At 38.1% G+C, this 57,671-nt stretch carries 51 protein-coding genes and 3 tRNA genes (2 of these 54 cut by a window edge); 26 read left to right on the top strand and 28 right to left on the bottom strand.

What is annotated here, in order from left to right; translation table 11 throughout:
• Positions 1 to 1,120: the 3' portion of a bifunctional 2',3'-cyclic-nucleotide 2'-phosphodiesterase/3'-nucleotidase gene (locus V5290_RS13325; RefSeq protein WP_333386813.1), read on the top strand. 896 nt of this gene lie to the left of the window's left edge; only the last 1,120 of its 2,016 coding nucleotides appear in the window; its start codon lies off the left edge, out of view; it ends in the stop codon at positions 1,118 to 1,120.
• A gap of 106 nt (positions 1,121 to 1,226) precedes the next feature.
• On the opposite strand, the gene V5290_RS13330 is transcribed toward V5290_RS13325, so the two are convergent.
• From V5290_RS13330 to trmB, 3 genes are all read right to left on the bottom strand, one after another.
• A complete protein-coding gene (locus V5290_RS13330; protein ID WP_333386667.1) occupies positions 1,227 to 2,672 on the bottom strand; it encodes a serine protease in 1,446 nt (481 codons plus the stop codon).
• Between the two features lie 497 nt (positions 2,673 to 3,169).
• Complete coding sequence (locus V5290_RS13335) at positions 3,170 to 3,757, bottom strand: DNA-J related domain-containing protein (protein WP_333386669.1); 588 nt, start codon at positions 3,755 to 3,757, stop codon at positions 3,170 to 3,172.
• A 111-nt stretch (positions 3,758 to 3,868) separates the two neighbouring features.
• Positions 3,869 to 4,615, bottom strand: coding sequence for a tRNA (guanosine(46)-N7)-methyltransferase TrmB (gene trmB / locus V5290_RS13340; RefSeq protein WP_333386672.1), 747 nt, complete (start codon positions 4,613 to 4,615; stop codon positions 3,869 to 3,871).
• A gap of 113 nt (positions 4,616 to 4,728) precedes the next feature.
• Between trmB and mutY the strand changes: the two genes are divergently transcribed.
• The 6 genes from mutY to V5290_RS13370 all read left to right on the top strand — a co-directional run bounded on the left by mutY (position 4,729) and on the right by V5290_RS13370 (position 7,981).
• Positions 4,729 to 5,793 (top strand): A/G-specific adenine glycosylase, encoded by a 1,065-nt coding sequence (gene mutY, locus V5290_RS13345; RefSeq protein ID WP_333386674.1) that lies wholly within the window; start codon positions 4,729 to 4,731, stop codon positions 5,791 to 5,793.
• Positions 5,794 to 5,796: 3 nt separating this feature from the next.
• Entirely contained in the window at positions 5,797 to 6,066 is a 270-nt protein-coding gene (locus V5290_RS13350; protein WP_333386677.1) for an oxidative damage protection protein, read from the top strand.
• 181 nt (positions 6,067 to 6,247) lie between these two features.
• Positions 6,248 to 6,323, top strand: a tRNA-Phe gene (locus tag V5290_RS13355).
• Between the two features lie 58 nt (positions 6,324 to 6,381).
• Positions 6,382 to 6,457: transfer RNA gene (locus tag V5290_RS13360), tRNA-Thr, on the top strand.
• 59 nt (positions 6,458 to 6,516) lie between these two features.
• A tRNA-Phe gene (locus tag V5290_RS13365) sits at positions 6,517 to 6,592 on the top strand.
• Positions 6,593 to 7,171: 579 nt separating this feature from the next.
• On the top strand, positions 7,172 to 7,981 hold the full coding sequence (locus tag V5290_RS13370; RefSeq protein ID WP_333386680.1) for an S-adenosylmethionine decarboxylase: 810 nt from the start codon (positions 7,172 to 7,174) through the stop codon (positions 7,979 to 7,981).
• Here the strand turns inward: V5290_RS13370 and V5290_RS13375 are convergent.
• The gene (locus V5290_RS13375) at positions 7,978 to 8,667 is read right to left on the bottom strand and encodes an SIMPL domain-containing protein (RefSeq protein WP_333386683.1); all 690 of its coding nucleotides are present in this window, start codon (positions 8,665 to 8,667) and stop codon (positions 7,978 to 7,980) included. The genes V5290_RS13370 and V5290_RS13375 overlap by 4 nt on opposite strands.
• Before the next feature lie 254 nt (positions 8,668 to 8,921).
• Here V5290_RS13375 and V5290_RS13380 point away from each other — a divergent pair, with 254 nt between their 5' ends.
• Positions 8,922 to 9,821, top strand: a complete 900-nt coding sequence (locus V5290_RS13380; protein ID WP_416351618.1) for a fructose bisphosphate aldolase — start codon at positions 8,922 to 8,924, stop codon at positions 9,819 to 9,821.
• Positions 9,822 to 9,888: 67 nt separating this feature from the next.
• On the opposite strand, the gene fbaA is transcribed toward V5290_RS13380, so the two are convergent.
• On the bottom strand, positions 9,889 to 10,965 hold the full coding sequence (gene fbaA, locus V5290_RS13385) for a class II fructose-bisphosphate aldolase (protein WP_333386685.1): 1,077 nt from the start codon (positions 10,963 to 10,965) through the stop codon (positions 9,889 to 9,891).
• A gap of 122 nt (positions 10,966 to 11,087) precedes the next feature.
• Positions 11,088 to 12,260, bottom strand: coding sequence for a phosphoglycerate kinase (locus V5290_RS13390; RefSeq protein ID WP_333386687.1), 1,173 nt, complete (start codon positions 12,258 to 12,260; stop codon positions 11,088 to 11,090).
• Positions 12,261 to 12,743: 483 nt separating this feature from the next.
• On the opposite strand from V5290_RS13390, the gene V5290_RS13395 reads away from it, so the two are divergent.
• Complete coding sequence (locus V5290_RS13395) at positions 12,744 to 15,008, top strand: bifunctional diguanylate cyclase/phosphodiesterase (RefSeq protein ID WP_333386690.1); 2,265 nt, start codon at positions 12,744 to 12,746, stop codon at positions 15,006 to 15,008.
• Between the two features lie 42 nt (positions 15,009 to 15,050).
• Here V5290_RS13395 and V5290_RS13400 read toward each other — a convergent pair whose 3' ends face one another.
• Positions 15,051 to 15,815 (bottom strand): DeoR/GlpR family DNA-binding transcription regulator, encoded by a 765-nt coding sequence (locus V5290_RS13400; protein ID WP_333386693.1) that lies wholly within the window; start codon positions 15,813 to 15,815, stop codon positions 15,051 to 15,053.
• A 284-nt stretch (positions 15,816 to 16,099) separates the two neighbouring features.
• Between V5290_RS13400 and ltnD the strand changes: the two genes are divergently transcribed.
• From ltnD to V5290_RS13425, 5 genes are all read left to right on the top strand, one after another.
• The gene (gene ltnD, locus V5290_RS13405; RefSeq protein WP_333386696.1) at positions 16,100 to 17,002 is read left to right on the top strand and encodes an L-threonate dehydrogenase; all 903 of its coding nucleotides are present in this window, start codon (positions 16,100 to 16,102) and stop codon (positions 17,000 to 17,002) included.
• Between the two features lies 1 nt (position 17,003).
• Complete coding sequence (gene otnK / locus V5290_RS13410; protein WP_333386700.1) at positions 17,004 to 18,260, top strand: 3-oxo-tetronate kinase; 1,257 nt, start codon at positions 17,004 to 17,006, stop codon at positions 18,258 to 18,260.
• On the top strand, positions 18,257 to 18,889 hold the full coding sequence (locus tag V5290_RS13415; protein WP_333386703.1) for an aldolase: 633 nt from the start codon (positions 18,257 to 18,259) through the stop codon (positions 18,887 to 18,889). The genes otnK and V5290_RS13415 overlap by 4 nt, the downstream gene beginning before the upstream one ends.
• On the top strand, positions 18,889 to 19,665 hold the full coding sequence (otnI, locus tag V5290_RS13420) for a 2-oxo-tetronate isomerase (RefSeq protein WP_333386706.1): 777 nt from the start codon (positions 18,889 to 18,891) through the stop codon (positions 19,663 to 19,665). The genes V5290_RS13415 and otnI overlap by 1 nt, the downstream gene beginning before the upstream one ends.
• Positions 19,666 to 19,744: 79 nt before the next feature.
• The gene (locus V5290_RS13425; RefSeq protein WP_333386709.1) at positions 19,745 to 21,202 is read left to right on the top strand and encodes a GntP family permease; all 1,458 of its coding nucleotides are present in this window, start codon (positions 19,745 to 19,747) and stop codon (positions 21,200 to 21,202) included.
• A gap of 61 nt (positions 21,203 to 21,263) precedes the next feature.
• On the opposite strand, the gene V5290_RS13430 is transcribed toward V5290_RS13425, so the two are convergent.
• Positions 21,264 to 22,328 (bottom strand): zinc ABC transporter substrate-binding protein, encoded by a 1,065-nt coding sequence (locus tag V5290_RS13430; protein WP_333386711.1) that lies wholly within the window; start codon positions 22,326 to 22,328, stop codon positions 21,264 to 21,266.
• Positions 22,329 to 22,469: 141 nt separating this feature from the next.
• Here V5290_RS13430 and znuC point away from each other — a divergent pair, with 141 nt between their 5' ends.
• Both znuC and V5290_RS13440 read left to right on the top strand, forming a co-directional pair.
• On the top strand, positions 22,470 to 23,261 hold the full coding sequence (gene znuC / locus V5290_RS13435) for a zinc ABC transporter ATP-binding protein ZnuC (RefSeq protein WP_333386715.1): 792 nt from the start codon (positions 22,470 to 22,472) through the stop codon (positions 23,259 to 23,261).
• A complete protein-coding gene (locus V5290_RS13440) occupies positions 23,203 to 24,039 on the top strand; it encodes an iron chelate uptake ABC transporter family permease subunit (protein WP_333386718.1) in 837 nt (278 codons plus the stop codon). Before znuC ends, V5290_RS13440 begins: the two co-directional genes overlap by 59 nt.
• Before the next feature lie 89 nt (positions 24,040 to 24,128).
• On the opposite strand, the gene V5290_RS13445 is transcribed toward V5290_RS13440, so the two are convergent.
• The 6 genes from V5290_RS13445 to V5290_RS13470 are packed head-to-tail and all read right to left on the bottom strand — an operon-like array spanning position 24,129 to position 29,345.
• Positions 24,129 to 24,794: an HAD family hydrolase gene (locus V5290_RS13445; RefSeq protein ID WP_333386721.1), complete on the bottom strand. Its 666-nt coding sequence runs from the start codon at positions 24,792 to 24,794 to the stop codon at positions 24,129 to 24,131.
• 1 nt (position 24,795) lies between these two features.
• Positions 24,796 to 25,815, bottom strand: coding sequence for an ABC transporter ATP-binding protein (locus V5290_RS13450; RefSeq protein ID WP_333386725.1), 1,020 nt, complete (start codon positions 25,813 to 25,815; stop codon positions 24,796 to 24,798).
• Positions 25,815 to 26,600 (bottom strand): ABC transporter permease, encoded by a 786-nt coding sequence (locus V5290_RS13455; RefSeq protein WP_333386728.1) that lies wholly within the window; start codon positions 26,598 to 26,600, stop codon positions 25,815 to 25,817. The genes V5290_RS13450 and V5290_RS13455 overlap by 1 nt, the downstream gene beginning before the upstream one ends.
• Positions 26,593 to 27,459 (bottom strand): ABC transporter permease, encoded by an 867-nt coding sequence (locus V5290_RS13460; protein WP_333386730.1) that lies wholly within the window; start codon positions 27,457 to 27,459, stop codon positions 26,593 to 26,595. Before V5290_RS13460 ends, V5290_RS13455 begins: the two co-directional genes overlap by 8 nt.
• 14 nt (positions 27,460 to 27,473) lie before the next feature.
• On the bottom strand, positions 27,474 to 28,277 hold the full coding sequence (locus V5290_RS13465; RefSeq protein ID WP_333386733.1) for an alkaline phosphatase family protein: 804 nt from the start codon (positions 28,275 to 28,277) through the stop codon (positions 27,474 to 27,476).
• 12 nt (positions 28,278 to 28,289) lie between these two features.
• Positions 28,290 to 29,345 carry an ABC transporter substrate-binding protein gene (locus V5290_RS13470; RefSeq protein ID WP_333386736.1) on the bottom strand — a complete coding sequence of 352 codons (1,056 nt, stop codon included), beginning with the start codon at positions 29,343 to 29,345 and terminating at the stop codon, positions 28,290 to 28,292.
• Between the two features lie 202 nt (positions 29,346 to 29,547).
• Between V5290_RS13470 and V5290_RS13475 the strand changes: the two genes are divergently transcribed.
• Complete coding sequence (locus V5290_RS13475; RefSeq protein ID WP_333386739.1) at positions 29,548 to 30,264, top strand: UTRA domain-containing protein; 717 nt, start codon at positions 29,548 to 29,550, stop codon at positions 30,262 to 30,264.
• 71 nt (positions 30,265 to 30,335) lie between these two features.
• On the opposite strand, the gene V5290_RS13480 is transcribed toward V5290_RS13475, so the two are convergent.
• From V5290_RS13480 to V5290_RS13490, 3 genes are all read right to left on the bottom strand, one after another.
• Positions 30,336 to 31,358 (bottom strand): zinc-binding dehydrogenase, encoded by a 1,023-nt coding sequence (locus V5290_RS13480; RefSeq protein ID WP_333386742.1) that lies wholly within the window; start codon positions 31,356 to 31,358, stop codon positions 30,336 to 30,338.
• A gap of 126 nt (positions 31,359 to 31,484) precedes the next feature.
• Positions 31,485 to 34,655: a multidrug efflux RND transporter permease subunit gene (locus tag V5290_RS13485; protein WP_333386745.1), complete on the bottom strand. Its 3,171-nt coding sequence runs from the start codon at positions 34,653 to 34,655 to the stop codon at positions 31,485 to 31,487.
• Positions 34,655 to 35,830 carry an efflux RND transporter periplasmic adaptor subunit gene (locus tag V5290_RS13490; protein WP_333386748.1) on the bottom strand — a complete coding sequence of 392 codons (1,176 nt, stop codon included), beginning with the start codon at positions 35,828 to 35,830 and terminating at the stop codon, positions 34,655 to 34,657. The genes V5290_RS13485 and V5290_RS13490 overlap by 1 nt, the downstream gene beginning before the upstream one ends.
• A 115-nt stretch (positions 35,831 to 35,945) precedes the next feature.
• Here V5290_RS13490 and V5290_RS13495 point away from each other — a divergent pair, with 115 nt between their 5' ends.
• From V5290_RS13495 to V5290_RS13525, 7 genes are all read left to right on the top strand, one after another.
• Complete coding sequence (locus V5290_RS13495; protein WP_333386752.1) at positions 35,946 to 36,887, top strand: LysR family transcriptional regulator; 942 nt, start codon at positions 35,946 to 35,948, stop codon at positions 36,885 to 36,887.
• 282 nt (positions 36,888 to 37,169) lie between these two features.
• Positions 37,170 to 37,724 carry a BON domain-containing protein gene (locus V5290_RS13500; protein ID WP_333386754.1) on the top strand — a complete coding sequence of 185 codons (555 nt, stop codon included), beginning with the start codon at positions 37,170 to 37,172 and terminating at the stop codon, positions 37,722 to 37,724.
• Between the two features lie 67 nt (positions 37,725 to 37,791).
• Entirely contained in the window at positions 37,792 to 37,959 is a 168-nt protein-coding gene (locus tag V5290_RS13505; RefSeq protein ID WP_333386757.1) for a DUF1328 family protein, read from the top strand.
• 8 nt (positions 37,960 to 37,967) lie between these two features.
• Positions 37,968 to 38,162 (top strand): hypothetical protein, encoded by a 195-nt coding sequence (locus tag V5290_RS13510; protein ID WP_333386760.1) that lies wholly within the window; start codon positions 37,968 to 37,970, stop codon positions 38,160 to 38,162.
• A 92-nt stretch (positions 38,163 to 38,254) separates the two neighbouring features.
• Positions 38,255 to 38,686, top strand: coding sequence for a hemerythrin domain-containing protein (locus tag V5290_RS13515; protein WP_333386762.1), 432 nt, complete (start codon positions 38,255 to 38,257; stop codon positions 38,684 to 38,686).
• A gap of 81 nt (positions 38,687 to 38,767) precedes the next feature.
• A complete protein-coding gene (locus V5290_RS13520) occupies positions 38,768 to 40,390 on the top strand; it encodes a diacylglycerol kinase family protein (RefSeq protein ID WP_333386765.1) in 1,623 nt (540 codons plus the stop codon).
• Between the two features lie 224 nt (positions 40,391 to 40,614).
• Entirely contained in the window at positions 40,615 to 41,958 is a 1,344-nt protein-coding gene (locus V5290_RS13525; RefSeq protein WP_333386768.1) for a sigma-54 dependent transcriptional regulator, read from the top strand.
• 103 nt (positions 41,959 to 42,061) lie between these two features.
• On the opposite strand, the gene V5290_RS13530 is transcribed toward V5290_RS13525, so the two are convergent.
• From V5290_RS13530 to V5290_RS13570, 9 genes are all read right to left on the bottom strand, one after another.
• On the bottom strand, positions 42,062 to 43,174 hold the full coding sequence (locus V5290_RS13530; RefSeq protein WP_333386771.1) for an AI-2E family transporter: 1,113 nt from the start codon (positions 43,172 to 43,174) through the stop codon (positions 42,062 to 42,064).
• Positions 43,175 to 43,249: 75 nt separating this feature from the next.
• Positions 43,250 to 43,501, bottom strand: a complete 252-nt coding sequence (locus V5290_RS13535; RefSeq protein ID WP_333386774.1) for a hypothetical protein — start codon at positions 43,499 to 43,501, stop codon at positions 43,250 to 43,252.
• Positions 43,467 to 43,952, bottom strand: coding sequence for a hypothetical protein (locus tag V5290_RS13540; protein WP_333386776.1), 486 nt, complete (start codon positions 43,950 to 43,952; stop codon positions 43,467 to 43,469). The genes V5290_RS13535 and V5290_RS13540 overlap by 35 nt, the downstream gene beginning before the upstream one ends.
• A gap of 19 nt (positions 43,953 to 43,971) precedes the next feature.
• The gene (locus V5290_RS13545; RefSeq protein ID WP_333386779.1) at positions 43,972 to 44,226 is read right to left on the bottom strand and encodes a hypothetical protein; all 255 of its coding nucleotides are present in this window, start codon (positions 44,224 to 44,226) and stop codon (positions 43,972 to 43,974) included.
• Between the two features lie 315 nt (positions 44,227 to 44,541).
• On the bottom strand, positions 44,542 to 45,471 hold the full coding sequence (locus V5290_RS13550; protein WP_333386782.1) for an alpha-E domain-containing protein: 930 nt from the start codon (positions 45,469 to 45,471) through the stop codon (positions 44,542 to 44,544).
• Between the two features lies 1 nt (position 45,472).
• Complete coding sequence (locus tag V5290_RS13555) at positions 45,473 to 46,927, bottom strand: circularly permuted type 2 ATP-grasp protein (RefSeq protein WP_333386785.1); 1,455 nt, start codon at positions 46,925 to 46,927, stop codon at positions 45,473 to 45,475.
• Between the two features lie 48 nt (positions 46,928 to 46,975).
• Complete coding sequence (locus V5290_RS13560; protein ID WP_333386788.1) at positions 46,976 to 47,854, bottom strand: transglutaminase family protein; 879 nt, start codon at positions 47,852 to 47,854, stop codon at positions 46,976 to 46,978.
• Entirely contained in the window at positions 47,851 to 50,370 is a 2,520-nt protein-coding gene (locus V5290_RS13565; protein WP_333386791.1) for a circularly permuted type 2 ATP-grasp protein, read from the bottom strand. The genes V5290_RS13560 and V5290_RS13565 overlap by 4 nt, the downstream gene beginning before the upstream one ends.
• 115 nt (positions 50,371 to 50,485) lie before the next feature.
• Positions 50,486 to 53,797: a transglutaminase family protein gene (locus V5290_RS13570; protein ID WP_333386794.1), complete on the bottom strand. Its 3,312-nt coding sequence runs from the start codon at positions 53,795 to 53,797 to the stop codon at positions 50,486 to 50,488.
• Between the two features lie 500 nt (positions 53,798 to 54,297).
• On the opposite strand from V5290_RS13570, the gene V5290_RS13575 reads away from it, so the two are divergent.
• Positions 54,298 to 55,077, top strand: coding sequence for an SHOCT domain-containing protein (locus V5290_RS13575; protein ID WP_333386796.1), 780 nt, complete (start codon positions 54,298 to 54,300; stop codon positions 55,075 to 55,077).
• Positions 55,078 to 55,111: 34 nt separating this feature from the next.
• Positions 55,112 to 56,299 carry a zinc-binding metallopeptidase family protein gene (locus V5290_RS13580; protein WP_333386799.1) on the top strand — a complete coding sequence of 396 codons (1,188 nt, stop codon included), beginning with the start codon at positions 55,112 to 55,114 and terminating at the stop codon, positions 56,297 to 56,299.
• 51 nt (positions 56,300 to 56,350) lie between these two features.
• Here the strand turns inward: V5290_RS13580 and V5290_RS13585 are convergent, their stop codons facing one another.
• Positions 56,351 to 57,538, bottom strand: a complete 1,188-nt coding sequence (locus tag V5290_RS13585) for an HlyD family efflux transporter periplasmic adaptor subunit (RefSeq protein ID WP_333386801.1) — start codon at positions 57,536 to 57,538, stop codon at positions 56,351 to 56,353.
• Positions 57,531 to 57,671 carry the end of a type I secretion system permease/ATPase gene (locus tag V5290_RS13590; RefSeq protein WP_333386804.1) on the bottom strand. It continues 2,040 nt past the right edge of the window, so only the last 141 of its 2,181 coding nucleotides appear in the window; its start codon lies off the right edge, out of view; its stop codon occupies positions 57,531 to 57,533. Before V5290_RS13590 ends, V5290_RS13585 begins: the two co-directional genes overlap by 8 nt.

Below are 57,671 nucleotides of genomic sequence, written 5' to 3' on the forward strand. Positions count from 1 at the left end.
GGTGATAGATTTTAATTTAACTTACAAAGATAACAAATGGCTAATTAACGATGCAAAGTCTGAATCTCGCCAAATATTTAAACGTGATAAACAAGGCACTAAGGTCGCATTAGTAGAAGCAGATAAGAAAATTCATGAGGCGGTTGCAGAAGACCATAAAGGCACATTAGCTTTTGTAAACGCTCCTATCGGTAAAGCAGATAGTGATATGTATAGCTTTTTAACTTTAGTACAGGACGACCCGACAGTTCAAATAGTGTCTGATGCGCAGTTACGTTACATCAAAGAACAAGTAGCAGCATCAGATAATAGTGCGTTAAAAGGCCTACCTATTTTATCCGCTGCAGCTCCTTTTAAAGCAGGTGGTCGCCATAGTACGGCGTCCGATGTTGATGCTTACGTTGAAGTACCTAAAGGCGATTTAACTTACAAAAATGCGGCAGATTTATATCTTTCCCCCAACACAGTAGTTGCATTAAAAATTACTGGAGAACAGGTAAAAGATTGGTTGGAGTGCAGTGTAAATCAGTTTAATCAAGTTGATAGCACTTCCACTGAACCGCAATATTTAATCAATTGGCAGGATCACCGCACCTATAACTTTGATGTGATGGATGGTGTTAATTATGAAGTTGATGTTACTCAACCAAATAAATTTGATGGTGATTGTGCTGTTATTAATCCTGATGCTCAACGTATCATTGATTTAAGCTATACAGACGATCAAGGTAAGACGTTAACAGGTGACGCATTAATGAAACAAGAGTTTATTATTGCAACCAACAACTACAGAGCATTCGGTGGGAAATTTGCAGGAACAGGCGCTGAATACGTAGTGATGGAACAACCCGATACCAACCGAGATGTACTATCCGCTTACATCACAGCAGAAACTAACAATAATGGAATGGTTGATCCATCTGCCGATAACAATTGGGATTTTCTAGATATTAAAACAGATACCACCTTAGATGTTCGCTTTGAAACCCAAGATAGTGAATTAGCAGACCGTTTTATCATTGAAAATGCACAACGCACATTAACCAAACGAAGTGAACCAGATAACTTAGGCTTTGCTGTTTATAATATTGATTTAAAAGCGCAATACACTAAAGATTAATAAACGTAAAAGCGAACCAAATGGTTTAATGCCTGCCAGTTACGGACTGACAGGTATTAAACAACAAGGAGATGTTTTTTAATTAGCTTCTTAATAAAGTTTAAAACTAATTAACTAAAGAAGCAGTATATCGACGTCTAATCGCGATTAAAGTAAGCGCAGACAATGCAATAAACCCAAGGCTACCGCCACTAGAGCTGCTTGACGTTGTAACTGTTTCAATTACATCATCTGAAGTATCAATTTCATCTTCTGTAGTTGTATCCGATGAATCCTCGACTACTTCATCAATATCAGTAACTTCGTCTGATGTATCAACGACTTCTGCATCACTATCATCATTTACTAATAGTTCAGCTGTAAACGTACTATCGCTAGTAATGGCATCATTTAAATCAAACTCTATTTCACAACTTGCAATAAACTCTTCCGTTGAAAATAGGAAGTTATCACTACAGGCATCACTAAGGTTAATGGTATCGCTGTAACTTTGATCATCAAAAGTCAAACTACCAATATCTGAATAGGTTTCTAAATCGTCACCATATTGATACACACTTAATAAACCTGCAGTAAAGGTTCCGCTATCCGCATCATAAGTCGCAGTTCCCTCTTCAACCACCTGAATACCATCAATATTCTCCAAAACCCAAGAACGTAAATTACTGACTTTGGTATAAACACCAGGTGAGTTTGCACAAGATGAAGACCCCCAACTCACTAAACCTACCAATGTTAATTGCCCATCAAGATCGGCAAAAAGTGGTCCTCCACTATCTCCAGAACAGCTATCAACTTCAATATCATCATCTTCGGAATAACCAGCACAGAACATATTATCAGTGACTAAACTTCCCCAACTACATTGATTGGCAGGAATAAATGGTAAATCACCTTCTTGAAGAGTAGTGGGTATAGTTTCTTCCGGAGTAGCATCTTCTTCACCAGACATTTTCCCATAACCTATGACGGTCAGTATATCCCCTTCTTCGATAGCATTAAATTGACTCGCTAATGGTAATGCAGGCCCAGGTTGATAATAAGCTGATTCTAATTTTAATAACGCTATATCATAATCATAAGTATCCGTGTCATAGTCAGGCTGAATAATGATATCGCTTAAATCATACACAGAGATATCTGCTTGCTCTGCTATGTTGGTTGTCGAATAATGCGTTGACTCACCTATTACTACACTAAAATCTGCAGCATCGAAAGCAATTGCATTGCCATCGCTATCATCGGTGTCATAAACACAATGAGCAGCGGTGGCTATCCAATTCGAACTAATTAACACACCGCCACAAATAAAATTACCAGAACTATATATAGCTACCATCCAAGGGTATTCTCGCTCAGCGTCATCACCACCAACAATGTATGTGGTTGGTGTTAGTGAAAACGTGTCACTGTCGACAGTGCCTTCTACTTCTGTTGAAAATCGTAGTGAGTAACTCTCATATTCATCCGCTGCGAATGAAGATGAAGACAAACCTAAAGTTAAACTGGTCGCACTCATTAAAAATGCTGATATTTTAGTGGTTAACGTCATAATTATGTTCGCTCTATCCATGTAATATTCAAAGACACATTAGTCTAAAAAATGTTATTTATCATTATAAAAATGACAATTTCAGTGGTGTTCTAATTAGTTTATTAACAGTATTATTAATTTCATAATATGCGTTATTTATAAAATAGAAGTGTTAACAAGAAAAGTATTTACGGTTCAAAAAATAGTTTAACAAGCTCCATTATTGAACTTGAAATACTCAATTATAGCTATATCTTGATAATTACCCAGCTACCCTTTAAGAAAAAATAGATTAATAGCTATTACAATGTATTAAAATTATTAATAAATAATATAAATCAATTGCTTACTAAAAATTAATTTAGAAAACTTTTATCTATAATTTTGATATAAAAGTGAATTAATTTTTCCTGATAAAAAGGAACGTGCGTATCTAGCAACAACATGTGGAAGTATTATTTTCATAAAATGGTACCCAAAACTCTACCGACTATCTCGATGGATAAAATGATTCACTAGTTTTTTAATACTTGCCATGCTTCACAGGCTTTCAGAAATTTATCTTTATCTCCAGTTACTCTATCTGGGTGCAATTCCAGTGCTAATCGACGCCATTTTTTTCGTATTTGTTGTTGTGTAGCTTGTGTTCCTAACCCAAATATTTGTAACGCATTGCTCTTATCAATGGTGCTTATCGAAGGACTAATAGTTTGATGATAACGCTGCCAAAAGCCTGTCAACATAGCTTCTATGTCATCTGAGTTTGTTTCAAAATTCTGCCAATCTAAATAGTAACTACGTAATGCAGAAGTTTGACCAAGCGCTCGCTCAATATTTTCAGGAAGGTATTCAGATAATTGAATGTTCATTGCTTCAACTTGCAACCACTGGGCTGGCAATAGTATCGCTTGTAGTTGGTATAAGGCATTCATCAACAGGAAATTTCTTTTAAATAAGTCTTTATTTGGGTCCTTATCTAGCTTTTCCAATAACCCGTTTTTTTGCAACTCTATAGCGAGATGGTGAATTTGACTGCTTTCTTCGCTAGCTTCAATTAAGGCTAATATCGGCCAGACTAACGGGTTTTCAATATTGTTATCCATGAATATTTTCAACCACCTAAAATATCAATAAAAAAGCGAGTATTGATAATGAACAATACTCGCTTTCTTTGTCAACTTAATTGCTAAGTCTTAAATAGTTTTAAGGTGTTATTAGCTGATACGTTCAAATAATAAATCCCATACCCCATGACCTAAACGGTGGCCACGAGATTCGAATTTAGTCAATGGACGCCAATCCGGACGCGGAGCATAATCGCCCTCAGTACTAATGTTTTTGAAGTCACTTGCAGCTTGCAACACTTCTAACATGTGCTCTGCGTAATTTTCCCAATCTGTCGCCATGTGGATAACACCACCAATCGCTAATTTAGGGCGCATGTTTTCAATGAATGCAGGTTGCACGATACGACGTTTATGATGGCGTGCTTTGTGCCAAGGATCAGGGAAGTATAATTGAAAAGTCGACAGGCTTTGATCTGGGATCATAAACTCTAACACTTCAACCGCATCGTGATTCATTACACGTAAGTTAGTCACCCCTGCTTCACCTGCGTCCGCTAAACAAGCACCAACACCTGGGCCATGTACTTCAATGCCTAAGAAGTTTTTCTCTGGTGCATTTTTAGCCATTTCTATCAATGACTTACCCATACCAAAACCAATTTCTAAAACAACAGGGTTAGCGTTACCGAATAATTCAGTAAAGTCGATCTGTTGTTCTTGGTAATCTACACCCATGGTTGGCCATAAATCATCAATAGCAGTTTGCTGACGTTTAGTCATGCGTCCTTCACGTTTAACAAAAGAACGAATTTTACGAATATACTTTTCTTTCGTGTTTTCAATATTGTTGTCTTCTGTTCCATTATCTGTCGCAGACTGGTCATGCTCTGTCATTTTCTTACCTTTCAGTTTTGATCTTCGGCTAATTATCCGTGCATTATGCAATGTTATATTAATTGTGCAACTCTGCTAGACTAGCGCTCTTTTTTATTATCGAAGAGTTTCTAGTGAGTGAGTTGCATTTTAGCCAAAGAATCAATGATTGGCACCAACAACATGGCCGTAAAACCTTACCTTGGCAAATAGATAAGAGTTTATATAAAACCTGGGTCAGTGAAGTTATGTTACAACAGACGCAAGTGGCGACTGTGATCCCCTATTTTACTAAATTTATGCGCTCATTTCCTTCTATTTCCTATTTGGCGAATGCGCCTATTGATGAAGTGTTACATCACTGGACAGGATTAGGCTACTACGCTCGCGCACGCAACTTGCATAAAGCTGCACAAATCGTCAGAGATCAGTTTAATGGTGAATTCCCTGAACAGTTTGATGACGTGTTAGCGTTACCGGGTATTGGTCGTTCAACAGCAGGTGCAGTGTTGTCACTGACACTGAATAAACACTTCCCTATTCTTGATGGTAATGTAAAACGAGTACTAACACGCCATCAAAAAATAGAAGGTTGGACTGGCGAGAAAAAAGTTGAAAATCAACTTTGGGCACTGGCAGACAAAGTCACTCCTAAGAAAGACACTAACGTTTTTAATCAAGCGATGATGGATATGGGAGCAATGATCTGCACACGCAGTAAACCTAAATGTCGCGAGTGCCCAGTATCCGATGATTGTTTGGCATTAGCAGATAACTGCATGACAGATTACCCAACGCCTAAAGCTAAAAAGAAGATCCCGGTGAAAACAGCCGTGATGTTAGTATTAAAAGATAAGCAACAAGCTATTCAGTTAATACAGCGACCTCCGACTGGTATTTGGGGGGGATTATGGTGTTTTCCTGAGTTCACAGATAATGAGTCGGCATTAGCTAGCTTAACGAATATTGGCATAACCGAATATAACGCCACTGAGTTAGCGACTTTTCGCCATACTTTTAGCCATTATCACTTTGATATTTCACCAATACTTGTGGAATTTAGTAAACAAGATAGCCAACAAGTCATGGAACAAACTGGCCAGCTTTGGTATAACTTACAACACCCACAAAAAGTGGGATTAGCGGCAGCAACTAAAAAAATATTAAATACCGTTAATAAAATAACGCACAAGGAATAAATGATGTCTCGTACTGTATTCTGTACCTATTTGAAAAAAGAAGCGCCTGGTTTAGCGTATCAATTAATTCCAGGTGAAGTTGGTAAACGCATTTACGACAATATCAGTCAGGAAGCATGGGCAATATGGCAACATAAACAAACCATGTTAATTAATGAGAAAAAATTAAACCTAATGCAAGCTGAAGATCGTACTCTGATCCAAGAAGCAATGGTTGGTTTCTTGTTTGAAGAAAAAGATGTTGAGATCGAAGGTTTCAAACCTAAAGATTAACGTAACTAGATTAGGTGTTCACAATTAGAGCACTTAACGTTCAAAGCACAAGCAAACACGTTAAAATGTTAATAAAACTGTAAAAATAGGTTGACGATACACGCTAAAGTCTATTTAATACGCCTCGTTCCTGATTAGTTAGCTCGGTCTGTTGTTTAAGACAGAGTTGATAGGAAAAGATGCTTCGTTAGCTCAGTCGGTAGAGCAGAGGATTGAAAATCCTCGTGTCCTTGGTTCAATTCCGAGACGAAGCACCATTATTTAAGTTTATTGATTAGTCGATAAACAAGAGCGAAAGCTCAGAACGGTTTATGTGCCGACTTAGCTCAGTAGGTAGAGCAACTGACTTGTAATCAGTAGGTCACCAGTTCGACTCCGGTAGTCGGCACCATTTACAAAACATCGTAAGATGTTAGAATTTATTAAATCAGTTAATAAATCAAAAGTTTTGCTTCGTTAGCTCAGTCGGTAGAGCAGAGGATTGAAAATCCTCGTGTCCTTGGTTCAATTCCGAGACGAAGCACCATCATTTAAGCCTCAAGCATGAAAATGTTTGAGGCTTTTTTGTATCTGCTCGGAATGTCCTTGGTTAGCTCTTTGGTTAAAAATCAGCGAGACGAAAAAGCATCATTAAAGGATCGGCTTCAACATTATTTGCGCTTTTATTTTCAAAATAGCCTGTCATTTAAGGCTTTTTGGAAACACTTTAGAGCAAGTTATTTTATAACGATTCCTCAGCCTCAAGCATGAAAATGTTTGAGGCTTTTTTGTAACCTTATTTAAAATTACTGATAGCCCATTCGATGTTTTAACTTTGGGCCGCTAGATTGTTCGTGCTTTCTTTGATTTTTATTTTGTTGTAAATAACAATTGCGATAATGATTTACCCACTAGTACTCGTTAAGGTAAATATTAGCTTTGTTATTAGGGTAACGAATGATTGTAACCAGTACACTTCTTTCATTTACTTTTGCTACGCCTCAATTCAACAATTAATTAACACGCTAGATATAACCATTCTCTTTGACATATAGACATAAAATTTTAGCCTTACGGCAAACTAACAGGTAAGCTCATCATTTATTTTGGTTATAAGGTTTATTGAGTGTTTTACGAAGGTACTGAAAAGCGATTATTCATTTGCACTAAAGATCTCAACCTTTTAACGCTTAAACAAAGCTTTTGGCATGATTTGGTGTCTTATGCTGGCGCTGAAATCATCTCTAATATTAACAACTACCACGTTAGTGCCTACTTGTTATCTGAATCTAGCTTATTTATCTGGGAAGATAAATTACTGCTGATAACCTGTGGTAATACACAATTAGTTAAAGCAGCTTTGTTTATCCAACAACAATTAACCAAGCAAAAGATATCGACACTGATCTTTCAACGCCATCAAGCCCTCAAACCGCAATTACAAGCCACAAACTTCCAACAGGATAGGATATTATTGGAAAAGCAGTTTAATGGGCACCTGCAGCATTGTAGAGATAATTATCAAGGGGATCTGTTTGTCTTTGGTGAGATATCTACACACACTATCCCTACACAGGGGATTTATATGTTACATGGCTTACGTGGTGAGTTTGCAGAGAGTTTACAAGGTAAGCATATGGATAAAGCGTCTATTTTAAAGAGGTTAAAGTTTACTGATTTCTTTGATAGCTTGACGATCGACCACTTCAGCTTTAAACCTAAAGGCTACTCCCTGAATGCGATTAACCAACAAAATTATCTGACCATTCATTTAACGCCAGAAAAACTGAGCACTTATTTAAGCATTGAAACCAGTTTAACAGAATCACAATGCGCCCCTTTTATTAAACATTTAGAGGCGCTGTTTTTGCCAATCAGTCTTAAAAGAATTCAATTCAAGACCGACAACCAACAATTAACCATCATCAGTGCCTAAGGCTCTAATAAAAAAACAGCATCAACACTATCTGTAATAGTAATTTGATTATTTTGATAGCTTGAAGGCATTTGGTCACTCTCCATTGCTCGCATCAACACAGGACGAGCGCTACTTGCTCGGTAGTTGATAGAGAAAATATCACCCAAGGTTGCTTGATAGTTATCCGCTAACCCTTTAGCTTTGTTAATTGAATCTTGTACTGCTAAATTACGCACCTTCTTTTGCCATTGTTTTGGATCTTTTAACGCGTAATTAATTTGCCCAATATTAGAAATATCGCTTTTCACTAACACTTGTAAAAACTGATTTACTTTAGTCACATCATCTAGCTGGTAACTAAGGTTACGAATAGCCTTTACACCAATTTGTGTTCGCTGCTTTTCGATATATTCAAACTCTGGACGAATTTGAATATCTGCACGTTTAAGTGATGCTTGAGAGAAACCGCCCTCTTGTAAAGCGGCCAATATATTATCAACTTGTTTATCAACAACTTGCTTAGCATTATCACTATCATTTTCCACGGCAACAGACTGAAACTTAATGCTTACCGTATCAGGTTTCACTTCTAGCTTAGCTTGACCTGATACTGAGATATGAGGTTGAGCAGGCAGACTATTAGCGTTAGCCCAAGAGAAAGGGGTAAGTAGGCAAATCAACAACGCAAGGTTTGGTTTTTTCATGGGGTTCTCGAATTAATAACAAAGGAATACAGTAATAATCAATTGACCCATTTAATACGTAAAAGTTCATCTTTTTTTTACAAAAATAAAAAAGAAAATAATTTAAAAACTGTTCTCTAATACAGGAATTTAACTGACTGATTTTAAATTATTTTGTAATTGTCAATCATCTGCTAATAATTAAAGTTAATGATAACTACTTGCATTAAAAAGCATGAGATGTATGTTGATATGTACTATTCAACTTGTTGGAGATAATGATGCAAATATTTGAAAAGCAGCTTAATAGATTTAAAGAAGAGTTAGGCTTTATCGCAGCCCTTGATCAAAGTGGAGGTAGTACACCCACTGCACTTAAGACTTACGGTATCAATGAAGATGACTATAGCAGCGATCAAGAAATGTTTGATTTGGTTCATTCAATGCGCTCTCGTATTATCACTAGTCCCTCTTTTACAGGTGACCGCGTTTTAGGGTCTATCCTATTTGAAAATACTTTAGACCGTGACATTGAAGGTAAAGCTTCATCACTGTATTTATGGGAAGAGAAAAATATTGTGCCCTTCCTTAAAGTCGACAAAGGGCTTGAAGCTGAAGAAAATGGTGTGCAATTAATGAAGCCAATCCCAGGCTTAGATGAGCTATTAAAAAAAGCCAAATCAAAAGATATATTTGGTACCAAGATGCGCTCAGTTGTAAAATTAGCGAATGCAGAGGGCATACAAGCCCTAGTTGAGCAACAGTTTGAAGTCGCGAAACAGATTTGCTCAGCTGGTTTAGTCCCAATAATTGAACCAGAAGTCGATATTAATAGCCCAGAAAAAGCAGCGGCTGAAGTGTTATTGAAAGAGCAATTATTAAAACAATTAGACCTGCTTGAAGCAAATGAATTAGTCATGCTAAAAATATCATTACCGGAGTCAGCAAACTTTTACCAAAGCTGTATTAGCCATAAAAATGTCGTGAAGGTTGTTGCGTTATCTGGTGGTTATCCAATTACAGAAGCAAATCGTCGTTTAACAGAAAATAATGGCGTGATAGCGAGCTTTTCGCGTGTATTAACCGATAACCTATACAGCGGACAACCTGATGCAGACTTTAACGCAGCATTAGCAGCTACCATCGCACCGATCTATGAAGCATCAAAAACTTAGTTTTTTAATAGGCATAAAAAAGCCAGCAATTAAGCTGGCTCTTTATCTTACTGAAAGATCAGTAAAATTATAGTACGTCTACAGCGTTAAGGTCAGCAAATGCTTTCTCTAGACGAGTAACCATTGATGCTTGGCCTGCACGTAACCATACACGTGGATCGTAGTATTTTTTGTTAGGTGCGTCAGGACCAGTTGGGTTACCAATTTGACCTTGTAAGTAATCGCGGTTAGCAGCTTCGTAAACACGAACGCCATCCCAACATGCCCACTGTGTATCTGTATCGATGTTCATTTTGATAACACCGTAACCGATAGACTCTTGGATTTCTGCTTCAGAAGAACCAGAACCACCGTGGAATACGAAGTTTAGTGCGTCAGCAGCAATACCGTGCTTTTCAGAAACGTATGCTTGTGAATCACGTAGGATTGTTGGAGTCAGTTTAACATTACCTGGCTTGTATACACCGTGTACGTTACCGAAAGAAGCAGCGATAGTGAAACGTGGGCTGATTTTTGATAACTCAACGTATGCGTAATCAACTTCAGATGGTTGAGTGTAAAGTAGAGACTCATCCATATCAGAGTTATCAACACCGTCTTCTTCACCACCAGTACAACCTAGTTCGATTTCTAGCGTCATACCCATTTTTTCCATGCGAGCTAGGTATTTACCACAGATTTCGATGTTCTCTTCTAGAGGCTCTTCAGAAAGATCGATCATGTGTGATGAGAATAGAGGCTTACCAGTTTCTGCGAAGTGAGCTTCAGAAGCGTCTAGTAATCCGTCGATCCATGGTAGTAATTTTTTAGCAGCGTGGTCAGTATGAAGAATAACTGGAACACCGTAAGCAGCAGCCATTGCGTGAACGTGCTTAGCACCAGAAACAGCACCTAAGATTGCAGCTTCTTGACCTTCAAGTTTAAGACCTTTACCAGCGTTAAATACAGCACCGCCGTTAGAGAATTGGATTACAACTGGTGCTTTAACTTTAGCAGCAGCTTCAAGTACAGCATTGATTGAATCAGAACCAACAACGTTTACCGCTGGAAGTGCAAATTTATGTTCTTTTGCTACTGCAAAAACTTTTTGAACATCATCACCAGTGATAACACCAGGTTGTACAACGTCTAAAATCTTAGTCATGAGATATACCCTATCTATTGTTTGTAATTTGAATAAGTTTAATTGTGCGTATTTATTTGGCAATTATGGCACAAAGAATACGCATTAAAAAGCGAGATCAAGATCTCACTATAAACATTTGATTAATCGTTGGCACGTAGCTCTAACATTGCTACAGCTGGTAACTCTTTACCTTCAACAAACTCAAGGAAAGCACCGCCACCTGTTGAAATGTAAGAAACGTCTGCTGTGATATTAAATTTATCAATTGCAGCAAGCGTATCGCCGCCACCAGCAACAGAGAATGCAGCAGATTCAGCGATTGCTTTAGAAATACCAGCAGTACCCGCTTCAAAGTTTTTGAATTCAAATACGCCAACAGGGCCATTCCAAAGAATTGTTTTTGCATCTTTTAGGATAGTTGCAAGTGCCGCTGTAGATTCAGGACCTAGATCGAAGATCATGTCATCATCTTGTACGTCTGCAACGTTTTTAATTTCAGCTTCAGCATTTTCATCAAATGCTTTTGCACAAGCAACGTCAGTTGCCACTGGGATTGCACAATCAACCATTAGCTTTTTAGCTGTATCAACTAAATCTGCTTCATATAATGATTTACCAACATTGTGCCCTTGTGCTGCGATAAATGTATTCGCAATACCGCCACCAACAACTAATTGGTCTGCGATTTTAGATAGAGACTCTAATACAGTTAATTTAGTAGATACTTTAGAACCACCAACAATAGCAACTAGTGGACGAGCAGGATTATCCATTGCTTTACCTAGCGCTTCTAATTCAGCAGCTAATAATGGGCCCGCACATGCTACAGGAGCAAATAAGCCTGCACCATTAGTAGAAGATTGAGCACGGTGAGCTGTACCAAATGCATCCATTACGTAAACATCACATAATGCAGCTAACTGCTTAGATAGTGTTTCGTCATTTTTCTTCTCGCCTTTATTAAAGCGAACATTTTCAAGTACTACCACTTCACCAGCATTTACTTCTAAACCGTTTAGGTAGTCAGTTGCTAGGCGAACAGGTACATCTAGAGCTTCATTTAAGTAATCAACAACAGGTTGTAGAGAGAACGCTGCATTTTCTTCTGCAGAAGCGCCTTCAGTAGGACGACCTAAGTGCGACGTGATCATCAACTTAGCACCTTTTTCTAGGGCTAATTTAATTGTTGGGATAGAAGCACGAATACGCGCATCAGATGTAACTTTGCCATCCTTAATTGGAACATTAAGATCTTGACGGATAAATACTCTTTTACCGGCTAAATCTAGATCAACCATTTTTTTTACTGACATGATGTGTCCTCTCATTTTTAAAAACTATAGAATTCTTATTTCTGTCTACATGTTTATAGGCTCAGTATTTACACTCTTCTACAGTGTAATATCGTAGAGCTTTCCTTTAATACCGAGCGCATTATAAACCAAACTGTTTGTTACATCGATCACAAATAACATTGCAGTGTAATTTACCTTTTTAATCGAGGGTAATGGTTTGATTTGCATCATTATATACAACGCTTTTTTCAATGATTTGATTTTCAAAATACAATCACTCTAATTTTTTATTGTGAATAATGTTAAATAGGCTAATAATTTGAACTAAGCAAATAGGCTATTCGTATTGGCCTAATACTAATTTTATTAAGTAATTGTTCTAATTTTTATCTAAAAATAGGACAGTAATTAATGAAATCAGCATGAAAACGAGATAAATGGACCTACTCTCTTAATTTTATTCTGTTATCAATAAAATTAAGATAAACAAGAGTGCTAGTATTGAAAATATTTTCGTTGAATAAAAATACGTGGTTAATCTACTACTGCCTGATTGCTATCAGTAGTCTATTACTAATCACCAGTATCAATGCGCGATATGATGAATTACTGTCTAAAAGACAAGATGAGCAATTCTACGTGACTAAGATAGTCAAATCAGATATTCATGGGATTCTTAATCACTATGAAACTATGCTCGACTTAATTAATGAAGACTTTACTGAAGATGAGCACTTTAACCAGTTTATTCTAGAACGCATTTTGCAAAAATCTGACTTATTAATTGGATTTGTTATCTTCAATATTGATGGGACCTTATTAGCAAAAAGTGACAACCTTCCTGACAAACTATACAAAACACGTTCAGATGATTACTTTAATAATGGCTTCCACGGTGAACTAGAAAAAGACAAACTGATGATAAGTAGTGCAATCCTATCGCCAGTGACCAAAAAATGGATTATCCCAATCCGTAAAACACTCCTAGACAATAATGGTGAAGTAAGGGGCTTTATTGCGTCGGCAATTATCTTAGATAATTTAAAAAAGAAATGGTCACATACACAAGCCTTTGGTAATAGCATCATGTTAACGCTAGACCATAGCTTCTACCAGTTCCTACATACAGGAATGCCACCTGAAAAATACAATGCTACTTTTGCTCAGCCACTCACTGAAAAACAAATTACAGAAACACAATCCGTACTACAAAAGCAGGGGTTAAATTTTGACAAATTAAGAGCCAATAATGCAGTAGCACAAGTGATGATGGCTCCAAGTGATATTCCACTATTACACAGCCTAAGTTATGATAATAAATATAAATTTTGGGTACATACGAGTCGCCCTTTAAGCGATATTAATCAACCTTTGCTATACACTGCACTTTATTATCTTACATTATATCTATTATTCCTCGCTCTTACCTTCCTGCTTTTTAGATGGGTACTAAATACAGAAAAAAGTAAGTTAACAGCTCTTACTTACATTACCGAACATGATGAATTAACTGGGTGCTTTAACCGAACAGTGTTAGGCAGGTTAGTAGGCCAACTCAAAAAGCACCAACAAGCCTTTTCACTTTTATATATTGACCTTGATAACTTCAAAAATATAAATGATTCATTTGGCCATAAATATGGCGATATCTTATTACAGGAAGTAAGTCGTAAGCTTCAAGAGAGCCTAAACACTATCCCTGGTAATTTAGTGCGTTACAGTGGTGATGAATTTGTTTTATTAATAGAAAATAATAATGAAGAAATCGTCCGTGGCTTTGCAAAATCACTATTACGTAATATGGCAAAACCCTACTCAATTAATAATAATTCTTTTTACATTACCAGCTCCATTGGTATTGCTCGTTACCCTAATGATGCTAAAAGCTTAGATACTTTAATTAGTTACGCTGAAAACAGCATGGCGATGGCAAAAAACACAAAAAATCAATACATTTTCTTCTCGCAAGATGTGCATCAACAGTTACTAAAACAAGCAAAAATTGAACAAGCACTGCATTACGCGATTGAAAACAACGAAATAAGTTTGGTTTATCAACCACAGTTGAACAAACAATATAAGTTATGTGGTGTCGAAGCTTTAGTACGCTGGCACAGTAGTGAGCTTGGATTTATCCCACCAGAAGTATTCATCCCTATTGCAGAACAAACAGGCTTAATGCCTAAATTGGGGCAATATATAATGAATAAATCCATGAATGAAATAACTGTATTACAACATAAATTGAGCACGCTATTTTCATTGGCTATTAACGTCTCCGTTAAGCAATTTATTCAACTCAATTTCTTTGAACTGCTAATGCAAAGTATCGAAGATTTTGGTGATAAAGAATTACCGTTAACTATCGAGATAACAGAAAGCCTATTTATAGAAAGTATGGATGTATTATTACCAATATTTGAAAAAATGAAGCAGCACCAAATTTCTCTCGCCCTCGATGATTTTGGTACCGGCTATTCTTCATTAAGCATGTTACGTGAAGCACCAATTGATGAATTAAAAATAGATAAAAGTTTCGTGGATCATATTACTGAAAATAATATCGACAAAGCGATGGTTAAAAGTATTATCAATATGGGCAAAAATCTGAAGATGCGTGTATTGGCAGAAGGGATAGAATCATTAGAACATGCAAAAATTTTGTCTAAATATGGTTGCGATCTTTTCCAAGGTTATTACATATCAAAGCCATTAAACATTAAAGAATTAGAGGTTTACGTTAACACCATTCTTAAGAAGAACTAGCGAGAATGGTGCAACAAAAAACTAATGTAGTAGCCTAGTAAATTAACCAATAGAACGAATAACCTCAACACCTTTATCTTGCAGATCTGACGTTGCGTTATCAGATAAATTAGCATCGGTGATCACTAAGTCTATTTTCTCAATATCTAAAGCATGAAATGTTGCAATTTTTCCATACTTCGACGAATCCGAAATCAAACAAACTTTTTTTGATACCTTAGCAATAGCACGCTTAACAGTAATCTTATTTTCATTAGGTGTTGATAGTCCCCTTAAACTCCAAGATGAGGTGGATATAAATGCAATATCTATATTCATATCCAATAAGAAGTCAGCGACTTTAGGCCCTACAGTAGATTGATTATCACGATCGGCTTTACCACCAGTATGATAAATTTCATGGGAGGAATGCGCCATCAACAAGGTTGCTATTGAAAAGTCATTAGTAACAATCACTAAATCCCCTCTATTACTCAATTGATGAGCAACCTCTAAGGAAGTGGTACCTGCATCTAAATATACAGTTGAGTTAGGCGAGATCAAATCAACGGCACGTTTACCTATTTGCTCTTTTTGCTGAGAAAACTGCATTATTTTCATATCACGCGATAATTCACTATGCAGCACTTCTGTGAGCTGTACCCCTCCAGAAACAGAGTTTACACGCCCCTGTTTTTCTAGTTTTTCGATGTCTCGGCGTACTGTCATATGTGAAACATTAAGTAAATCAGCAAGTTCAACAATGCTCACGACTTGCTGACTTTTTAACATAAACAGAATTTTTCGTTGTCTTTCAGCTGGAATCATAACATCCCTATTTATTCGTATGTAGAGCGCTCAAGAGTAACAGATAAACACCAACTTGTTAATAAATGTGAACTTATGTGTAAAAACTTTTCTATATTAATTAAATTTGTTTTAAAAACGTTCAAAAATAACATTTAAATCGACAATAAAGATAAAAACCGACATAAATGTTAAATAATGTTAATTTACGTTAATTAGTGTGATTAAAGACGCATTATTTATTGAATTGTGTGTATATACTCCTTTCCACAAACATAAATTAACAACTATTTAACGGAGAGAACATGTCAAATGAAGTGAAATCAATTGGAATCATTGGACTTGGCTCAATGGGCATGGGTGCCGCAAAATCTTGTATTAATGCGGGCTTAGATGTTTACGGTATTGATTTAAACGAAGCTGCCCTAGCAACATTAAGTGACGCAGGTGCTAAAGCGGTTTCAACCAATGCATTAGACTTTTCTCAACAATTAGATGCAGTATTAGTGCTGGTTGTTAACGCTAAACAAGTTAACACTGTGTTATTTAAAACCGGTCTAGCGGCTAGTTTAAAACCAAAAACCGTGGTTATGGTATCAGCAACAATTTCTGCAGACGATGCCAAGCAGATCGAACAACAACTTAACTCTTATGATCTGATTATGTTAGATGCTCCTGTTTCAGGCGGAGCTGCAAAAGCAGCAACAGGCGACATGACAATCATGGCATCAGGTTCAGCAGAGGCCTTCTCAAAACTAAAACCAGTACTCGATGCAACGGCAGCCAAAGTTTACAACATAGGTGAACAAATAGGCCTTGGTGCAACGGTAAAAATTATTCATCAATTATTAGCAGGCGTACATATCGCAGTGGGTGCTGAAGCAATGGCATTAGCGGCGCGAGCGAATATTCCTTTAGACCTAATGTATGACGTTGTGACCAATGCAGCTGGTAATTCTTGGATGTTTGAAAACAGAATGAAGCATGTAGTAGATGGTGATTACTCACCAAAATCTATGGTCGATATTTTTGTTAAAGATCTCAACTTAGTCGCTGATACAGCAAAAGATCTGCAATTCCCATTACAGCTATCAAGTACCGCATTAAATATGTTCATTTCTGCCAGTAATGCAGGTCATGGACAAGAAGATGATAGTGCTGTGATCAAAGTCTTTGATGGCATAACATTACCTGGCGTGGAGAAATAATATGTTACTTGGTGTAATTGCAGACGATTTTACAGGTGCGACCGACATTGCTGGTTTCCTAGTTGAAAATGGCATGCGTACTATTCAAGTTAATGGGGTTCCAGATAAGGAAATGAGCATTGACGCAGATGCTGTTGTAATTAGTTTAAAATCTCGCTCATGCCCAACTGAACAAGCAATTAGCGACTCGCTTGCGGCATTAATTTGGCTTCAACAACAAAATTGCCAACAATTTTATTTTAAATACTGTTCAACATTCGATAGCACTGAAAAAGGCAATATAGGGCCAGTTACCGATGCTTTACTTGAACAGCTAAACGAAGACTTTACCGTTATTTGCCCTGCACTTCCTGTCAATGGACGCACTGTTTTTAACGGGCACTTATTTGTATTTGAACAGTTACTTAGCGAATCTGGAATGCGTAATCATCCAGTAACGCCAATGACTAACTCTAACTTGATGCAGCTGATGGATGCACAGGCGACTGGTTCAACAGGGTTAGTGGATTACCTTAATATCGAGCAAGGTGCTGAGAATATCGTTAACAAACTTCAGCAGCTTAAAACAGAAGGTAAACGTTACGCAGTAGTAGATGCCTTCAATGCCAATCATTTAAATGAAATTGGTAAAGCCGTCCACCAACTTAAATTAGTCACTGGCGGCTCAGGTTTAGCAGCGGGTATTGCTAAAAATTGGTCTGCACATTTACAAGATCAAACTCAAGCAAAACAAGCTGGTTACCCATCAAAATTACCAACGGTTATCTTTTCAGGGTCTTGTTCTGTGATGACTAATCAACAAGTTGATCATTACAAAAAGACAGCGCCACACTTTGCAATCAATGTGGAAGATTGCCTAAATAAACAGGACTACAGCAAACAAGTTTGTGAATGGGTTATGAGCCAATCAAGCAGTGAATTGGCCCCTCTTGTTTATGCAACGGCAGATACTGATGCATTACATAAAATTCAACAGCAATACGGTGCAGAAGCATCAAGCCTTGCAGTAGAAAACTTCTTTAATGACCTAGCAATTCAATTAAAAGCGGCAGGTATATGTAACTTCATTGTAGCTGGAGGGGAAACATCAGGTGTTGTGACTCAAAGCTTACAAGTAGACAGTTTTCATATCGGCCCACAAATCACACCAGGAGTACCTTGGGTTAAAGCAGTCAATGACAACCTTTCTCTCGCATTAAAATCAGGTAACTTTGGCGACCCTACTTTCTTCACTAAAGCGCAGGAGTATTTTCAATGAATGAAGCTCAATTAAGACAACAAATGGTTGACCTTGCCCGTTCTATGTTTGAACGAGGTTATGCAACTGGTGGCGCTGGGAATTTATCTGTTAAGTTGCCAAATGGTCAATTTTTAGCAACACCAACGGGTTCATCTTTTGGTCGCCTAGTCGCAGATGAATTATCTGTTGTAGATAATACTGGTGCACATATTTCTGGTAAACGCCCTTCGAAGGAAGTGGCATTTCACCTAGCTATCTATGAAAAAGATCCAGAATGTAATGCCATTGTACATTTACATTCTACCTATTTAACCGCGCTTTCTTGTTTAGAAGGCTTAGATTACAGCAATGCGATTAAAGCCTTCACTCCCTATTATGTGATGCGAATTGGTGAGTTACCTGTAATCCCTTATTACCGCCCAGGTACACCAGAGATTGCACAAGAGTTATCTAAGTTAGCAGGAAAATACCGTGCCTTTTTATTAGCAAACCACGGTCCTATCATCACAGGTACTGACTTTTTAGATGCTGTAGATAATGCTGAAGAGCTAGAAGAAACAGCAAAATTAGCGCTGTTATTAGCAGATAAACCAACACGTTATTTAACCGATGTTGAAGTAGAAGACTTAAAAGGGAGAGGAAAATAATGGCTAAGTTTGCAGCAAACCTCACCATGCTTTTCACTGAAGTCGAATTTTTAGACCGATTTGAACGCGCTCACAACGCAGGTTTTAAAGCCGTAGAGTTTTTATTTCCTTACACATTTGAAGCTGATGTTGTCGCCCAAAAGTTACAACAATACAAGCTTGAACAAGCTTTATTTAATATGCCTCCGGGCAATTGGGATGCCGGTGAAAGAGGCTTAGCGGCTAGACCAGGAAGAGAACAAGAGTTTCGTGACAGTGTTGAAACAGCGCTACATTATGCAACAGCATTAAACTGTAAAAAAGTACACGCTATGTCTGGCATGATCGATCCAAATTATAGCATTGAAGAACATATCAGCACGTTTATTAACAATATTAGATATGCTGCTGATGCCTTTGCCAAGCAGGGTATTGAATTAATGATTGAACCATTAAATTCACGTGATGCACCTAATTACTTTATTGCTCATCAAAGACAAGCTGCAGAGTTGATCAAGCAAGTCGACAGAGCAAACGTAAAACTTCAACTTGACCTTTATCATGCGCAAATTATGGATGGTGATTTAACTACACTGATCCAAGATCTTGCCGATGTAACAGGTCATATCCAAATCGCTTCTGTCCCATCCAGAAATGAACCCCTGACTGGCGAAATAAATTATCCATATTTATTCAATGCATTAGATGCATCTGGTTACCATGGTTGGATTGGCTGCGAATATAACCCCAAAACAACAACTGAAGATGGCTTACATTGGGTTGCTCCCTACTTGTAACCATTGCCCTTAAAACCACCATTAAATAGTTTATTTAATTAACTTTTTAACCTACTTATTTAATTAAAAGGAGTTCCTCATGGATGGAGCACTGATTGGAATTATTGTTGGCATCATTGCCATGATGTTAATGATTGTAAAAACACGTATCCCTGTAGCACTAGCAATGATCATCGCTAGTATTATCATGGGCCTGTTTGCAGGTATGGTACCTTCTGACTTAATTGGAGCAATTAAATCTGGGTTTGGTGGCGTCTTGGGCGGTATCGGTCTAATCATCGCATTTGGTGTGATTATGGGAGCCTGTTTTGAACGCTCTGGCGCAGCAGTTCGTATGGCCAAAACCTTCGTTAAATTATGTGGTAAAGGGCGTGAAGATTTAGCGCTTGGATTCACTGGTGTACTAGTTGCCATCCCGGTTTTCTGTGATTCGGCTTACATCATTTTACATTCGTTAGTTCGTGCTATTTCTCGTGATACAGGAAAATCTGCTGTGGGACTTGGTGTCACATTAGCATTAGGTCTACTGATTACTCATGCGCTAGTGCCACCAACACCTGGTCCAGTTGCTGTAGCGGGTATTTTAGGTGTTAATCTTGGCGAGTACATGATGTGGGGACTATTAGTATCAGTACCTATGATGTTACTTTCGATGATCTACATTCGTCGCGTAGGCAATGAATACTACCGTGTGCCTAATGGTGACTTATGGATCACAAATGCTGCTGAATGGGCTAACCTTGAAAAAGTACAAGCTACTGACGAAAGCACATTGCCAAGTAACTTTTTATCATTCGGTCCAATCTTAATCCCTATCGCACTGATCCTTATTGATACTTTGTTTGGTGAAGGCAGCTCATTTTTCCACTTGACTATCCAACTTATTGGTAACCCAGTAGTGGCTGTTGGCTTAGGTGTGTTAATGGCTCTATATGGCTTAACTCGAAACATTGAACGTAAAGATATGGTTGGCTCAATGGATGATGCATTATCAACAACAGGTTTAATTCTAATTGTAACTGGTTGTGGTGGCGCAATGGGTGCAGTACTCAAATCTTCAGGAGCTGGTCCCCAGGTTGCGGAAGCGATAGCAAGCAGTGGTATTCCACCATTACTGGTACCTCTAGCAATTGCATCAATGTTACGTTTAATTCAAGGTTCTGCAACAGCGTCTATGATGGTAGCAGCTACAATGACCTTGCCATTAGTAGAAACGCTAGGCTTAGATCCTGTATTTGTTGCCTTAGCCTGTGCTGTTGGCCCTGTTGGGTTCTCACACTTAAATGATTCATACTTCCATATTATTAACCGTACTCTTGGTATTACTGAGTTAGCGGATCAATTAAGAATTTGGTCAGTATCGTCAACCGTCGCTTGGGCAATCGGCGCAAGCATTATAATGATATTAAACTTAGTTTTTGGACAAGGTGGAACTTGGATTGATCCTGTTGTTCCTATTGTTATTCTAGGTATGATTATGGCTTGGATAAAAATAAAATATCCAGCATCCCCTAGCCAGTTAGCAATGGCACAATAAAAACAAAAAAGGCCTAGTAAATACTAGGCCTTTTGCTTTAAAGGTAACTTAAATAGTTAGCTTATTTTAAACCTGTTACTAAGTTATCAGCTAGACTGTTTAATAAAATGAAGTAAGCCTCTGGGCCTTGCTCAATATCAGAACCTAATGGGTCTAACACACCAGTTGTTGCACCAGTGTCTTCAATAATAGTTTCTACTAAGCTTGACTCAAATTGTGGCTCACTAAATACAGCACGAGCACCCGTTCTTTTTACACGATCACGAATTTCACTAATACCTTTTGCACCAGGTTTTCTATCTGGATCAATAGTCACAGAACCAACTGCATTCAAGTCATAAGCAGCTTCAAAGTACTGATATGCAGAGTGGAAAGCTAAGTAAGGAATAGTTTTAACTGGCGCTAATTTTTGTGTTAGTTGTTGGTCTAACAACGTTAGTTTTTCTTCTACTTTCGCTGCGTTTGCTTGGTATTGAGCAGCGTGTGCAGGATCTATTTCAATTAACGCTTTAGCCGATGCTATTACTACTTTTTGAGCCATTTTAGGATCTAACCAAAGGTGCATATCATTTACACCGTGATGATGTCCTTCGTGACCAGTATGTTCTTCGTGGTCTTCGTTATGGTCATCATGTGCTGCGTGTTCTTCATCGTGGTCGTCATGTGCTGCATGTTCTTCATGACCTTCGTGCTCTTCATCGTGGTCAGCATGTTCTTCGTGACCTTGATGTTCTTCAGCATGCTCGTCATGATGTTCGTGTTCATCCCACTCTGCACCACTACGAGTTTTTAATAATGATGGCTCCAGCACCTCAGCAAGTTCTAATTGCTTTGCATTATCAGCAACGGTTTCTAATGGTTTTTCAAGGAAGCTTTCCATCTCATGGCCAATCCAAATAACAAGATCTGCATTAGCAAGAGCTCTAGCTTCTGAAGGACGAAGTGAGTAAGCATGTGGAGAGCCTTTTTTAACTAATAAGGTAGGTGTTGCAACACCTTCCATTACAGAGCTCACTAATGAATGAAGCGGTTTAATACTAACAACAACCTTAGGAGTTTCATCTGCCATCAATGACTGCAATGACAGTACAAGCATAGATAGACAAATAAAGAATAGTTTTTTCATGTTTAGTCCTTTAATATAGTTGATATGGTTAATGTTATAATATAACATTTTTTATTGTCAACTATCTACTGAAACATACTTTGTTTAGATCATGACAAAACACCGATCAGGAACACTTCAAATAATGGTATTTTGCAAAACATGCTAACCTCAAAAAAACAGGATACGAGCCAACCGCTCCTCACCTTAACCAGCGTTAATTTAACGATAAGTGAACGTTCTTTACTTGAGTCCGTCGACTTAGAGTTGCACCGAGGCGAAATCGTTACCGTCGTTGGGCCTAACGGTGCCGGTAAGACAACTTTATTACGTGTTGCACTGGGTTTACAAAAACCAACTTCAGGTTCAGTGACTGTCGCGTCGAACATCACCATTGGTTATGTGCCACAAAAGCTGCATATCGACCCAACTTTCCCAATCACAGTAAGACGCTTTTTAGCCTTAGCTAAAGCGCACAATAAACATTCCTTTGAAAGTTTATTAAAAGATGTGGGTGCAGAGCATGTAATCGACTCTCCGTTACAAAATCTATCTGGTGGTGAATTACAACGTGTATTAATGGCCAGAGCATTAATGCGTGACCCAGACATTTTAGTCTTAGATGAACCGGTTCAAGGCGTTGATGTACACGGCCAAGTTGAGTTATATGACTTGATCAGTCGAGTGCGCACCGAACGAGGCTGCGCTATTTTGATGGTATCCCATGATTTACATTTAGTAATGGCGTCTACCGACCGAGTATTCTGTTTAAATAAACATATTTGTTGTAGCGGTACACCTGAAGTGGTGGTTAATGACCCTGCTTATACTGCTTTATTTGGTCCTTATGCAGCAAGACACTTAGCTATTTACGTACATGACAAAGAACATCAGCATGACCATGACCACAATCATGAATGCTGCGGTGATGGAGAGCATAATCACAATGGATGATTTTTTATTAAGAGCGCTATTAGGCGGATTAGGCGTAGCACTGGTTGCAGGCCCTTTTGGATCTTTTGTGGTGTGGAGACGTTTAGCTTATTTTGGTGACACATTGGCACACTCAGCTTTACTGGGTGTCGCTTTAGGTTTTCTTTTACATATCAATCTAACTTTGGGTATTTTCCTGATCTGCCAAATGTTGGCAATTTTACTGTTTGTTAGCCAATTTCAACGCCAATTAGCCAGTGATACCTTGCTAGGGATATTTTCCCATGGAGCGCTATCCCTCGGCTTGGTCGCACTCGCCTTTATGGATAATGTCAGGATCGATTTAGTCAGTTATCTATTTGGTGATATTTTAGCGATTGGTTACAGTGATCTATTCTGGATCTATGGAGCCGGCGGAGTTGCCTTGCTTGGTTTGATTTGGATCTGGAAACCACTGCTATCGATCACTATTCATGAAGACTTAGCCCGTGTTGAAGGTATACCTGTTGATCGAATCAACTGGTTATTCCTAGGCTTAATTGCATTGATTGTAGCGATTATGATGAAGGTGGTTGGTATGTTACTGGTAACCGCACTACTGATTATTCCAGCAGCAACGGCTAGGCGCTTTGCTAATACACCTGAAAGCATGGCGCTTATCGCTATGGTAATTGGTGGAATAAGTGTGGGTTTAGGGTTACTAGGATCTTTCCAATACGATACGCCATCAGGACCTACTATTGTGGTCGCTGGTTGTATCTTGTTTATTGGTAGTATTTTGTTACCGAAAAGACATTAAATAACAGCTTAAAGCTACAAATTAACAACAAAAAGGAGCTAATAATTAGCTCCTTTTTACTTAGTCATTGAGTAAAATTAACGTACTAATTATTTACCCCAATCAAAAATCTGCCACTCAGGATGTTTAAGTGCTTCTGCGGATAAGCGTTTGCAAGGGTTTACTAAGTAGGCATAATCGGCATATTCACATAATGGTAAATCATTGATTGAATCACTATAAAAGTGTATTTCATCAAAGGTATTAGCTTGCTCTGTTAACCATTGTTGTAAGCGTAATATTTTACCTTCTCGGTAAGTTGCTATACCGGTAACTTGATTAAGATAACAACCATCTTTACTCACAAGATCAATGCCTAATGCATCTTCGATACCAATTGTTTGCGCTACTTTTTTCACAATAAAAGTCACCGTTGCTGATATCACTAAGCAAGCAATTCCACGTTCTTTTAATGATTTAACTAACGTTAGTGCCTCTGGAAATACTAAAGGTAAAATATCAATATTTACAAACTCATCAACCAAACTATCTATTTCATGCTGAGGTATATGAGTAATAGGCGCTAGGGTATAAACAATATACTCCTCCATATCTAGCTCGCCCTTTGCATACTGCTCCATCAAGGCTTTATCGTTTGCTAAATAATCAGGATCCGTTACAACACCTTTTTTAACAAGAAATGCACTCCATAAACTAGCACAATCTCCATTCACTAAGGTTTCATCCATATCAAAGATATGTAGTGGTTTGCTCATATTATGCTCTCACCGGTTGTATTTCATTTAAATTAAACATCAGCTCAAGTGAGCTTCCCGCTGCCATTAAACGCTCTGAAGAACGATTAAGTAAATCAACAGTTAGCGCTTTCTGCTCTACTTCAATACTATAACGAATAACATTACCTAATAATTGATGAGAGAGTACAGTGCCTTGCTTCGCTACTGAGATATGATCTCCATATTGACGCCCCGCTTCTCTGATATAAATAGACTCAGGACGAATGGCTACTTTTTGTTTACTATTAATAGCAAACCATTGATTAGCGGTTTCTGCATCGATCAGGTTGTAATGCCCCATAAATGAAGCAACAAACTCATTAGCTGGTTTAGTATAAATATCTTCCGGCTTACCTTGTTGTACTATTGCTCCTTGATTCATTAAAAAGATGCGATCAGACAATAACATCGCTTCTTCTTGATCATGGGTAACGAAGACGGTAGTTAGGTTTAATTCTCTTTGAATTGTTAATATTTGCTGACGTAAGCTTTTACGAATCTTTGCGTCTAAAGCTGACAATGGCTCATCTAATAATAAAATACGAGGCTTAACCACTAATGCCCGTGCTAATGCCACTCGCTGCCTTTGCCCACCAGATAATTCACGAGGATAAAATTGTTCTTTGCCATCTAACTCCACAAGATCAATCATACGTTTTGCTTCAGCACGAGCTTCAGTTTTATTAATGCCTTTCATTTTTAACCCAAAGGCAACGTTATCTAACACCGTCATATTTGGAAATAGAGCATAGGATTGGAATACCATACCTATTTCTCGTGATTGAGGTGCTGTCTTGGTAATATTCTCTTGGTCGACCCATATTTCACCTGCATCGACTTGATTTAAGCCAGCTAAACTACGTAACAAAGTCGATTTCCCACACCCACTTGGGCCTAATAAAGTAATAAACTCGCCTTTTTCAATGGTGAAATCAATCTCTTCAAAAACCGTCACATCACCAAAACGCTTAGCCAATTGGCTAACTTTTACATAACTCATTATTCATTCCCTTTACTAAAACGGGTGGCTAGCCAAGTGCAAACAAAAATAAAAGCAAAATAGGTCATCACTAAAGCCGAGGTAAAATGGCCACTGGTTTGGCGCATGTTATAAAGATAAATTTGTAAGGTCTCGTAACGTGTTCCAACAAGAATATTTGCGAACACAAATTCCCCTAATAAAAATGAGAAAGATAGAAAAGTCGAGGCTAATAACCCTTTCTTTAAATTAGGTAAAATAATTAGCAGGTATGCTTTTGTAGTGCTTGCTCCGAGTAAGTGTGCAGCATCCACTAGGTCTCTTAGATTAATCGAGGTAAAACTATTAGAAATAGCACGATACATAAATGGCAAAGCAATAGTGAAGTAGGTACCAATTAAAATCCATGGAGTCCCCACTAACTGCACTGCGCTATCTGCATAAAGTTGTAATAGACCAACCGATGAAACCACTGGCGGTACGGCAAAAGGCAATAAGATTAAAATATTCATTACTTTATCTAGTGCAGGGTAATAATAAAACACCACAAAAATCATCGGTAATACTAAAACCATTGCTAGAATCAATGATGAAATACAAATAAATAGTGAACGTCCAAATGCCTCTATAAAACGAGGATCAGTCAGTAATTGCGTATACCATTTAAATGTAAATCCATCAGGTAAAACAGTCGCTCCCCAACTTGAAGAGAACGAATAAATAAATGTTGCTAAAATAGGGATGAAGAGTAATGCCGACAATCCATAAACAATACTTTTGTGAAACAACAGGTTATTATTATCCATGATAGCTCCTTGCGATTAACCACTGATTAACAGCAGTAATAATACCCAGCAACAACATTAATAATGCAGAGATAGCAGCCGCTAAATTCGGCTCTAAGAACAGATCACCAGAAACTAAACTAGCGATACGAATAGTCACCATGTTGTAGTTACCATTAGTTAATGCATAAACGCTAGCATAGGCACCTATGGCATTAGCAAATAAGATAATAAAAGTGCCTAACAAAGCAGGTGAAAGAATAGGTAAACCTATTTTCATCCAATATTGACGAGAACTTGCACCTAAGAGTTGCGAAGCTTCATAGGCATCTTTTTTTAACGCATCGAAAGCCGGATAAAGTAATAAAGCACCCAGTGGAATTTGGAAATAGATATAAAGCGCTAACAAACCAGATTTACTATATAAATCAAAGTCTCCTAATAATCCCCATTGTCTTAATAACAGGGTTACTGCACCGTTAGTTCCTAAAATAATAATAAAAGCAAAGGCCAATGGCACACCAGAAAAGTTACTACTCATATTGGTAAAAGCGACAATCGCATCACGTATTCTGCTGTTGAGGTGACGTAATGACGACACTAAAATCGCCGCTAACACTAAACCAATAAGGCTTGACCAAAAAGAGATCCAAAGACTGTTGCTAAAGCCTTGTAAAATAAAGGCTGAATCAAATATTTCGCTATAGTTTTCAATTGTCCATTCACCATCGTAAATAAAACTATTAATTAACACCCATACCATTGGTGCAATTTGAAATAGATAAAAGAAAGCAATAAAGGGCAATAACCACAATACAGGCTTATATTTACCAAGTGTAAAAGAACTGCTTTTATGCAATTCGGGCTTAGCTGTACTCATACATTATCCTTTGCTTATGCTAATGCATCTTCCGCAAATGCTTTTTGATGCTGTAACCCTAGTAACTCGCACATTAAACCACAGAGTTCTGTTTGTTTAATCGCAACATCGAGGTGACTAAAACCATCACCAATTAAATACAAAGGTACTTCGCGCTCTTCTACTAGAGTGCCACCATGTGATTTATCATTGTTCATACCATGGTCACTGGTGATCAGAATTTGGTAACCTTCTTCAATCCAAGTCGGTAAAAAATCAGATAAGAGAATATCTGCATGGCGAGCACTATTACGATATTCAGGCGAATCTAAACCAAATTTATGGCCTGCATCATCGATATTCATCGAATGTACTAATAAAAAGTCAGGATCAAACTCTTGTCGAAGATACTCGGCATCTAACATTAATGCTTGATCTGGATAATGATCCCAATGATAAAAAACACCATGTTGAATTTGTAAGCTTTCATTATGTGTATGGCGATCTCGAATTGCATCATAAGGAGAGCGATTGTATAGCTCACTAACCCAATGATAAGCTGCTGCAGCAGTTGTTTTGCCTTGTGCTTGAGCCAAGCTAAACACAGATTCAAACAGAGAACGGCGTGTTACATTATTATGTACGATGCCACTTTCAACAGGCGTCACACCAGTTAATATACATTCGTATAAAGGGCGAGACAGTGATGGAAGCTCGCTGTACAGCGAGTATTGAGTTGCTTTCTTGTACTCTACTAAACCGTTTAGGTAACCCAAACAATCTTGGGCTACCTTTAAGTTTAAGCCGTCAAGAACAACAAGAATAACCTTATCGTTCATAGTAGCCCCTTATTAGTTTTGGTGAATTAACACACCTTCCTGCCATTGACGTGGTAGCTTACGTGCCGATTTTTCCCAAGCTTTAAAATCTTTGATTGGATGAACTGATGTGTACTGATCATTCGGAATCAATTTAGCTTGAATTTCAGCTGGTAATGTTACGCTTGTGCGAATTGGACGCGCATAACCATCAGCTAAGTTGATCTGCCCTGCATCACTGAAGATATGTTCACGAGCTAATTTGGCTGCATTTGGGTTTTTAGCCCATTTGTTGATGATAGTTGTGTAACCTGAAATAACAGAACCATCTTGTGGGATATTCACAGAAAAACGTGAACGGTCGATTTGATCTCGATAATTAAGCGCATTAAAGTCCCATAAAATAGCGACTTCAATTTCACCTTTCTCAAGGTTAGCAACACTTGGATTTGTGTATGATAAGCGGCCTTGTTTTGCTAATTTACCAAAAAATTCAATGGCAGGATCTAAGTTCCCTTCATCTCCACCATTAGCAATCGCAGCAGCTAATACTGCATTATTTGCCTGAGAAGCAACACCGACATCACCCACAGTCACTTTATAAGAACCAGCTAATAAATCTGCCCATGTTTTTGGTGCGTTTTTCACTAAGTTATTATTTGAGATAAATGAGATAGTGCCGGTATAAGCTAATGCCCAATGTCCATCTGCATCTTTCGCCCAATTTGGAACGTCATCCCATGTGCTTGTTTTATAAGGCTGTGTTACCCCTTTCTTCACTGCAACACGTGCAAATGCAAAACCAACATCGCCGATATCGGCTGTTGCGTTAGTTTTTTCTGCATCGAATTTAGCGATTTCTTGTGCTGAGCTCATATCAGTATCTTGATGCTTAATACCATATTGCGTGTTTAGGTCTGCCCAAGTGTCTTTCCAGTTTGCCCAGCTATCGGGCATCCCGACGCTATAAACTTGACCTTCCTTTTGAGCGGCAGCCACAAGAGAATCGATATTACTTGATTCAGCGGCATAAAGTGAGTGTGATAAAGAGAGTGCGATAAGCGTGCTTGTAACTTTAAATGTATTCATTTTACTTCCATCCTCTGGACTAGTTCAGTGAGTTCATTTTTCATACTACAAGGCAAACATTACATTTTTTTTACAGTAAGTAAAAACTTTTTTTGAAAGTTTTTGTGAAGCATTTTTGATATCCAGGCTTTTAACGCCCTGTTTGTAAATATTAATGTATAGTAAAAAGATAAGTAATAAATAAAACTGGACTAGTTCAAATATGAGAAAAAACGCCGACAATCCTAAAATGAAAGATGTGTTACGTGAACAGATTTTTGGTCGTGCGTTATTACCCCTGCAAAAATTACCATCAGAGCGAGAGCTGAGTGATCTTTTTTCTACTACCCGAATTAGTGTGAAGGATGCACTGAGCGCATTAGAAACTGAAGGGTTGATTTACCGTGAAGACCGCAGAGGTTGGTTTGTCTCTCCACCACGTATTCGTTATAACCCACTATCGCGCTGTCACTTTAATCAAATGATCAGCGAGCAAGATCGTATTGCTGAAACACAATTAATTAATATCAGCACGATTATGGCGCCGAGTGATTATGCTAAGGTATTAGAATTAAGAGAGTTAACCGAGATCCATGTGATCGAGCGTTTGCGATATATCGATGGCAGAGTAGTGTTATTTGTTGAAAACTGTTTAATTGGCCATTTCTTTCCAGGAATTTTAGAAGAAAATCTAACTCAATCATTAACCCAGTTATACCAAGAGAAGTTTAAATTTACTACCAGTCGCTCACGCTTTGATGTTGTACCCGCAGCAGCACCAGCCCACGTAGCAAAAGCTTTAAATATCAGTGCTGGCCAACAAGTGTTAAAAATATGTCGAGTAAATTACAATCAGCAAGGGCAAATTATCGATTGTGAATTTGAATATTGGCGCCCCGATGCAGTGATGATCAGTATCGACAGCATAGAGCATATATAGCGTACAAACAGAATAAATTAAGCTCTGTTAAAGCGCCGCTTAATGAGATGGCTCATACTAGGTAACAGCTATTAAATTTTCACAATTTGCTTACCAGTAAAGCTGCCATTAAGCTGTCGATGTAATGCTTCAGTTACTGAATTTTGTTCAAATTTAACCTCAGAAATTTGCGGTAATTGAATTTTATTTTCCGATAGATTTTGCAATAAAAACTGACACAAAAAGCTCATTTTTTGTTGTGCGCATAGGCTCTTAGCTAACCATGCACCACCTAATGAAACAATGCTGATAGTGGGTGCTTTTAAAAACATTAGCCCGTTATCAATGACAGGCAAAGGCTTCAAACAGGCAATACGGCCACAAAAACGCATCAACTCTATATTACGATTTGTCGCTTCACCGCCAACGGAATCCAATACTGCATCAAACCCAGTCGGACCAAGCTCTTTGCAGATTTTTTCACACAGCTTTTTATCTTGATAATCAAATACAAAGTCAGCACCCAATTTCTTAACCAGTTTATGATTACGCTTAGAAGCGGTAGTAAAAACATCTGCACCACGCTGTTTGGCAAACTGAATTGCAAATTGTCCAATGGCCCCTGCACCAGCTTCAATTAAGATGCTTTCACCTTCTTTCAAATGTAATTTATCTAAACAAATCAAAGCTAGCATACCCGCACAAGGTAAGGTTGCAGCTTGTTGTGCTGAAATATTATCTGGTACAACTGATACGGCATAGTTAGGCACTTTCGCATATTCACTCAACACACCTTGTTGCGCAATATTAGCGTGCCACATGACACGTTCACCAACTTTCGGATACACTCCCTGTGCAGCTTTAACTACCACTCCCACGGCATCAAGCCCCAAAATATGCGGGAATTTCCATGGCATAAAACCTTGTTGTGCGAAAATAGCGTCCACTCTGTTTAAGCCAACGTACTCGATTTTCACAAGTAACTCGTCAGACGCACATTGCGGAATAGGAAAAGTCATTTCAGATAGAGTAAATGCATCACTCGGCTCACTTAACGCTAAAGCCTGCATTGTATTAGGAATAGTTTGTTGTGCAGATGTTTCGAAATTAGGCATGTCTACCTCTAAGTATGACAACCATGTCTATTTGAATAATAAGAATATTGTACATCTATTTTAATTGAATTCTCCCTCTGTGACGTTAGTTAGCTCACAGAAGGAGAGTTCAATATAATGAGTAGCCTATTTATCTAGCGACTCAACTTGCTTTACAGGGTCATTAGTCTCATTTTTGGTTTTACTTACTAACATATAAAACACAGGTGTTAATAATAAACCAAATACGGTTACACCAATCATCCCAGAGAATACTGCGTTCCCCATAGCGTGACGCATCTCTGAACCCGCACCAGTGGCTAATACTAACGGTATAACCCCAGCGGTGAAGGCGATCGAAGTCATCAATATCGGGCGTAAACGCATGCGACAAGCCGCTAAAATAGCCTCAATATGAGATAACCCACTATCATTTTGATCTTTGGCGAATTCGATCATTAAAATCGCATTCTTAGACGCTAATGCCACTAATACAATCAAAGCTATTTGCGTGAAGATATTATTGTCTGAACCCACTAACCACACACCCAACAAGGCGGAGAAGATAGTCATTGGGACAATCAAAATAATAGCTAATGGCAAACGTAAGCTTTCATACTGGGCCGCTAATACCATGAATACTAATAAGACCACCAGCGGGAATACATAGACCATGGTATTGCCAGCAAGTACTTGTTGATAAGTCACTTCAGTCCATTCATATTCAATGCCTTTTGGTAACGTATCTGCTAATACTTTCTCAATGGCTGCTTGCGCCTGATCAGAACTATAACCTGGTGCAGGACTACCATTTAACTCTGCACTTGGGTAACCGTTATAATGCATTACACGATCAGGTCCAATACTCGGTACGACTGTTAATACTGAGCCTAATGGCACCATTTGCCCTGCATTATTACGTACTTGTAAATTAAGAATCTGCTCAGGATCTTGACGATATTCAGCATCTGCTTGTGCATTTACTTGGTAAGTACGACCAAATAGATTGAAGTCATTAACATACACAGAGCCTAAGTAGATCTGTAATGTATTAAATACTTCATCTAACGGTATTCCCTGTATTAGTGCTTGTTCACGGTCAACATTGATATCCATTTGCGGCACTTGAATACGGAAGCTTGAGTAAAGCCCAACTAATGCCGGATTTTTACGTGCTTCAGCGATCACTGCCTGCAAGCTACCAAATAAAGCATCAAATCCTTTATTCGCACGATCTTCAATTTGTAATTTAAAGCCGCCTGTTGTCCCTAAACCTTGAATTGGAGGTGGTGGAAATACTGCAACAAAAGCCTCATCAATAGCTGCGAAGCGTTGATTTAATTTTCCAGCTATCGCCATCGCTGATTCACTTGGATCAGTGCGTTGTTCAAATCCTTCAAGCGTTGTAAAAACAATACCGCTATTTGGACTGTTGGTAAAACCATTCACCGATAAACCAGGGAAGGCTACAGTATGTGCAACACCCGGTACTTCTAAAGCAATTTTTTGCATCTCTGATAATACGTCTTGTGTACGATCTAAACTTGCAGCATCTGGTAATTGCGCAATTGCCACTAAGTATTGCTTATCTTGCTGTGGAATGAACCCACCCGGTACGGCATCAAATAATTTAACTGTACCGCCCACTAAAACAACATAAGCAACCATCACAATAACGCTTAAACGGATCAGTTTTTTTACTATTTTCTCGTAACCACTTGCCCCTTTATCAAAAATTCGATTAAACGGTTTAAACAGAAAACGCCCAAATAATTTATTTAACACACGCGTAAACCAATCTGGTTTACTATCATGTGATTTTAACAATAATGCTGATAATGCAGGCGATAACGTTAATGAGTTAAAGGCTGAAATAATCGTTGAAATAGTAATAGTTAACGCGAACTGTTTATAGAACTGCCCTGATAAACCACTGATGAAGGCTGTTGGAATAAATACTGCAGATAACACTAAAGCAATCGCAATGATTGGCCCGGTTACTTCACTCATAGCGACACGTGTTGCTTCTAGTGGAGACAAGCCTTTTTCTATATTTCGCTCCACATTCTCAACCACCACAATTGCATCATCGACGACAATCCCGATCGCAAGTACAAGTCCAAATAGAGATAAGGTGTTAATCGACACGCCTAACCATTGCATAACTGCAAAAGTACCAATCAAAGAAATAGGTACTGCGATTAACGGGATAATAGACGCGCGCCATGTTTGTAGAAACACAATAACCACTAATACAACGAGCACGATTGCTTCTAATAACGTGCTAATAACCGCATCAATCGAGCCACGAACAAACACAGTCGGATCATATACGATGTCATACTCTACGCCATTCGGAAAATCCTCAGATAAACGAGCCATGGTTTCACGTACTTGGTTCGACAGCTCAATGGCATTTGATCCAGGACGTTGGAAAACTGGCATAGCAAGTGCCGGCTGGTTATCTAATTCTGCACGTAAAGAATAACTATCTTGCCCCAATTCAACACGAGCAACATCTGACAAACGCGTTAACTGTCCTTCCTCACCAACTTTAATGATCACGTCTCGAAATTCATCAATATTATTTAAACGCCCTTTCACGTTTAAAAGTATTTGAAATTGGCTATCAGTAGGAACAGGTTGTGCGCCTAAACTACCTGCTGCAACTTGTTGGTTTTGGGCACTTAATGCATTAACTACATCACTAGCAGTTAAGTCTCTTGCTGCTAAGGCATCTGGATTCAACCAAACACGCATCGCATACTGACCACCACCAAATAAACGCACATCACCTACTCCTGGTAAACGTGCAATTTCATCTTTGATATTAAGATCAGCATAGTTCGAAAGGTATGCTGTATCTAATGTATTTTCTGGTGAATAGAGATGTACTACCATGGTTAAATCTGGAGAAGACTTCTCAGCAACAACACCTAAGCGTTGCACCTCTTCGGGTAAACGCGGTAAGGCACTGTTTACTCGATTTTGCACTTGTACTTGTGCTCGGTCTAAATCCGTTCCTAACGCAAAGGTCACTGTTAGTGTCATTGCACCGTCACTGGTAGCTTGAGAGAACATATACAACATGTTCTCAGTACCATTTATTTCTTGCTCTAATGGTGTTGCTACAGTTTCAGCGATAACCGTAGGGTTAGCGCCAGGGTAACTTGCCGAAACAACAACTGTTGGAGGCACGACTTCAGGATATTCACTTACTGGTAATTGGAACAATGAAATTCCACCAGCAATTAAAATTACCAGCGATAACATCGCCGCAAATATAGGGCGCTGAATAAAGAAATGAGAAAACTTCATTACAGTTCCTTAGTACTTGCAGTCAAAGATTCATGTGAAGCAGATAAAGTGAAAGTCACATCCTTAGTATCGATATTAACTAGATTAGGCTCAATTGGCATACCAGGCCCGACACGAGCGGGGCCGTTCACAGCAATTTTATCCGTTGCAGTTAAACCAGATGTAATCACACGTAAGTGACCGTAACGATCGCCCACTTCTACTAGCTTGTATTGCAGTACGTTATCCTCACCTACTGTTAATACAAAACGGTTATTTAAATCGGTACCAATTGCTCTATCCGGAATAACAATTTGATCGGTAATATTATTAGCCGCTAACCGAATACGTGCAAATGAACCTGCTCGTAAACTATCATTCTGCGCTTCAAATACCGCGCGTACACGTAACGTACCGGTTGCAGCATTAATACGGTTATCAATAAAGTTGATGTAGCCAGAATATGGGAAATCTTTTTGACCCACTTTCTGCATTACTACTTTTTGTTCGCTAGCAGCAGTTACGTCATTAAAAGAACGGTTCCAAGTACGTTCGTCTACATCAAAATAACCATACATACTCTTATTAGACACAATTGAAGTTAACACTGTTTGTCCAGCAAGAATGTTATTACCTCGAGTCACATTAGTACGTGAGATAACACCGTCTATAGGAGAACGAATAGTGGCAAAATCTAAATCAAGCTGAGCAGCAACTAATTGTGCCTTTAATGCAGCGAGTTGTGCTTCACCTTGTGTTAATGCAGATGCTCTAGATTCAGCTAACTCAGTAGAAATTGCTTTCTTTGCAATCAAACGAGATGCTCGTTTTGCTTCGCTACGCACTTGTTGTAATGACGCTTCAGCACTCTGTACTTGTGCTTTTAAACCTGCAACTACTGCTGCAAATGGACGAGCATCGATTTTAAATAAAAGATCGCCTTGCTCAACATGGTCACCTTCATGAAATGATACTTGTTCTACCACACCAGAAACACGCGGCATTAAAGAGACCTGCTCAGGTGCTTCTAAACGCGTAGTGTAGGTATGCCATTTTTGCACTGGCTCAACTAAAACTTTAGCGACATCAATAGGCTGAAGAGGTTGTTGAGTAGCAGTTTGGCTAGGTGCTTCACCACAGCCGATTAACGTTAAAGTTGTAACAGCAATCATTACTGTCATGAAATATTTGCGCATAGCGATGCTCCTTTTCTGATGGTTGCATAATACGGAATAAATTAGTGCACAAAAAGCATCGTTTTTTAAATTCATTAGTGCCAAAATAGCAACAATAAGCATTTAGGAGCTCACTATGGATATCACCAGTCGCCTTTTAATTTTCCTCGAAGTAGTAGAACAAGGTTCTTTTGCTAAAGCGGCGGAAATCAGAAATATAGATCGCTCAGTAATATCCAAACAGATCAGTCGTTTAGAGGATGAATTAGGAGCGCGTTTATTAAATAGATCAACTCGCTCTTTCTCATTAACCGCGGCAGGTGCTGAGATGACTAAGAAAGCAGTGGAAATACGTGAGCTATTAGCAGAGACACTTCGCTTAGCTGAAAACTTCCATCAAGAGCCTCGAGGCATTCTCAAGATTACTAGCTCATCTATTATTGGTAGACGTTATTTACAGCCTATAATCAATGATTTTCAAAAGCGCTTTCCACAGGTCGAAGTTGAGTTACGTTTAGATGATCGCGTGGTAGATATTATTGCGGAAGGTTTCGATTTAGCTTTTCGTATCGGTAAACCAAAAGACTCTTCACTGATCTCACGCCCACTCGCACGTAATCGTTTACTGATCTTGGCTGCACCTGAATTTATTAAACATTATGGTAAGCCAGAAAAGATTGAAGATTTATTACCTTTACCTGCTGCTAGTTTTGCAAATGCAACGATCCGTGTCAGAGACATTAAATATATCGATAAAGATGGGCTTTCAAAAGAACAAAAAATGAATAGTATTTTCCGAAGTAATGACCCTGAAACGTTATTAATGAAAGTACTTTCGGGCAGCGCTTACTCAATCACACCAGCATTTATGATCAATAACGAAATTAAAGATGGTTTACTCGTCCCACTACTACCTGATTTGACATTAGAAAACTACCATCCAATGTATGCGGTATACCCACATCGTGATTTACCAGTGAGAACACGTTTGTTCTTTGATGCTGTTCGTGAATATATTGGTAAAGAGGTGCCTATTTGGGAGCAATCTATTCCAGACTTCGAGCATTTGTACCAATAAAATCGAACACTTATACCAATAAAAAGTGATATTAACGGTAATATTATTATTAATAACTTGAGTAAAATTACCGTCGTTACCTTATAAAAAACAGTCATTTATATTGAACTTTTTTACTTTCCATTAAACCTGATAACTATTACACCTGACCCTGTAAATAGTTCATACCCAAACACTCCCTCATTTACATAAAAACAAACAATCCCTTAAAAAACAATAAGATAAAAAACTGGCACAGTATTCGCAATACTCTTTGTACACATCAATTAAAGGAGACAAAATATGAAGCGCATGACAACTATTGCACTTTCGACTGTACTACTTACTTCATCAACACTTGCATTGGCAGGCCAACAAGATTGGAAAGATGAGTCACTTGATGCGTGGATAGATGGTAAAGCTGAAACCACTTTATTACTTAATACTAATCTTAACTCTTTTGATATTGATACCGAAGTAGAAGCCGGTGTCGTGACATTAACAGGTGATGTTAATAGTGGTATTGAGAAAGCGTTAGCAGGTGAATTAGTTACTGGGTTAGAAGGTGTTAACAGTGTTGACAATAATTTAACCATTTTGAATGAAGATGCTGACGCAGATATCGATGATAAAGCACTATCAGCATTAACCGATACCAAGATTACTACCGTTGTTAAAACTCGCCTATTAATGGCTGATGATGTTAGTGCAATGGATATTGAAGTAACAACAACTGACAATGTTGTGTTGTTAGCAGGTAATGTAAAAACCGATGCTGAACATGATTTAGCAATGAATTTAGCGCGAAATACCGATGACGTAACATCAGTTATCGATAAGCTTGAAGTTGTTCAATAGATTCATACAACTTAACGTTCATTAATTTTTACTTAACCATCAATCTCAAATAAATAGGAGCTACAACATGATTCGCTGGGTATTTATATTTCTAATAGTCGCTTTAATTTCTGCAGTATTGGGTTTTGGCGGAATTGCAGGAGCCGCAGCAAGTATTGCTAAAATTATATTTTATCTATTCGCAATATTGTTTGTTGTATCAATTGTTTTTAATTTAATAAGTTCGAAGAAATAGGAGACGCTATGAATAACTCAAATACATATAAATCATTCGCTGCAATCGGTGCTGCATTCATGTTATTGAGTGCATGTAGTGAAGGGCCTGCTGAGAAAACAGGTGAAAAAGTAGATGACGCAGTAACAGATGTACAAAATAGTATTGAAGATACTTGTGAAAATGTAAAAGATTCACTGAATACAGAAGATAAAGATTGTTAATAACTGTTACTCATTAGCGGCGCACATAAGTGCGCCTACTTTTATATTGAAATCCACTATTCCCCATTTGCATTTACTTAAGGAATAAAACAATGAGTAATATTTTTGAAGAACTACGTGAAAGCCACGAAAAACAACGTTTATTGATGGACGCATTAACAAGCACTAAAGGTGATTCCGCTACCCGTCAGATTTTTTATGCTGATTTAAAAGAAGAATTACAGCAACATGCGATTGCTGAAGAGCGGTATTTTTATGCGCCTTTAATCAAAAAAGATAAAACCGTTGAGCTATCTCGCCACGGTATTGCCGAACACCACTCTATCGATAAAATCATTGAGAAACTCGATAACACTGAATTCAGTTCGCCAGCTTGGTTAACCATCATGCATTCATTACAGCATAAAGTACTGCATCATTTAGAAGAAGAGGAACATCGTTTTTTCCAAATGGCAGGTAAGGTCTTTACAGAAGATCAAAAACTCAATTTAGCAACCCAATACCATAAAGAGATGGTTAGCTAACCATACCTTGATGGTCACAATATTTATTATCTAACCTATGCTACATAAGATTTATAGTTTAGGTATCAGTGAGGGAAGCCCATGTTTATAACTAAATATTATTTATTCGGTGTTTTACTAAGTGCAGCTTTAGCCTGGTTTTCACCTTGGTTAATATTGAAATTATTATTTACATGGGTTGCTCTTTCTTTAGCCATTGTCAGTTTTGCTTACCTTTTTAATATTCCTTCTATTTTTAGAAAAAATAGTGATGGAAAAATTGTTTACTGGATTCAATGGGCCTTTATCCCTTTTATGCTCGGGATTAGGGGTTATAACGCATGGGCAAGAAAATATGATTCTGTCCCAGCTATCCAAAAGATAAGTGATGACCTATACCTATCAAGACGACTACTTCCTTCAGATCTCGATTATTTAAAATCTCAGAAGATTGATTGTATCTTAGATTTAACCGCTGAATTCGCTGGGCTTGAAAGTGCCATGACGGATAAACATTTTCAATATTTAACGTTGCCTGTTTTAGACCATAAGGCACCAACATTAAATAAACTACGCCATGCACTTTGTTGGATTGATGCTCAACGCTCTCAATCAAGATCTGTAGTAATTCATTGTGCTCTTGGTCGAGGCCGTTCTGTCTTTGTGATGGCAGCTTATTTATTAAGCCAAGACCCTAGTTTAAGTGTTGACCAAGCATTGGCTAAGATCCATTCCATTCGTTCTTCGGCTAATTTGAACAAGCGACAATACAAAGTATTAAGCTCAATACATCAAAAGCAAAAACTATTGCTACCAACTCATACCTGGATGATAGTAAACCCAGTATCTGGTTCTGGGAAATGGCAACAACATCAACAACAGTTAATCAGAGAACTCACCAAAAAATATCGTTTAAACATTGTAGAAACAAGTCAACAAATAACAGCAACGGCGTTAACAAAACAGGCTGTCAAAGAAAATGCTAAACAAATTATTGTCTGTGGTGGAGATGGCACAGTAACAGAAGTAGCAGATCAGATTATTGAGACGGATATTGTATTAGGGATTGTGCCTTTTGGTACAGCTAATGCGCTATGTCATGTACTGTATGGTATTGAAGCTAAATTTTCCCCAGTAGAAAGTGCCTGCAAAGCTATTTTATCTGACCAGGTTCGTACTATTGATACTGCACGTTGTAATGATAAATTGATGTTATTGGTTATGGGTATAGGCTTTGAGCAACAAATGATTGAATCAGCTAACCGTGAAAATAAAAATCAGTTTGGTCAAATGGCTTATTTGAATGGTTTTTTTAATGCGATAGCTTCTGATAACCCGCAAAAATTAACCATAAAAATTGATCAGAATCCAGTAACAGAAGTCGATGTACAAAGCTTAGTGGTTGCTAATATTGCGCCTTTTAGCACAGTGTTGGCACATGGAGGAGATATTCCTGAACCAGATGACGGAAAATTACACGTCACTTATCTAGATTATAGAAATAGCATCTCAGAAAGAGTGCTAGCATTATCTGACTTGGCATTTTCAAGTTTAGGTATACAAGATAAATCCACTGAATTCGAATATCATTCAGGTAGTCATATCGATATTTTTTCGAATCAACAAATAAATTACGTGGTGGATGGTGAACATTACGCTGCTTCACACATTTCACTCAATATCTTACCCTCTTCTTTAAAAGTAAAAGCTGCAGTAACATCTTAATAGTTCAGTTAATTTCATCTTTCAGAGCAGGGTTTAATTAGACCTGCTCTACTGTTTTAATCCACCTCTAAGCATTATAAAACATCTATTTATTGCAGCTTTATTTCACGGACTTTTCGTCTCTGTGAAAAATGAAATCATTATAAAATTTGACAAATTTACTTTGCATCGCGATGATAAGGATCCCCTATCAAGAGTTGATTCGTTATCGTGAGATCAAATTAATGCATAAATTAAGCTTATTACTAAGCGTACAGAACGAATCATTACGCCAATCTATCTTAAATAATAACGAATTAAATCAATTCGATGTTACTGCATTGCCAGCACAGCAGGATTGGATATCACAACTTGCAAAAACCTGCCCTGCTGTTGCTGTGATAGGCGTTAATGAATTTAGTGAGTCTGATTATCAAGCTTTATCCAAGCTTGAAATACTAAATGAAATGGATCTTATTCTTATAAGTTCTGGATTACCCAATACAAATCTAGATAAATTAATGCAATTGGGCGCTATTTTTCATTACCGGATGCCCCTAGACCTAGAGATTTTGTCAGAAACATTGCAAGATGTAAGACAATCTCATCTATTAAAAAGCCCGGTAGGACAAAAAGTAGCGACCAGTGATTTAGACCAATTTGGTCAATTAATTGGTTCTTCTAGTCCAATGCACAAGCTATACCGAATTATTAGACGTGTAGCAAAAACCGAGGCATCAGTTCTAATTATTGGCGAAAGCGGCTCAGGTAAAGAATTAGTTGCACAAACTATTCACCAAGCAAGCGACCGAAGTAATGAACCTTTTGTAGCAATTAACTGTGGTGCTATCAGTCCGGATCTTATTGACAGTGAATTATTTGGTCATAACAAGGGAGCTTTTACTGGTGCAGACAAGCCGCATCAAGGTGTATTTAAACAAGCTCAAGGTGGCACTTTATTTCTTGATGAAGTCACTGAGATGCCTATTGAACATCAAGTTAAACTATTACGTGTATTGGAAACAGGCGAATACCGTCGAGTTGGTGGGCAAAATGTCCATTTGTCTGATGTCCGTATTATTGCTGCAACAAACCGCGATCCACAAACTGCAATTGAAGAACAAACTTTGCGAGAAGATTTGTACTTTCGCTTAGCGCACTTTCCAATAACAGTTCCTCCTTTAAAAGACCGAGGTTCGGATATTGTTGGTTTAGCAAAGCACTTTATTGCCCATCAAAATGCGCAAGAAACAAAAGCAAAAACCATTTTAGATTCAGCAATAGATAAAATTGCGAATTATGATTGGCCAGGTAATGTTCGAGAGTTAAAACATACCATTGAAAGAGCTTTTATTCTCGCAGATGAGGTGATCAAAGCAGAGCATATTATTTCAGAAACGCCTTTTTTAGAAACACAAAATGCCACTGAAGGGCTGGTTCCAGTTGGAATTCCTTTAACTGAAATTGAGAAAACAGCAATCGTCAATACATTGGATAACAATGAAGGCAATAAAACCAAAACAGCTCAAGACCTAGGCATCAGTGTTAAAACCTTATATAACAAGCTGGATAAATATGAAGTACCTTAGGCATTAAACTATCCAATCATGTTAGGCTTCGAATACATTGGGTAAACTGATTAATTATTTTAAACAGCTGTTTAAAAAGAAACAGAGGTAATAGCTAACCCTATTACCTCTCTTTTAATATAAGGTGAATACGCCCAAATATCTCCAACCTTTCTAATACTGTACTCACACAAACCAATAATGGCACACCGATTAGCATCCCCATACTTCCCCATAACCAGCCCCATAAAATCAACCACATAAAGATGATTAGTGGATTAAGGTTAAAACTTTTTCCCAGTAAAGTAGGAGTAACAAACTGACTTTCCAACATATTAATAAATAAATATATGGAAATAACAATAAAAGCGTAACTCATAGAATCAAACTGCACATAAGTTACAACCGCAAAGCATATCATTGAAATAAGCGGCCCCAGATAAGGTGCAAAATTCATAATGCCAGCTAATGCTCCCCATAAAAAGGGATCATCTACACCTAATATTGAGAATACAATACCAACGACTACACCCAATAATATGTTGATGAGTGTTACGGTACCTATATACCGAGATAGGTCATGCTGAATAGTTCTGACTAGCTCAACAGTTTTACGTTTATTCTCAAAACTATCGAATTGCATTAATAAACCAGTGAATAATGAACGACCGTAACTCAGCATGAAATAAGCCATAAACAATGCCATCATAAATTGCGTCAGCATAGTAGGTGTTGCCATAGCAATACTTTTTACCAACGACACCATGGTATCGCTTTTAAATTCGCCCACATTACTATCGTTAACAATCGCCTGGTTGGCCGCACTATTAAAACTGGTATTATTGGCCGCTGTAGTGATCTCTTGAGAAACATCTTTTACTAGAGTCGGTAACTTAATCCACCACTCTTGGGCGGGACCACTTAGTAAATTTAACCCGCCAAATATTAACCCCACAATCACAAAAATAACCGCCAACACACCAATTAATCTTGGTAAACCAATTTTAACTAAGTAATTAACTACAGGGCTACACAATAAAGCGATAAAAGTACTCGCGATAATCGGCAAAAGAATAGACTTAGCAAAATAGATACTAACCATCAGCACGATGAAAAATATAAAGCCAAAGCCCATTGAGTATAATTTACTTAAGTCTGCGCTTTCATTAACGTAAATAGGCTGTTCAGTAGTATTAGGTGCGGCTTGTGTAGATGTTTTTTCTATTCCATCGTTCAAGGTTTTAACTCCATTGAGAGTACGGGCAGGCCAAAAAGACCTGTGTGTTACATTACTTTTTTATTAATTTTTTTACTAGTTATTGCGTTTAATATAGTTAAAACCTAATGAGGCAAGTGGATAAAAGGTTTTTATTTTACGTCTGTATTTACTTAAGATAAAACCAGTCAATACACCACCGATGGTCACAACTAGTGGGTGTTTTTTAGTATGTTTATTTACGTCATTTAAAAACAACTTTAAAGATAAATCGACTTGTCTTATATTATCTTTACCTTCTAATCTTTTTAATTTAATCGAGTGATTTAGACGCTTTAGAGACGACATCTACCCCCTCCTTTATTTGTGCAATTGTTTCTGTAAATCCAATCATTTTCATTAAACGTTTTTGCCAATAAGCCAATGCACTAAGTACGGCGATCATTGATAATAAAAATGTACCTACTCCAATCAATAACTGGCCTGTTAAACTATAAAAAACAATACCAACAGCAATACATGTACTAAAAACAAACAGGATGAGTAAAGGAATAAATAGGACTTGGCAGAGCAGGAACTGCTTACTAGCGTTAACGCTACGTAGCAGCTCCATAAAGAACACTTGTATGGTAGATTCGGACCATTTACCAAGTGTATCTATTGTGTCTGATAACTTATTAAATAAACTACTTACTTCGTCTATCTTTTTCTCAATCTGCTCAGTATCGAATAAGTTATCTGGCTGAGTGTCATCAGAGATCTTATTTTCATCGCAAACTTGTTCGGTGTTGTTTGTCATAAAATCTCCAATTATTAAATTATTTAATTAATTTAGATACAGCCCAGCCTGCTAAGAATGCACAACCAATACTTAATAACGGACGCTCTTTGATGACGCTTTCAGCCTGAGCTGTTGCCGTTTTAATTTTTTCTGAACCTTCAGTTAATGATTCTTGCGCTTTATTTTTTAAAGAGTGAACAGCCTCAGTCGCAGCTTCTTCAGCTGAATGATAAGCATCTTCTACTTTGCTTTGTGTTTCTTGTGTTTTTGCTTTTGTAGTTGTAGTAGCCATTTGTCAATCTCCTTAATAATAGAATATGTCGCTTTCTATCATGTTAAAAAATAATAGAGGTTTTACATTCCCCTATTCTCGATTGTTCAATATAACTATAGCGAAAGTCATGCCAACTAATTAAAATTAAAGTAAGTGATTGATTTTAAGTTAAATAATTATTTTTAACTTATATGGTAATGATTAATAGGCAGTGTAGTTTTTACAGAAACTAGGAATAACCCTGTAAAATTTACTCGCGGTAGTAAAACTTAAAAAATGAAGTGCACGTCATTAAACGCCACACTCCATCAAGCCATTTGATAAGGAAGGAAATTACTCTGCAGGTTTCAAGAAATAAAGCTCGGCAAGGCCATTATGAATAGCCGCTAATTCAACTTGAATGTTATCAATATAATCATGTAGATAACCTTTTTTCAACTCTCGTACGTCTTCACTTTTTAATTCATTAATCGCATGATCGATAGATTCATTAATTTCCAATGCATTCGGTAAAGGCTGAATTAAGATTTTTAATTCTTCTAGACAGAACAGTATTGAGCGCGGAAATACCTCGCTATGCATTATAAATTCAATCACATCGGAGCGCTGAACTCGCACCCCCATCTCTTGTCGATACATCTGGTAAGCACTAAGAGAGCGTAACAGGCTTATCCATTGTATATTTTCGTAGGGTTTCGCTTCTGTACTAGTGATTAAGGTTTCAGAGCGAATATCTAAAATACGTGATGTCATATCAGCACGTTCAATCATCAATCCAATACGGATAAAGGTATATCCAAGGTCATGATTGATAGTGGCATCTAAAGTACCAAAAATTTGATGGGCTGCATCAATAATGGTCTTTAAATAAGTAAATCGACCTCGTTTGCTTAACCCCTCATTCTGATTATCTTTTACATAATAATATAGAGAATTTATCTCCTCCCATACATCTCTTGGGATAACATCTCGAATAGTACGAGCGCTCTCACGAGCTGATATAATCGAATTTAAGATAGAGGAAAAATTATCCTTACCAACCAATAGATAACGTAACGCTTTTTGCTCAGAGAAGTCTGTATGCGTCTCTAAGTAAGCTTTTCGTGCTCCAATGATATCGACTAAAGGCTCCCAGCCTGTACTCACCCCTTTGGGTAAGTCCATCATCAACATATTATTAACATTGATTAAGCGAGCGACATTTTCTGCGCGTTCAATATAGCGAGATACCCAATATAAAGTTTCACCGACTCTTGATAACATATTATTTAGCCTCCTCGTCTACAATCCAAGTATCCTTACTACCGCCGCCTTGTGATGAATTAACTACCAATGATCCTTTAGTCATTGCTACACGTGTTAAACCGCCTGTTGTAATTTGAGTATCTTTGCCAGAAGACAAAATAAAGGGTCTCAAATCAGCGTGACGACCGTCAGGGCTAATGCCATCTAAAGTAGGAACAGTGGATAAGTCTAAGGTTGGTTGAGCGACCCAGTTACGAGGATCTGCCTTAATTTGTGCAATGGTTTCTTGCTGTTCTTTTTTAGTTGACTTAGGGCCAATCAGTAAGCCATAACCACCCGATTCATTAGCCGGTTTAATAACTAATTTATCGATGTTCTTAATCACATGATCACATTCTTTAGGATCAAGACATTTAAAGGTAGGAACATTCGCTATTTTTGCATCCTCACCTAAATAATATTTAATAATTTCAGGTACGTAGGCATAAACTACTTTGTCATCTGCTACGCCAGCACCAGGTGCATTTACTAAAGCGACATTCCCCTTAGACCATGCTCTCATTAGCCCAGGCACCCCTAATTGAGAGTCAGGTAAAAATGCTTCAGGATCTAAAAATAGATCATCAATACGACGATAAATAACATCTACACGCTGTAAACCAGTGATGGTACGCATGTAAACGCAATCATCTTTTTCAACGACTAAATCACGACCTTCCACCAGCTCACAACCCATCTCTTGAGCTAAGTAACAATGTTCAAAATACGCAGAATTAAATACACCAGGAGTCAACACCACTACTTCGGGTTTATCATCGGGACGTGGCGACATTGCAGCTAACATATCAAATAGTTGAGAAGGGTAATCATCGACGGGTAAAATAGGGACTTGTTCAAATAGTTCAGGGAACACTCGTTTCATTACAGAGCGATTTTCAAGCATGTATGATACACCGGAGGGGACCCGCAAATTATCCTCTAGGACATACATAGTACCTTTGCCGTCGCGTACTAAGTCTGAACCACAAATATGTGCCCATATTTTGTTAGGAGGTGTAATACCAACGCATTGCTGGCGAAAATTAACAGATTTTTCTAATAAACCTTTAGGAAAAACACCATCTTTTATTATTTTTTGGTCGTGGTATAAGTCATCAATAAAAAGGTTTAATGCTTCAACTCGTTGTTTTAATCCTACCTCTACACCTTGCCATTCTTTTTTACCGATAGTGCGAGGGATAATATCAAAAGGCCAAGCTCTATCAATCATGTTACCTTCGTTATAGACAGTGAAGGTAATCCCCATCTCTTTAATGGCTAAATCAGCAACCGCTCTCGCTTTTTTTAATTCTTCACCTGAGAGCTTTGAAAAGAATTCTGCCAGTTGCTTTCCATGTGTTCTTACATTCCCTTTGGCGTCAATTAATTCATCAAAAAAACCATTCGTTTGATACGCTTTCCAATCAATTTCCATACACTTTCGCCTTTTCATTAACTCATGTTTAATAATGACGTTGTATTACTACCCTAATCGAATCATATCCACCGCAACATCTAATGCCTGAGATCCTCCACCAAAGACGACCCCTTTTAAAGGAGTGACATCTGAAAAATCTCGTCCAACAGCTAAGGTAATATGTTGATCTTTAGGTAACACATCATTTGTAGGATCAAAATCCAACCAACCGTATCCAGGAACAAAAATAGCAAACCAAGCATGTGTTGCGTCGGCCCCTTCTAATTTTTCTTCACCTTCTGGTGGCAGTGTTTCTATATAACCACTTACATATCTTCCCGCTAATCCAATGCTACGTAAGCAAGCTAGCGCAAAGTGTGCAAAATCTTGGCAAACGCCCCTTTTTTGTGCAAAAACAACACTTAAAGGCGTACTAATCGTAGTAAAACCAGGGTCATACTGGAACTCATGAAAAATTCGTGCCATTAAATCTTTACATGCCTCGATCAGATTTGCTTTTTCAGTAAAAGAGACTAGAGCATAGTCACGTATGCCTGTTTCTAATTGAGTAAATTGTGAGGGTAAAATAAATTCAGATACAGTTAATAGCTCGCTAGTGTCAGGTTTAGCGAGAATATCTCTGGCTTTTGTCCAAGGCATATCAATGCCTTTAAGATCGATATTATCAGGTACTAATAATTCCACTTCACTGACCATAGTGACAGCCAACACTTTGTGTTGAGTAGTAATTTCAAATACAGTCACTCTGTTATTAAAATAGTCCGTGTACTCTTTCAAATAACTGCTTGGGGGATCTATTTGTATTTGACTACTATGGCATAACTGCGCTCGATTGGTTTTCGGCGTTAAACGCGCTTGATTTTGGCATAAGCTAACAAAATCTGCGTATTGATAAGTTGTCGTATGTTTTATTTTATATTTCACGATTGAGCTTGCTCAATGTTAGTCCAATTTAATTTATTGGCGGTTTGTGTATGAGAAAAGTATTGTAGTAGCAATACGTCACAAAAGGTATTCAAGTTACTGCGAATGTGGTGATTAAATTCTATTAATTGCTCACGCTTACCTTCCGTACTCGCTTGTAAATAATCTTTTTCAGTGACATAACAAGTAGTTTTTGAAAGCACAATTGCTTTTTCATGTGCTGCAATGACACCCGGTCGCCTTTTTGTCGGCAAGTGCTGACAAAGGGTATTAATCTGCTCTAGTTGAAATAACAATGAGCGAGGATATTCGGCATCTAATAATAATAGCTCAAGTCCAGTACCAATACTTTGGTGCATGCGATAACGACGCTTATGGGTCACTAAGCTAACCTGACAGGTTAACACTGACTCTAACAAAGCAATTTCAACCGGTTCCTCTAACTCTTCAGTTAATAAGCCAGCGCTTAATGAGGTTATTTGTAAACTACGCTCAATACGACGACCAATTTCTAATAAGAACCAGCCATTGCTATTTGGCATACAATCCGCAATAGAGCCATTGAAAGCCATAATAGAGCCAATTACTTTATCTAAACTAGCTTGTAAAGCACGAGATGTTGTATTGATAGTCAATGTTGATAACATTTTTACCAGCTCATTAATTTCATCAATGATACGGCGACTATCGTAGGATAGTAGCTCTTGGATTTGCACTGCTGCATTTGCTAAATACTTCAAAGTATTAACAATACTACCTGCACATAATTCACCAGCTAATAACTGGAAGGCCATCGTTTTAGCGCTATCACTATTCAATGTTTGTAATACCGGCTCTTGTTCAATATATGGGTAAACAATATGCTGAGACTGAATCGCGCTAAACAAGCGAGTTACCATGGTGCGACGCATCGCATCAGGATAGATGGCTAACTCAGTATAACGATCAATAAATATACGTAACACTCGAACAGTACTCTCTGCTCTTTCTAAGTAACGCCCTAGCCAAAATAAATGCTCAGCAGTACGACTAGAAATGACGCCTTCTAATAACGTAACATCCATGCGTTTGCGAACTGGGATAGCAGCAATTGAATCAGTTTCATCATCACCATTGCGAGCATTAATCCATGTATCTTTAATCCAACCAGATAAACTCGGGTAATGGCTAACTTCATTAGAAAAACACAACGCGGAAGGCAAAACTTCGACTCCGTGCTCAGTATTTAACGCATAACAACGGAATACGACTGGTTTGGCAATCAGTTGACCACCACTCCAAAAAGGAGCACTACTAAACGTGGGTTTATCTTGAAAATAATAATCTTGAGGTTGTGCGTTAATTAGCTTTTTAATTTGTTCGATATCTGCAGCCCCGTCTAATTTAAAACGGCTATCTTGATAACTGAGTAATTCCAGCACGCTCCAATCAATTTCTTCTACTTCATCTACAGCATAATACTTAGCTTGGGCCAGTAACAAAGGCTGCGCTAATAACTTTTCCGATAATAATCCTAGATTAGCTTGCACAGTAGGTGATGAAAGAATGCCACTGCCGAAAGGGTTTAATACTTTAACGGTTCCTTCACGCACCGCCTGCAATAAGCCAGGAATCCCATGTAATGAATATTCTGTTTGTTCAAGTGAATCAATACTATGATCAGGTAACCAACGTAAAATGACATTAATTTTTCCTAACCCTTGTAATGACTTCAAACACACTTCACCGTTTCTTACGGTTAAGTCTGCGCTTTGTACCAAGGTATACCCAAAATAAGTGGATAAAAAGGCGTGTTCATTATAATTAGGATCATCAATACCTTGCGTCAATATTACGATTCTAGGGTCATCCATATAACGTGTGTATTCATTAATCGTGTCTTGAAATGTCGCCAAAAATTGTTTTATTTGCTGTACATGACACTCGGCAAACTCTTCTGCCATAACACGTCGAGCAATGACACGACTTTTAAGCAATAACCCTAATCCCAAGGGACATTGGCAATGATCAGCTAATACTTTAAATTCACCACTTGGAGTTCGGTATACATCCACAGCAGTAAAAAATAATTTTAATTCGTTACTCGGGAGACTGAAGCCTTCACGCAAATAATTTTTATCTTGAAATAGTGCTTTTGCAGAAAGTGAGCCATCCATTAGTAACTGTTGCTCACCATAAATATCTTGTTGAATTTTATTTAACAGTAAAACTCTTTGTTTAATTCCTGCTTCCAGTGCCTTCCAATCTTGTTTCGAAAACATAAAGGGCAATGGATCGAAATGCCATTGATGGTTGCTTTCATGTTTAATATTGCCATTTTGTAATAACTGACTGATTTCAATAGCGCGACTACTCACATCTTCAGCCGTTAAACTAGACAGGCGATTAAATAAGGTATCCCAATGTTCTGGGTGTAAACCACTGTGATTGACTAGCTCATCATGATCATGTGATTTATTTAGATAGAGGGATAACCATTCAGGCAATTCCGGCATACTGTTGTTAATGTTATACATGCTGAAAATGCTCCATTATTAAGACAAGATTAGCTGCCATTGTTGAGTTCAAACTGATGAAAAAAGGTATTCCACTTTAATTAATTTCAAAATGGAATACTACTTTAATCCGTACTTATTTAAAGGCAGGCTGACGGCGTAAATCCAAGGTGTGTGGGTAGTCTTGATTAGTATTTTCTTCTGCGGGCACTACGAACTCAGTAACTGAATCAGCGGCATGGAAAGTATGCGTTGCTGCAGAAGGTACCCAACTTGGTTGATCTGACATCAACAACGATGGTGTATGACCATGTTCCCAGAATCTTGCAACACGACGCCCTTCCGCTTCAAAAGCATTAACAGGCAATGTTTCTGGGTTACGCCCTCCAGCATGGCTTACATGATATACAAAACCGCCAAGTGAACGCCCTTCCCAAGTATCAATTAAATCAAAAGTTAATGGCGCATGAACGCCTATGGTTGGATGTAATGCTGTTGGTGGCTGCCACGCACGATAGCGAATACCTGCGACCATTTCATCTTTTGCTTTACCTTTGACTGCTTTGAGTGGCACGCGACGACCATTACAAGTCACCACATAGCGATCACTCATTGTCCCCTGTACTTTAATTTGCACCCTTTCTAGTGAGGAGTCTACATAACGTGCGGTACCAGAGGCACTCGCTTCTTCACCTAATACATGCCATGGTTCAATAGCGGTTCTTAATTCTAGAGTCACATTATCCAGTTCTCGCGTACCGCACACTGGGAATCTAAACTCAAAGAATGGATTTAACCAACCTAATTGGAAAGCAAAACCAGCTTGCTGTAAGTCACGAGTTACTTCCGCTAAGTCATTCTCTACATATTGCGGTAATAAGAATTTATCATGTAACTCTGTTCCCCAACGAACTAAAGGCTTGTGATACGGTTTTTTCCAGAACCACGCCAATAGCGTTCGTAATAACAACATTTGCACTAGGCTCATTTGTTCGTGCGGTGGCATTTCAAAGCCCCTGAACTCTACAATTCCTAGGCGACCTGTTGCAGAATCAGGTGAATACAATTTATCGATACAAAATTCTGCACGATGCGTATTACCCGTTAAATCCACCAATAAATTACGTAATAACCTATCTACTAGCCAAGGCTCTGGTACTTCACCTTCAGGCATGTGTGAAAAGGCTATCTCTAGCTCATAAAGTACTTCATCACGTGCTTCATCAACACGCGGCGCCTGACTTGTTGGACCAATAAATAAACCAGAAAATAAATAAGACAACCCTGGGTGGTGTTGCCAATAAGTAATAAAGCTCCGTAAAATATCTGGGCGGCGTAAAAATGGACTTTGCTCCGGTGTTTCACCACCTAAAGTGACATGATTCCCCCCGCCTGTTCCAGTATGGCGGCCATCAGCCATGAATTTATCAGTGCCTAAACGTGCTTGTTTAGCTAATCCGTAAAGTGTAGTGGTTCGCTCAACAAGCTGTTCCCAAGATCTAGATGGATGGATATTCACTTCAATTACCCCAGGATCCGGGGTCACTGCATACTTTTCAACTCGACTATCTTTAGGTGGGTTATATCCTTCGATCACAACAGGCATCGATAACTCTTTAGCCACTCCTTCAATAGAGTTTAATAAACCGAGGTAATGTTCGAAATGACTAGTCGGTGGCATGAAGATATATAAGCGCCCTTCTCTTACTTCTAGTGCCATCGCTGTTTTGATCATCTCTTTGCCAATAAAGCCTTTTTTAAGCTTCTTAGTTTTAGCAAAAGTGGCAGGAATATCAAAAGGGTCTCGGTCAATAATATTATCAGTCCAAGCAAGGCTATCTAAAGGTAAACGATAACCTAATGGAGATTCACCTGGTAACAAGAAACAGTGCCCACGTTTAAATTCCCACTCGCAGGATTGCCAACAATTTTTGCCATCATTCCATTGTAAAGGTAATACATAACCAACTGGTTTCTCTATACCTTTTTCCATTTTTTCTAAAAAGCCTTTACGGCTCATAGCATGTAATAATTTAGAGTCTTTAGGGCCAGGCTCGCTCGGTAAAGAACCTTCTTGCCACATATGATAAAGAATATCTTCATAGGCAGTAGTTAATGCAGCTTTACTTAAACCAAGTGCGTCACTTAGCTTTTCAGCAAATTTTTGAGAGTCGGTATGGTCTAATTCATAGTTTTTATTAGGATCTGCTAATAAATTGGCATCTTTCCACAAAGCCACTCCATCTTTACGCCAATAACAAGCATATTGCCAACGTGGTAACGGTTCACCTGGATACCACTTACCCTGACCATAATGAGTAAAGCCACCTTTGGTAAATACTTTATTCATTTCAACAAACAGATTTTGTGCTAATACTCTTTTTTCTTTACCATCAGCTTCCGTATTCCACTGCGGGTGTTCCATATCATCAATCGAGATAAAAGTGGGTTCACCTCCCATAGTAAGGTGGATGCCTTGATCATCATAGATATCATCAACATGTTGCCCTAAACGATTAATCGCAGACCACTGTGCCTCTGAATAAGGCTTGGTTACACGAGGATCTTCATGAACACGTGTTACCTTGTTGTAGAAACTGAACTCAGACTCACAATCATCAATGCCACCAGTGACAGGCGCAGCAGAACTTGGTTCAGGCGTACAAGCTAATGGGATATGGCCTTCACCGGCAAATAGACCTGAAGTTGGGTCTAAACCTATCCAACCAGCACCAGGGATATAAACCTCTGTCCAAGCATGTAAATCAGTGAAATCTTCTTCGGGGCCACTCGGACCATCAAGTGATTTCTGATCTGAAGTAAGCTGCACCAGATAACCTGACACAAAACGCGCAGCTAAACCTAAATGACGAAACAACTGAACTAATAACCATGCCGAGTCACGACAAGACCCAGTTTTTTTAGTTAAAGTTTCATTTGCAGTTTGTACACCTGGCTCTAAACGAATTCCGTAACCGACTAACTCATAAATAACTTGGTTCACTGCAACTAAGAAGTCAACACTACGAATCGGTTCTTTTGGTATTAAGGAAGCAATTAATTCTAGAAGTTTAGGGCTGGCTTTGCGTTTTTTAAGGTAAGGGGCTAATTCAGATTTGGATATTTTGTCATAAACAAACGGAAATTCTTCTGCATATTCTTCTAAAAAGAAATCAAAGGGGTTAATCACCGTCATTTCTGCAACTAAGTCTACAGTGAAACTAAACTCTGTAGTCGGCTCATTAAATACGACCCTCGCTTGATAGTTACCAAAAGGATCTTGCTGCCAATTGATGTAATGATCTTCGGGTGTGATTTTTAATGAGTAACTTTTAATTTTTGTGCGACTATGGGGGGCTGGACGTAAACGAAAGATATGCGGCCCCATGTTTACTGAGCGGTCATATTTATATTCAGTATGATGCGAAATACCAACAGTGATTGTCATCGACGAATTCCCCTTTAATGATATGCAGCTATATAAATAGCACGAAAATGTTACTGGGTGTTGATTTATTTTTTGCAATATTTATTCCACTTGCATGAAATATAATGGAAATAAGTCATTAAGCTCAAATAAAGCCCCCCAGGGCTAAATGACAGAATTTTAGAAATAAAGATGACACCAAGACGATTATGTAAAACGCGCTAACTGGTGCAAGAAACGCACTAAAATGGCACTAAAACTTGAAATAATAACCACATAGGTTAATTACTATTTTTCATTTTATAAATAACAGCTCCCTGCATTTGGTAATCATTACCTCATCCTATTAACGATAAAAAATAGTTCATAATAAGCTGCTGTGTAGGTTAACAATGGTGCTATGATAGAACATATTTTAAGCATTTATTGACGTTAAAGTAATAATAAAAAAATTCACAACGCCATAACGATTTATTCACCTTACTAACCATACTTAACATTATTAAATGGGATACAGCCTTATGCAAAAGCTAACAGATATTGGTGAACACTTTGTCAACGAGCTCTCTTCTCGCTATGGCTTAAGCCATGATGCCATCATACACATGCTCGTTGCAGTAAATAATGGTGGCTGCTCCATGGCACAATTCAATTGTCCTGAACTAGGCGGTTCAGGACAATGGATGCGTGGAGGGATGACCATGGTAGGAGACATGTTTAATAACGGCTTAAAAATGACCGTGGATAACTTATGCAACGAACTAGCGAATATTCTGGCTAATAATCAAGTGTTTCCTGTTGTCCCTGCAGGTACACCAGGCAGTAATCAATGGTGGCCAACAGAATTGGGACAGCCATTTAGTAGTGGAGCTCAAAACAATATTCGCTATGCAGTATTTCCTAATAGGTTAGCAGTTGAATTGAATGGTCAAATCTCTATTTACGATACACTTGACCATAATATTGGTGGTGTTAGCCAGCAACAAGGTGCCGATGACTCACTTACTTTTAGTAGTCAATGGGGGAACATTCATATTAGTAGTTTGCCTTTAATTTCAGGTCAATCATTACCTACTTCAAATAATACAAATTTTGCGCAAGAAAACCATTCAGTATTCCAATCAACTGAATCATCTGCAACAACGTTTGAGACACCTCCAAATGAACTACCTAACCAACAGTTTGAAGCTGCTAATCAGATGATTGACATTATTACTAAATTGGCTGAATTGAAAGATATGGGTGTGTTAACTGAAGAAGAATTCATTAAAAAGAAAACAGAGCTATTAAACAAAGATTAAGTGCTACTTTATTAACGTTTAATACGGTAAAAAAATGAAAACATTTAAGTGTAATTGCAGTGAACAGCCAATTCTATTTTTTGAAAGTAGTCACTGTCTTGCCTGTGGAAAAACTGTCGGTATTGATGATCAATTTGATCAAGTTCAACCCTACGAAGTAGATTCCAAAACAGGGCTTTTTTATAAGAAAAGTACTCCACAGGTAAAATATAAAAAGTGCGATAACAATGTACAATTTAATGCCTGTAATGGCATGGTAAATTTAAGTACTTTTACCCCAATTCCTGACAGTGATGAGATGCTGTGCTTTGCTTGCCGCTTTAATGAAACAGTACCAGACTTGAGTATTATAGAGCACATCCCATTGTGGCATAAAATGGAAACAGCAAAACGACGCGCACTTTACACACTAAATGCTTTACCTGTTCCCTTGCGCAATCTAGCGCAGGATCCAATAACCGGACTGAGCTTTGATTTCATCGCAGATCGTAATGTAAACGATCATTTTTCTAGCCCACTCGCTGGTCAAGAAACTGTCTTTACTGGCCACGACTGTGGACATATCACTATCAACTTAGCAGAAGCCGATGATGTCGCTAGATCACAAACCAAACATGCTATGGGTGAGCGCTATCGGACGTTGCTTGGCCATTTCCGCCACGAACTAGGTCACTATTATTTTGATCAATTAATTGCTCACACACCTGAAAAACATGCGTTATGTAAACAGTACTTTGGAGATGATGAATTAGATTATCAAGCGGCACTTGCGATCCATTATGAGCAGGGTGCACCTAACAATTGGCGTGATACTTTTATCAGTGAATATGCCACTATGCATCCCTATGAAGATTGGGCTGAAACATGGGCTCATTACATGCATATTATTGATACGTTAGAAACAGCACAAAATTTTTCTATTAGCGGTTCGACTTCAGGTGAAGAGGATACAGAGGAGTTTGAGTCTTTAAATTTACCACAAGATGCCTCTTATTTTATGGGCCAAAAAGGCATTACTCAGATTTTAGATAGCTGGGTAGAGTTTTCAATAATGTTAAATTCATTGAATCGAAGTATGGGACTGGCAGACGCTTACCCTTTTGTATTAACACAAGCAGTAAGAACTAAACTGTCTTTTATTCATCATGCGATACATGACAAATTACATCTACTTCCTAAGTTAAGCAAAACAGAAAAAAACAATCTCACAATGAGCAAATAAAAGATAATAGATGGATATCCACACCGCACAACAATCTACGGTGTCGTTGTTTTAATAAAGTGATGCTTTGATTAATGGTTTTAATAAATAACTGAGTACCGTTCGCTTCGCACCAAGTATATCTACTTGGGTAATCATACCCGGCCTAATAGGTAGTTTCTCACCATTGCGTTCCAGATAATTTTTATCAGTATGTATTAATACTTGGTAATAATACTCTTTGCCTTGCGCTGTATCTTCTTCAAAGGTATCCGCGCTAATTTGTTCTAACGTACCTTCTAAGTCACCGTAAATAGTATAATCGTATGCAGTAATTTTTACTTTTGCCTTCATACCAGGAGCTAAAAATGCAACATCTTTAGGCTTTATACGTGCTTCAATTAATAGTTGGTCATCAACAGGTAACACCTTCATGATAGGCTCACCAGGTTGAATAACGCCACCTCTAGTTGTCACTAAAATATCGTTAATTTGCCCACGTACTGGTGACACAATTTGAGTACGCTTTAATTGATCTTTCTTTTGTACTAAGGTTTCCATTAATGCATTTAAATAGCCTTTTTTTTCGGTAAGCTCTGTATAAGCATCTTGCATATAGCTATTGTTTACACTGGCAACTTTACCTTTTAACTCTTCAATGGTTTTATCAACCCTCAACAACTCCATTTTACTAACAGCTTTACGTTTTACTAATGGTTTCAGTACTGAATACTCTTTATTCGATATATCAATTTCACGTTGCAATGAGGCAATTGTTTGCTGCTTTCTGTCTCGGCGAGCCTTAAATAAAGCTATTTCAGATTTCACTTCAGGTGTCTCTAAATCAAATCCATCAGGGAAAGTGATCATATTTTGATCTTTGACTTCAGAGTCTAATCGGGCAATCGCTGCTTTCAAAGCAACAGATTGGCTAAGCCCTTCCATGTAGGCCGCATAAAAACGTGTTTGATCTAAACTCACTAACACTTGTCCAGCCTCTACCATATCGCCTTCATCCACTAACAAAGCTTCAATGATCCCTCCCTCTAAACTTTGGATCATTTGTAAACGGCTAGAAGGGATAATGCGTCCTTCCCCTCGTGTTACTTCATCTATTTCTGCAAAGCTTGCCCATACCACAAATAAAATCACCGTAATAATACTCAACCATAATCCTGGTTTTGCAGCGGGATGCATGACCGTATACTCAGGGTCATTCAAAGACCTCAATAGTCGTGATTGGTTATGCTGTTTAGACATTAGACTTACCCTGTTTATTATTAGAAAGAATATCTTTTAATGAGCCGTCCATGATCACTTTCCCTTTATGAAGAACCACTCCTCTTTGGCCAATTGATAACATTCTTCTTTTATGTGTAGACATAATAAGTGT

This window comes from Psychromonas arctica (assembly GCF_036697365.1).
Classification (GTDB): Bacteria; Pseudomonadota; Gammaproteobacteria; order Enterobacterales; family Psychromonadaceae; genus Psychromonas; species Psychromonas arctica_A.

What these genes read in the sequence shown, in the direction of transcription:
- V5290_RS13475 (WP_333386739.1), top strand. Translation starts at nt 29,548, where the DNA reads ATGAGAAAAAACGCCGACAATCCTAAAATGAAAGATGTGTTACGTGAA.
- V5290_RS13490 (WP_333386748.1), bottom strand. Translation starts at nt 35,830, where the DNA reads ATGCGCAAATATTTCATGACAGTAATGATTGCTGTTACAACTTTAACG.
- V5290_RS13550 (WP_333386782.1), bottom strand. Translation starts at nt 45,471, where the DNA reads ATGTTATCAAGAGTCGGTGAAACTTTATATTGGGTATCTCGCTATATT.
- otnI (WP_333386706.1), top strand. Translation starts at nt 18,889, where the DNA reads ATGGCTAAGTTTGCAGCAAACCTCACCATGCTTTTCACTGAAGTCGAA.
- V5290_RS13510 (WP_333386760.1), top strand. Translation starts at nt 37,968, where the DNA reads ATGAATAACTCAAATACATATAAATCATTCGCTGCAATCGGTGCTGCA.
- V5290_RS13520 (WP_333386765.1), top strand. Translation starts at nt 38,768, where the DNA reads ATGTTTATAACTAAATATTATTTATTCGGTGTTTTACTAAGTGCAGCT.
- V5290_RS13500 (WP_333386754.1), top strand. Translation starts at nt 37,170, where the DNA reads ATGAAGCGCATGACAACTATTGCACTTTCGACTGTACTACTTACTTCA.
- V5290_RS13430 (WP_333386711.1), bottom strand. Translation starts at nt 22,328, where the DNA reads ATGAAAAAACTATTCTTTATTTGTCTATCTATGCTTGTACTGTCATTG.
- V5290_RS13450 (WP_333386725.1), bottom strand. Translation starts at nt 25,815, where the DNA reads ATGAGTTATGTAAAAGTTAGCCAATTGGCTAAGCGTTTTGGTGATGTG.
- V5290_RS13585 (WP_333386801.1), bottom strand. Translation starts at nt 57,538, where the DNA reads ATGTCTAAACAGCATAACCAATCACGACTATTGAGGTCTTTGAATGAC.
- V5290_RS13505 (WP_333386757.1), top strand. Translation starts at nt 37,792, where the DNA reads ATGATTCGCTGGGTATTTATATTTCTAATAGTCGCTTTAATTTCTGCA.
- V5290_RS13390 (WP_333386687.1), bottom strand. Translation starts at nt 12,260, where the DNA reads ATGTCAGTAAAAAAAATGGTTGATCTAGATTTAGCCGGTAAAAGAGTA.
- V5290_RS13515 (WP_333386762.1), top strand. Translation starts at nt 38,255, where the DNA reads ATGAGTAATATTTTTGAAGAACTACGTGAAAGCCACGAAAAACAACGT.
- V5290_RS13525 (WP_333386768.1), top strand. Translation starts at nt 40,615, where the DNA reads ATGCATAAATTAAGCTTATTACTAAGCGTACAGAACGAATCATTACGC.
- trmB (WP_333386672.1), bottom strand. Translation starts at nt 4,615, where the DNA reads ATGACAGAGCATGACCAGTCTGCGACAGATAATGGAACAGAAGACAAC.
- V5290_RS13415 (WP_333386703.1), top strand. Translation starts at nt 18,257, where the DNA reads ATGAATGAAGCTCAATTAAGACAACAAATGGTTGACCTTGCCCGTTCT.
- V5290_RS13480 (WP_333386742.1), bottom strand. Translation starts at nt 31,358, where the DNA reads ATGCCTAATTTCGAAACATCTGCACAACAAACTATTCCTAATACAATG.
- V5290_RS13540 (WP_333386776.1), bottom strand. Translation starts at nt 43,952, where the DNA reads ATGACAAACAACACCGAACAAGTTTGCGATGAAAATAAGATCTCTGAT.
- V5290_RS13335 (WP_333386669.1), bottom strand. Translation starts at nt 3,757, where the DNA reads ATGGATAACAATATTGAAAACCCGTTAGTCTGGCCGATATTAGCCTTA.
- V5290_RS13455 (WP_333386728.1), bottom strand. Translation starts at nt 26,600, where the DNA reads ATGGATAATAATAACCTGTTGTTTCACAAAAGTATTGTTTATGGATTG.
- V5290_RS13445 (WP_333386721.1), bottom strand. Translation starts at nt 24,794, where the DNA reads ATGAGCAAACCACTACATATCTTTGATATGGATGAAACCTTAGTGAAT.
- V5290_RS13330 (WP_333386667.1), bottom strand. Translation starts at nt 2,672, where the DNA reads ATGACGTTAACCACTAAAATATCAGCATTTTTAATGAGTGCGACCAGT.
- V5290_RS13425 (WP_333386709.1), top strand. Translation starts at nt 19,745, where the DNA reads ATGGATGGAGCACTGATTGGAATTATTGTTGGCATCATTGCCATGATG.
- V5290_RS13485 (WP_333386745.1), bottom strand. Translation starts at nt 34,655, where the DNA reads ATGAAGTTTTCTCATTTCTTTATTCAGCGCCCTATATTTGCGGCGATG.
- V5290_RS13555 (WP_333386785.1), bottom strand. Translation starts at nt 46,927, where the DNA reads ATGGAAATTGATTGGAAAGCGTATCAAACGAATGGTTTTTTTGATGAA.
- V5290_RS13440 (WP_333386718.1), top strand. Translation starts at nt 23,203, where the DNA reads ATGACCATGACCACAATCATGAATGCTGCGGTGATGGAGAGCATAATC.
- ltnD (WP_333386696.1), top strand. Translation starts at nt 16,100, where the DNA reads ATGTCAAATGAAGTGAAATCAATTGGAATCATTGGACTTGGCTCAATG.
- V5290_RS13460 (WP_333386730.1), bottom strand. Translation starts at nt 27,459, where the DNA reads ATGAGTACAGCTAAGCCCGAATTGCATAAAAGCAGTTCTTTTACACTT.
- V5290_RS13535 (WP_333386774.1), bottom strand. Translation starts at nt 43,501, where the DNA reads ATGTCGTCTCTAAAGCGTCTAAATCACTCGATTAAATTAAAAAGATTA.
- V5290_RS13580 (WP_333386799.1), top strand. Translation starts at nt 55,112, where the DNA reads ATGAAAACATTTAAGTGTAATTGCAGTGAACAGCCAATTCTATTTTTT.
- otnK (WP_333386700.1), top strand. Translation starts at nt 17,004, where the DNA reads ATGTTACTTGGTGTAATTGCAGACGATTTTACAGGTGCGACCGACATT.
- V5290_RS13400 (WP_333386693.1), bottom strand. Translation starts at nt 15,815, where the DNA reads ATGATTCCAGCTGAAAGACAACGAAAAATTCTGTTTATGTTAAAAAGT.
- V5290_RS13470 (WP_333386736.1), bottom strand. Translation starts at nt 29,345, where the DNA reads ATGAATACATTTAAAGTTACAAGCACGCTTATCGCACTCTCTTTATCA.
- V5290_RS13565 (WP_333386791.1), bottom strand. Translation starts at nt 50,370, where the DNA reads ATGTATAACATTAACAACAGTATGCCGGAATTGCCTGAATGGTTATCC.
- fbaA (WP_333386685.1), bottom strand. Translation starts at nt 10,965, where the DNA reads ATGACTAAGATTTTAGACGTTGTACAACCTGGTGTTATCACTGGTGAT.
- V5290_RS13570 (WP_333386794.1), bottom strand. Translation starts at nt 53,797, where the DNA reads ATGACAATCACTGTTGGTATTTCGCATCATACTGAATATAAATATGAC.
- V5290_RS13495 (WP_333386752.1), top strand. Translation starts at nt 35,946, where the DNA reads ATGGATATCACCAGTCGCCTTTTAATTTTCCTCGAAGTAGTAGAACAA.
- V5290_RS13465 (WP_333386733.1), bottom strand. Translation starts at nt 28,277, where the DNA reads ATGAACGATAAGGTTATTCTTGTTGTTCTTGACGGCTTAAACTTAAAG.
- V5290_RS13545 (WP_333386779.1), bottom strand. Translation starts at nt 44,226, where the DNA reads ATGGCTACTACAACTACAAAAGCAAAAACACAAGAAACACAAAGCAAA.
- V5290_RS13575 (WP_333386796.1), top strand. Translation starts at nt 54,298, where the DNA reads ATGCAAAAGCTAACAGATATTGGTGAACACTTTGTCAACGAGCTCTCT.
- znuC (WP_333386715.1), top strand. Translation starts at nt 22,470, where the DNA reads ATGCTAACCTCAAAAAAACAGGATACGAGCCAACCGCTCCTCACCTTA.
- V5290_RS13350 (WP_333386677.1), top strand. Translation starts at nt 5,797, where the DNA reads ATGTCTCGTACTGTATTCTGTACCTATTTGAAAAAAGAAGCGCCTGGT.
- V5290_RS13375 (WP_333386683.1), bottom strand. Translation starts at nt 8,667, where the DNA reads ATGAAAAAACCAAACCTTGCGTTGTTGATTTGCCTACTTACCCCTTTC.